Origin of the sequence: Erythrobacter rubeus, from assembly GCF_014705715.1 — a bacterium.
In the GTDB taxonomy this organism is placed as follows: domain Bacteria; phylum Pseudomonadota; class Alphaproteobacteria; order Sphingomonadales; family Sphingomonadaceae; genus Erythrobacter; species Erythrobacter rubeus.
This window is the reverse complement of sequence record NZ_JACXLC010000001.1, coordinates 1462763-1518941: the sequence shown is the minus strand read 5'-3', so window position 1 is coordinate 1518941 and position 56179 is coordinate 1462763. Positions and strand designations below refer to the sequence as shown.

Annotated in this window: 54 protein-coding genes and 2 tRNA genes (2 of these 56 cut by a window edge); 38 read left to right on the top strand and 18 right to left on the bottom strand. The window is 62.1% G+C overall.

From position 1 onward, the window contains the following. The 3 genes in view from era to lepB are tightly spaced (at most 2 nt apart) and all read right to left on the bottom strand, a layout consistent with a single transcriptional unit that may run on beyond the window. Window positions 1-600 carry the 5' portion of a GTPase Era gene (era, locus tag IB285_RS07440; protein ID WP_199803449.1) on the bottom strand. The gene continues 303 nt to the left of window position 1, outside the view, so 600 of the gene's 903 nt are visible here — the first part of the coding sequence; the start codon lies at window positions 598-600; the stop codon falls past the left edge of the window. Between the two features lie 2 nt (window positions 601-602). Next, a complete protein-coding gene (rnc, locus tag IB285_RS07435; protein WP_190787582.1) occupies window positions 603-1292 on the bottom strand; it encodes a ribonuclease III in 690 nt (229 codons plus the stop codon). Further along, window positions 1289-2119, bottom strand: a complete 831-nt coding sequence (lepB, locus tag IB285_RS07430; protein WP_190787581.1) for a signal peptidase I — start codon at window positions 2117-2119, stop codon at window positions 1289-1291. Before lepB ends, rnc begins: the two co-directional genes overlap by 4 nt. A 50-nt stretch (window positions 2120-2169) precedes the next feature. On the opposite strand from lepB, the gene pgi reads away from it, so the two are divergent. The 5 genes from pgi (at window position 2170) to IB285_RS07405 (ending at window position 8686) form a co-directional block, all read left to right on the top strand. After that, window positions 2170-3705, top strand: a complete 1536-nt coding sequence (pgi, locus tag IB285_RS07425) for a glucose-6-phosphate isomerase (protein ID WP_190787580.1) — start codon at window positions 2170-2172, stop codon at window positions 3703-3705. A gap of 277 nt (window positions 3706-3982) precedes the next feature. Beyond that, window positions 3983-5413 (top strand): DEAD/DEAH box helicase, encoded by a 1431-nt coding sequence (locus tag IB285_RS07420; RefSeq protein WP_190787579.1) that lies wholly within the window; start codon window positions 3983-3985, stop codon window positions 5411-5413. Window positions 5414-5528: 115 nt separating this feature from the next. Next, window positions 5529-6884 (top strand): glutathione-disulfide reductase, encoded by a 1356-nt coding sequence (gorA, locus tag IB285_RS07415; protein ID WP_190787578.1) that lies wholly within the window; start codon window positions 5529-5531, stop codon window positions 6882-6884. A 54-nt stretch (window positions 6885-6938) separates the two neighbouring features. Further along, on the top strand, window positions 6939-7964 hold the full coding sequence (locus tag IB285_RS07410; RefSeq protein ID WP_190787577.1) for an NAD-dependent epimerase/dehydratase family protein: 1026 nt from the start codon (window positions 6939-6941) through the stop codon (window positions 7962-7964). Then, the gene (locus IB285_RS07405) at window positions 7964-8686 is read left to right on the top strand and encodes an SDR family oxidoreductase (protein WP_190787576.1); all 723 of its coding nucleotides are present in this window, start codon (window positions 7964-7966) and stop codon (window positions 8684-8686) included. The genes IB285_RS07410 and IB285_RS07405 overlap by 1 nt, the downstream gene beginning before the upstream one ends. Before the next feature lie 21 nt (window positions 8687-8707). Here IB285_RS07405 and IB285_RS07400 read toward each other — a convergent pair whose 3' ends face one another. Further along, complete coding sequence (locus IB285_RS07400) at window positions 8708-9841, bottom strand: NAD(P)/FAD-dependent oxidoreductase (protein ID WP_190787575.1); 1134 nt, start codon at window positions 9839-9841, stop codon at window positions 8708-8710. An 83-nt stretch (window positions 9842-9924) separates the two neighbouring features. Here IB285_RS07400 and IB285_RS07395 point away from each other — a divergent pair, with 83 nt between their 5' ends. From IB285_RS07395 to IB285_RS07345, 11 genes are all read left to right on the top strand, one after another. Then, window positions 9925-11457, top strand: coding sequence for an acyl-CoA carboxylase subunit beta (locus IB285_RS07395; RefSeq protein WP_190787574.1), 1533 nt, complete (start codon window positions 9925-9927; stop codon window positions 11455-11457). A 91-nt stretch (window positions 11458-11548) separates the two neighbouring features. Next, complete coding sequence (locus IB285_RS07390; RefSeq protein WP_190787573.1) at window positions 11549-11842, top strand: GIY-YIG nuclease family protein; 294 nt, start codon at window positions 11549-11551, stop codon at window positions 11840-11842. 103 nt (window positions 11843-11945) lie between these two features. Next, entirely contained in the window at window positions 11946-12395 is a 450-nt protein-coding gene (mce, locus tag IB285_RS07385; protein WP_190787572.1) for a methylmalonyl-CoA epimerase, read from the top strand. Window positions 12396-12420: 25 nt separating this feature from the next. Next, on the top strand, window positions 12421-13206 hold the full coding sequence (locus IB285_RS07380) for an enoyl-CoA hydratase-related protein (protein ID WP_190787571.1): 786 nt from the start codon (window positions 12421-12423) through the stop codon (window positions 13204-13206). 47 nt (window positions 13207-13253) lie between these two features. Beyond that, on the top strand, window positions 13254-15515 hold the full coding sequence (gene scpA / locus IB285_RS07375) for a methylmalonyl-CoA mutase (protein ID WP_190787570.1): 2262 nt from the start codon (window positions 13254-13256) through the stop codon (window positions 15513-15515). A 17-nt stretch (window positions 15516-15532) separates the two neighbouring features. Beyond that, complete coding sequence (locus IB285_RS07370) at window positions 15533-15721, top strand: hypothetical protein (protein ID WP_190787569.1); 189 nt, start codon at window positions 15533-15535, stop codon at window positions 15719-15721. Between the two features lie 7 nt (window positions 15722-15728). After that, window positions 15729-16739 carry a biotin synthase BioB gene (bioB, locus tag IB285_RS07365; protein ID WP_190789026.1) on the top strand — a complete coding sequence of 337 codons (1011 nt, stop codon included), beginning with the start codon at window positions 15729-15731 and terminating at the stop codon, window positions 16737-16739. 1 nt (window position 16740) lies between these two features. Beyond that, entirely contained in the window at window positions 16741-17532 is a 792-nt protein-coding gene (locus IB285_RS07360) for a heme-dependent oxidative N-demethylase family protein (protein ID WP_190787568.1), read from the top strand. Between the two features lie 180 nt (window positions 17533-17712). After that, window positions 17713-18147 carry a hypothetical protein gene (locus tag IB285_RS07355; protein WP_190787567.1) on the top strand — a complete coding sequence of 145 codons (435 nt, stop codon included), beginning with the start codon at window positions 17713-17715 and terminating at the stop codon, window positions 18145-18147. A gap of 96 nt (window positions 18148-18243) precedes the next feature. Next, a complete protein-coding gene (locus IB285_RS07350; RefSeq protein ID WP_190787566.1) occupies window positions 18244-20280 on the top strand; it encodes an acetyl-CoA carboxylase biotin carboxylase subunit in 2037 nt (678 codons plus the stop codon). 212 nt (window positions 20281-20492) lie between these two features. Then, a complete protein-coding gene (locus tag IB285_RS07345) occupies window positions 20493-20777 on the top strand; it encodes a hypothetical protein (RefSeq protein WP_190787565.1) in 285 nt (94 codons plus the stop codon). 9 nt (window positions 20778-20786) lie between these two features. Here the strand turns inward: IB285_RS07345 and IB285_RS07340 are convergent, their stop codons facing one another. The 4 genes from IB285_RS07340 to IB285_RS07325 are packed head-to-tail and all read right to left on the bottom strand — an operon-like array spanning window position 20787 to window position 23790. Continuing rightward, window positions 20787-21332, bottom strand: a complete 546-nt coding sequence (locus IB285_RS07340; RefSeq protein ID WP_190787564.1) for a chloramphenicol phosphotransferase CPT family protein — start codon at window positions 21330-21332, stop codon at window positions 20787-20789. Continuing rightward, window positions 21329-22099: a cyclase family protein gene (locus tag IB285_RS07335; protein ID WP_190787563.1), complete on the bottom strand. Its 771-nt coding sequence runs from the start codon at window positions 22097-22099 to the stop codon at window positions 21329-21331. The genes IB285_RS07340 and IB285_RS07335 overlap by 4 nt, the downstream gene beginning before the upstream one ends. Window positions 22100-22108: 9 nt before the next feature. Then, the gene (gene aroB / locus IB285_RS07330; protein WP_190787562.1) at window positions 22109-23233 is read right to left on the bottom strand and encodes a 3-dehydroquinate synthase; all 1125 of its coding nucleotides are present in this window, start codon (window positions 23231-23233) and stop codon (window positions 22109-22111) included. Next, window positions 23224-23790, bottom strand: a complete 567-nt coding sequence (locus IB285_RS07325) for a shikimate kinase (protein ID WP_190787561.1) — start codon at window positions 23788-23790, stop codon at window positions 23224-23226. Before IB285_RS07325 ends, aroB begins: the two co-directional genes overlap by 10 nt. A gap of 250 nt (window positions 23791-24040) precedes the next feature. On the opposite strand from IB285_RS07325, the gene IB285_RS07320 reads away from it, so the two are divergent. The 4 genes from IB285_RS07320 to IB285_RS07305 all read left to right on the top strand — a co-directional run bounded on the left by IB285_RS07320 (window position 24041) and on the right by IB285_RS07305 (window position 29370). Then, the gene (locus IB285_RS07320; RefSeq protein ID WP_190787560.1) at window positions 24041-25924 is read left to right on the top strand and encodes a hypothetical protein; all 1884 of its coding nucleotides are present in this window, start codon (window positions 24041-24043) and stop codon (window positions 25922-25924) included. A gap of 21 nt (window positions 25925-25945) precedes the next feature. Further along, window positions 25946-26845 carry a tyrosine recombinase gene (locus tag IB285_RS07315; RefSeq protein ID WP_190787559.1) on the top strand — a complete coding sequence of 300 codons (900 nt, stop codon included), beginning with the start codon at window positions 25946-25948 and terminating at the stop codon, window positions 26843-26845. 10 nt (window positions 26846-26855) lie between these two features. Continuing rightward, window positions 26856-27800 carry an acetyl-CoA carboxylase carboxyltransferase subunit alpha gene (locus IB285_RS07310; RefSeq protein ID WP_190787558.1) on the top strand — a complete coding sequence of 315 codons (945 nt, stop codon included), beginning with the start codon at window positions 26856-26858 and terminating at the stop codon, window positions 27798-27800. A gap of 91 nt (window positions 27801-27891) precedes the next feature. Continuing rightward, window positions 27892-29370: a M48 family metalloprotease gene (locus tag IB285_RS07305; RefSeq protein WP_190787557.1), complete on the top strand. Its 1479-nt coding sequence runs from the start codon at window positions 27892-27894 to the stop codon at window positions 29368-29370. 99 nt (window positions 29371-29469) lie between these two features. Here IB285_RS07305 and IB285_RS07300 read toward each other — a convergent pair whose 3' ends face one another. Further along, window positions 29470-29634 carry a Flp family type IVb pilin gene (locus tag IB285_RS07300; RefSeq protein ID WP_190787556.1) on the bottom strand — a complete coding sequence of 55 codons (165 nt, stop codon included), beginning with the start codon at window positions 29632-29634 and terminating at the stop codon, window positions 29470-29472. A gap of 118 nt (window positions 29635-29752) precedes the next feature. Next, window positions 29753-29941, bottom strand: a complete 189-nt coding sequence (locus tag IB285_RS07295) for a Flp family type IVb pilin (protein ID WP_190787555.1) — start codon at window positions 29939-29941, stop codon at window positions 29753-29755. Window positions 29942-30062: 121 nt separating this feature from the next. On the opposite strand from IB285_RS07295, the gene IB285_RS07290 reads away from it, so the two are divergent. Both IB285_RS07290 and IB285_RS07285 read left to right on the top strand, forming a co-directional pair. Continuing rightward, window positions 30063-30452, top strand: a complete 390-nt coding sequence (locus IB285_RS07290; RefSeq protein WP_328705868.1) for a (deoxy)nucleoside triphosphate pyrophosphohydrolase — start codon at window positions 30063-30065, stop codon at window positions 30450-30452. Window positions 30453-30519: 67 nt separating this feature from the next. Next, window positions 30520-30596, top strand: a tRNA-Arg gene (locus tag IB285_RS07285). A gap of 232 nt (window positions 30597-30828) precedes the next feature. On the opposite strand, the gene IB285_RS07280 is transcribed toward IB285_RS07285, so the two are convergent. Next, window positions 30829-31224 carry a metallopeptidase family protein gene (locus tag IB285_RS07280; RefSeq protein ID WP_190787553.1) on the bottom strand — a complete coding sequence of 132 codons (396 nt, stop codon included), beginning with the start codon at window positions 31222-31224 and terminating at the stop codon, window positions 30829-30831. 95 nt (window positions 31225-31319) lie between these two features. Between IB285_RS07280 and IB285_RS07275 the strand changes: the two genes are divergently transcribed. The 4 genes from IB285_RS07275 to IB285_RS07260 all read left to right on the top strand — a co-directional run bounded on the left by IB285_RS07275 (window position 31320) and on the right by IB285_RS07260 (window position 34525). Beyond that, window positions 31320-31811 carry a hemerythrin domain-containing protein gene (locus IB285_RS07275; RefSeq protein WP_190787552.1) on the top strand — a complete coding sequence of 164 codons (492 nt, stop codon included), beginning with the start codon at window positions 31320-31322 and terminating at the stop codon, window positions 31809-31811. Between the two features lie 140 nt (window positions 31812-31951). Further along, window positions 31952-32566: a GTP cyclohydrolase I FolE gene (gene folE, locus IB285_RS07270; RefSeq protein WP_190787551.1), complete on the top strand. Its 615-nt coding sequence runs from the start codon at window positions 31952-31954 to the stop codon at window positions 32564-32566. 130 nt (window positions 32567-32696) lie between these two features. Beyond that, complete coding sequence (locus tag IB285_RS07265) at window positions 32697-33089, top strand: BlaI/MecI/CopY family transcriptional regulator (protein WP_190787550.1); 393 nt, start codon at window positions 32697-32699, stop codon at window positions 33087-33089. After that, window positions 33086-34525, top strand: a complete 1440-nt coding sequence (locus tag IB285_RS07260; RefSeq protein ID WP_190787549.1) for a M23/M56 family metallopeptidase — start codon at window positions 33086-33088, stop codon at window positions 34523-34525. Before IB285_RS07265 ends, IB285_RS07260 begins: the two co-directional genes overlap by 4 nt. An 82-nt stretch (window positions 34526-34607) precedes the next feature. Here IB285_RS07260 and IB285_RS07255 read toward each other — a convergent pair whose 3' ends face one another. Then, on the bottom strand, window positions 34608-35087 hold the full coding sequence (locus tag IB285_RS07255; protein WP_190787548.1) for a peroxiredoxin: 480 nt from the start codon (window positions 35085-35087) through the stop codon (window positions 34608-34610). A 174-nt stretch (window positions 35088-35261) separates the two neighbouring features. Here IB285_RS07255 and ahcY point away from each other — a divergent pair, with 174 nt between their 5' ends. From ahcY to trxA, 8 genes are all read left to right on the top strand, one after another. After that, on the top strand, window positions 35262-36680 hold the full coding sequence (gene ahcY, locus IB285_RS07250; protein WP_190787547.1) for an adenosylhomocysteinase: 1419 nt from the start codon (window positions 35262-35264) through the stop codon (window positions 36678-36680). A gap of 130 nt (window positions 36681-36810) precedes the next feature. Next, a complete protein-coding gene (locus IB285_RS07245; RefSeq protein WP_190787546.1) occupies window positions 36811-39162 on the top strand; it encodes a PAS domain-containing sensor histidine kinase in 2352 nt (783 codons plus the stop codon). After that, complete coding sequence (gene tsaE, locus IB285_RS07240; RefSeq protein WP_190787545.1) at window positions 39159-39626, top strand: tRNA (adenosine(37)-N6)-threonylcarbamoyltransferase complex ATPase subunit type 1 TsaE; 468 nt, start codon at window positions 39159-39161, stop codon at window positions 39624-39626. Before IB285_RS07245 ends, tsaE begins: the two co-directional genes overlap by 4 nt. Continuing rightward, window positions 39623-40612, top strand: coding sequence for an aminoglycoside phosphotransferase family protein (locus IB285_RS07235; RefSeq protein WP_190787544.1), 990 nt, complete (start codon window positions 39623-39625; stop codon window positions 40610-40612). The genes tsaE and IB285_RS07235 overlap by 4 nt, the downstream gene beginning before the upstream one ends. Continuing rightward, window positions 40609-41331 carry a nucleotidyltransferase family protein gene (locus tag IB285_RS07230; protein ID WP_190787543.1) on the top strand — a complete coding sequence of 241 codons (723 nt, stop codon included), beginning with the start codon at window positions 40609-40611 and terminating at the stop codon, window positions 41329-41331. The genes IB285_RS07235 and IB285_RS07230 overlap by 4 nt, the downstream gene beginning before the upstream one ends. Continuing rightward, window positions 41324-44344, top strand: a complete 3021-nt coding sequence (locus IB285_RS07225) for a PD-(D/E)XK nuclease family protein (RefSeq protein WP_190787542.1) — start codon at window positions 41324-41326, stop codon at window positions 44342-44344. Before IB285_RS07230 ends, IB285_RS07225 begins: the two co-directional genes overlap by 8 nt. After that, window positions 44341-47835 carry a double-strand break repair helicase AddA gene (gene addA / locus IB285_RS07220; protein WP_190787541.1) on the top strand — a complete coding sequence of 1165 codons (3495 nt, stop codon included), beginning with the start codon at window positions 44341-44343 and terminating at the stop codon, window positions 47833-47835. The genes IB285_RS07225 and addA overlap by 4 nt, the downstream gene beginning before the upstream one ends. Before the next feature lie 49 nt (window positions 47836-47884). Continuing rightward, window positions 47885-48205: a thioredoxin gene (trxA, locus tag IB285_RS07215; RefSeq protein WP_190787540.1), complete on the top strand. Its 321-nt coding sequence runs from the start codon at window positions 47885-47887 to the stop codon at window positions 48203-48205. 13 nt (window positions 48206-48218) lie between these two features. On the opposite strand, the gene IB285_RS07210 is transcribed toward trxA, so the two are convergent. Genes IB285_RS07210 through argJ form a run of 3 tightly spaced genes read right to left on the bottom strand, consistent with a single transcriptional unit; the run spans window position 48219 to window position 50654 of the window. Then, window positions 48219-49022: an inositol monophosphatase family protein gene (locus tag IB285_RS07210; protein ID WP_190787539.1), complete on the bottom strand. Its 804-nt coding sequence runs from the start codon at window positions 49020-49022 to the stop codon at window positions 48219-48221. Further along, window positions 49019-49426, bottom strand: coding sequence for a GFA family protein (locus IB285_RS07205; RefSeq protein WP_190787538.1), 408 nt, complete (start codon window positions 49424-49426; stop codon window positions 49019-49021). The genes IB285_RS07210 and IB285_RS07205 overlap by 4 nt, the downstream gene beginning before the upstream one ends. Window position 49427: 1 nt before the next feature. Beyond that, a complete protein-coding gene (gene argJ / locus IB285_RS07200) occupies window positions 49428-50654 on the bottom strand; it encodes a bifunctional glutamate N-acetyltransferase/amino-acid acetyltransferase ArgJ (RefSeq protein ID WP_190787537.1) in 1227 nt (408 codons plus the stop codon). Between the two features lie 88 nt (window positions 50655-50742). Between argJ and IB285_RS07195 the strand changes: the two genes are divergently transcribed. The 3 genes from IB285_RS07195 (at window position 50743) to IB285_RS07185 (ending at window position 54687) form a co-directional block, all read left to right on the top strand. Continuing rightward, complete coding sequence (locus tag IB285_RS07195) at window positions 50743-51018, top strand: hypothetical protein (protein WP_190787536.1); 276 nt, start codon at window positions 50743-50745, stop codon at window positions 51016-51018. Window positions 51019-51137: 119 nt separating this feature from the next. Then, entirely contained in the window at window positions 51138-53900 is a 2763-nt protein-coding gene (secA, locus tag IB285_RS07190; protein WP_190787535.1) for a preprotein translocase subunit SecA, read from the top strand. A gap of 31 nt (window positions 53901-53931) precedes the next feature. Further along, the gene (locus IB285_RS07185) at window positions 53932-54687 is read left to right on the top strand and encodes a sulfite exporter TauE/SafE family protein (protein ID WP_190787534.1); all 756 of its coding nucleotides are present in this window, start codon (window positions 53932-53934) and stop codon (window positions 54685-54687) included. A gap of 12 nt (window positions 54688-54699) precedes the next feature. On the opposite strand, the gene IB285_RS07180 is transcribed toward IB285_RS07185, so the two are convergent. The 3 genes from IB285_RS07180 to IB285_RS07170 form a co-directional block, all read right to left on the bottom strand. Next, window positions 54700-54852, bottom strand: a complete 153-nt coding sequence (locus tag IB285_RS07180; RefSeq protein WP_190787533.1) for a hypothetical protein — start codon at window positions 54850-54852, stop codon at window positions 54700-54702. Window positions 54853-54982: 130 nt separating this feature from the next. Continuing rightward, window positions 54983-55057 (bottom strand) — tRNA-Asn (locus IB285_RS07175). Between the two features lie 84 nt (window positions 55058-55141). Further along, window positions 55142-55948 (bottom strand): NAD kinase, encoded by an 807-nt coding sequence (locus IB285_RS07170; RefSeq protein WP_190787532.1) that lies wholly within the window; start codon window positions 55946-55948, stop codon window positions 55142-55144. Between the two features lie 142 nt (window positions 55949-56090). On the opposite strand from IB285_RS07170, the gene IB285_RS07165 reads away from it, so the two are divergent. Then, a protein-coding gene (locus tag IB285_RS07165; protein ID WP_190787531.1) for an EAL domain-containing protein crosses the window boundary here: on the top strand, window positions 56091-56179 show its 5' end (the start). 754 nt of this gene lie beyond the right edge of the window; 89 of the gene's 843 nt are visible here — the first part of the coding sequence; its start codon is at window positions 56091-56093; the stop codon falls past the right edge of the window.

Here is a 56179-nt window from a genome sequence, read left to right as displayed (position 1 = left end):
CTGCTCGCGGGTAATCTCAGCTGCCAGCAGGCGTTCCGAAGCATCGGACACTTGGTCTTCGGGATACATCCACGGCCCCTCAGGCATGGCCCTGGCCAGCGCTTCCTTCATCTCTTCCACGCCATCCCCGGTGAGCGCCGACACGAAGAAGATTTCGTCGAATTCGACCTTTTCGGAAAGCTCCTGCGCGAGCGCAAGCAGCGGCTCTTTCTTCGCGCGATCCACCTTGTTGAGCACGAGAATTTTCTTCTCGGGGCGATTTTCGAGCGATTCCAGCAGCGGGATCAATTCATGCCGCCGCTGCTTGATGGGATCTACCAGCAGGATGATCGCATCAGCGCTGTTCGCGCCCTCCCACGCGGCGCTGACCATGGCGCGGTCGAGCCGCCGCTTGGGCTCGAAGATACCGGGTGTGTCGACCAGGATCATCTGCACAGGACCGTAAAGCGCAATGCCGAGCATCCGCGCGCGCGTCGTTTGCGCTTTCGCGCTGGTGATCGCGACTTTCTGGCCGACCAGCTGGTTCACCAAGGTCGATTTGCCCGCATTGGGCGCGCCAAGCACGGCGACCACGCCGCAGAAAGTCGGCGCTGTTTCCAAATTCACCCGTATTCCTCCAGAAATGCTTTTGCGGCGCGCTTTTCCGCCTCGCCCTTGCTTGTCGCGACGCCCTGCGCCTCGCCGACATTGTGAATGCTCACCCGTACGGTGAAGCGCGCGGCGTGGTCCGGCCCGCTGCGATCGATGATGTCGTATTGCGGCATGGCGCGGCGATTGCCTGCGGCCCATTCCTGCAGCGCGCTTTTCGGATGCTTGGCCTTGCCCGAATCGCCATCGAGCTCCGATTCCCACAGCCGGTAAACGCAATCGCGCGTCGCGTCGTACCCGTTCTCGATGAAGCTCGCACCGATCAGGGCTTCCATCACATCGCCGAGGATGTTGGCGCTCTCCGCCCCGCCATCCTCGCGCGCCTGCTTGCCCAGCCTCACGTGATCGGGAAGGCCGATAGCCTGGGCAATTCGTGCACAGGTGGCCCCGCTGACCAACGCGTTTAGGCGCTGCGACAGCCGGCCTTCAGGCGCATCGCCAGCGCTGTAGAGCCAGCTCGCAACCGACAGCCCAAGCACCCTGTCGCCAAGGAATTCGAGCCGCTGGTAATCGCGCTCATTCACGCGGGCCGCGCCGCCATTGTAGCTGCCGTGAGTCAGCGCCTCCACCCACGGCGCGTCGGTGCGTACGGAAAAGCCGTTGGCCTTCAGCCACTCGCGCGTTTCGGGTTCCAGCGTGCTCACAACGTGCTGCCGATCCGGTCCCAGCGTGCCGCCGAAAACCAGGTCCAGGGCTTGAGCCACTCGGCGCTGCCATCGGTGGACCACATGATGATGGCCGCCCTGCCGACAAGCTTGTCCTGCGGCACTATGCCGACCGCGTCTCCGGACATTGCGGGAAAGCGGCTGTCGCGCGAATTGTCGCGGTTGTCGCCCATCACGAACATGTGCCCTTCGGGGACCATTATTTCGGCAAAGGTGTCGCCGCGCGCCATGCCGAAGTCGAGCACTTCATAGCTTCGCCCACTGGGCAGGGTTTCTCTGAAGCGGTTGTAGCGGCACAGCGTGCTGTCCGGCGCGACCATCACCTCTTCCGCGGCCCACGCGCAGGAGGTGTTGGGGGACACGGCAATGTCGAAATCGCGAATGGGGTCTTTCGGTATCGCCTCGCCGTTCAGCACGATCTGTCCTTCGATCATGGCGATGGTATCGCCCGGCACGGCGATCACCCTTTTGACATAGTCGGTGTTGTCGATCGGGTGCTTGAAAATCACGACATCGCCGCGGTCGGGCGAGCGCGCAAATATCCGTCCTTCGGGAAGCCCCAGGTTGAAGGGAAGCGAATTGCCGGAATAGCCGTACGACCACTTGGCCGCGAGCAGGTAATCCCCGTTCCACAGGCGCGGCAACATGCTTTCCGACGGTATCGAGAACGGCGAAAACACCAATATGCGCAGCAGCAGGACTGCAACGACCAGCTTTACGAAAAACAGGGCGAAACCGGCAAAGCTCTCGCTCTCGGTATCGTCCCCCGCACTATCGCTCGGCGCAGTTTGGGTCTTAACATCCATCGCTCGCCCCCTTACTCGCACCTGAGTGAACGCGCAAAGGGGTTTGGCCAATGACGTCCGATAGAATTGCCGCAATATGGTCGAAGCTTGAAAGCGCGGAGCGGCGCACTCTGACGCAGTTGTTCGATGCCCATGCGGACCGGGTGGGCAAGCTCAGCCAGCGGATTGAATTCGACATTCCCGATCACGGCACCAACGGCATGCTGGTCGATTGGTCGAAGACGCATCTCGATGACGATCTGCTCGATACGTTCGAAGAACTGGCCGAGGCCTCGGGCTTTGCGGAGGCGCGCGAGGCCCTGTTCGATGGCGGGATCGTCAACCCGACTGAGGGGCGCGCGGCAACCCATGGCGCCATGCGCGGCAGCGGCACGGAAGCGCAGGTCGAAGAGGCCGAGGCATTGCTCGCGCGGATGGGAATGCTGGTCGAAGCGATCCATCAAGGCGCGCTGGGCGAAATCAAGCACCTCATCCATATCGGCATCGGCGGCTCCGCGCTGGGGCCTGACCTGGCTGTCGATGCGCTGACCCGCGATCTGAAGCTCGTCGATGTGCATGTCGTTTCCAATATAGACGGGCTGGCGCTGGAGCAGGCCTTTGACGCCTGCGATCCGGAAACGACGCTGATCGCCGTCGCCTCCAAGACTTTCACCACGACAGAGACCATGACGAACGCGGCGAGTGCGCTCAAATGGCTGGCCGATAACGATGTGAGCGATCCGAGCGGGCGGGTGGTTGCGCTGACCGCGAACCCGGAGCGCGCGGTGGAATGGGGCGTCGATGAGACGCGCATCCTGCCATTTCCGGAGAGCGTGGGCGGACGATATTCGCTGTGGTCGAGCATCGGTTTTCCGGTGGCGCTGGCAACCGGCATGGACGATTTTCAGGCGATGCTGGCGGGGGCGCACGCGATCGACACGCATTTCCGCGAAAGCGAGGGCCGGGCCAACGCCCCGCTGCTCGCCGCATTCGCCGATCAGTATTACACGCGCGTGCGCGGTTGTCAGACCCGAGCGGTGTTCGCCTATGATGAGCGGCTCGCGCTGTTTCCGGACTATCTGCAGCAGCTGGAGATGGAATCGAATGGGAAAAGCGTCACGGCGGACGGAAAGCCGGTTGGCGGACCGACCGCGCCGGTCACTTGGGGCGGGGTGGGCACCGATGCGCAGCACGCCGTGTTCCAACTGCTCCACCAGGGGACGCACCTGATCCCGGTCGACTTTATCGCCAGCATCGCCCCCGGCGACGAACTGGACCCGGCGCACCACAAGGCGCTGCTGATGAACTGCCTCGCGCAGGGCGCGGCGCTGATGGCGGGTCAGGCTTCGGACGATCCGGCTCGGTCATACGAGGGAGACCGCCCCTCGGCGATGTTCCTGATCGACGATCTCGATCCCGCAATGCTCGGCGCGCTCATCGCCTTTCACGAGCACCGAACCTTCGCCAACGCCGTACTGATGGGCATCAACCCCTTCGACCAGTTCGGCGTCGAACTGGGCAAGGCGATCGCGAAGCAACTGGACACCGGCGAAGGCGAGTTCGACGCGAGCACGCAAGCGCTGATGGAAGCGGCGGGGTTGGGGTGAGCAATCGAGCTTAAGTCCTCGTGTCCTTAGACAAGTTTGAGAAGACCAAATTTTCATTGGACACCTTGTCGCATTGACATTCCGCACTGCAGCATCCAAATGCCCGCCAACCGAAACGCACCTGCCAGCGTGAAGCGGCGGCTCTTTTCCAACCCGCCCCGGCAGCGTTTCGCTCATAATTTCCCAGCTTCCCATTTCACGCGGGCGGTTTTCAAACCCCGCGCTTCGCATGACGCCAATGGCCGTGCGCACCGCATATATTGCGAGTAAAAACTCAATGACATTCGAAACACTCGGGCTGTCTCAGCCCGTCCTCCAGGCCCTCGACATGAAGGGCTACGACACGCCGACGCCGATCCAGGAGCAGGCCATCCCCCCCGTGCTCGAAGGGCGCGACCTGCTTGGCATTGCGCAGACCGGCACCGGCAAGACCGCAGCCTTCATGCTGCCCAGCATCGACCGGCTGCGCGAAAGCGACAACCGCATCCCGTTCAAGAGCTGCCGCATGCTTGTGCTCGCGCCGACGCGCGAACTGGCGACGCAGATTGCCGCCAGTGCCAAGGATTACGGCGCGCTTGCCGGGCTGAAGGTGCAGGTCATCGTCGGCGGCACCAGCGTCAACAAGGACCGGAACAAGCTGCACCGCGGAACCGATATCCTGATCGCGACGCCGGGGCGCTTGCTTGACCTGATCGATCAAAAGGCGTTCAACCTTTCGGGCGTCGAATTGCTCGTGCTCGACGAGGCCGACCAGATGCTCGACCTCGGCTTCATCCACGCGCTTCAGCGGATCAACCAGCTGGTGCCGAAGGAGCGCCAGACGCTGTTCTTCAGCGCGACCATGCCCAAGCAGATCAAGGAGCTGGTGAGCGGATATTGCAACAATCCCGTGACCATCAGCGTCACCCCGGCGGCGACCACGGCGGAGCGGATCGAGCAATATCTGTTCATGGTTCAGCAGGACGAGAAGCAGGCGCTGCTCGAGCTGATCTTGTCGGGCCGGCATGAGGTGCCGGGAGAGATGGAGCGCATCCTGATCTTTACCCGCACGAAACACGGCGCCGATCGCGTGGTAAAGAAGCTCCGCCAGAAAGGCATCGAATCGAATGCGATCCACGGCAACAAGTCGCAGCCGCAGCGTCAGCGCGCGCTCGATGAGTTTCGCCGGGGCAAGGTTGCGATCCTGATCGCGACCGATGTCGCTGCGCGCGGGATCGACATTCCCGGCGTCAGCCACGTCATCAATTACGAGCTTCCCAATGTGCCTGAACAATATGTCCACCGTATCGGGCGGACGGCGCGGGCGGGCCGTGACGGGATCGCGATTGCGTTCTGCGCAGAGGACGAGCGCGCTTATCTGAAAGACATTCAGCGCAACACCGATGCCGAGCTGGAGCGCCTCGACCTGCCAGAGAATTTCCGTGCGGTGGTGGAAGGCGTCGGTCCGACCAAGCCCCCGCCCAAGGGCCAGACCCGCGTTTCGAAAAAGAAGATCAGGCCGCGCCCGGCAGGCGGCGGCAAGCCGCGCGGTGATGGTCCCCCGCGCGGTGAAGGCGGTTCTGGTGGCAAGCCCAAGCGCAAGCATCCCAATCGCCAGGGCAGGCCAAAGAATGCAGGCGGCGGCGGCCGTCCTGGCGGTAATCGCCGGCGCGGTGGCGGTGGAGGTCGCCGCAGAGGTGGCGGCGGACCGCGCGCGGCGGAAGGCTGAAACACGCTGTAACGCTTCAGTCCTGATCCCCGAACCGGCTGCAGACCCCGCGCGCGGTTGGCAATTGCCGTCAGCCGCGCCATAGGGCGCAGGCAATCATTCAGGAGCATCAGGCATGGCAGACACCGAATACGATTTCGATCTGTTCACAATCGGTATCGGATCGGGCGGCACCCGCGCCAGCCGCGTGGCTGCGGCGCACGGCGCCCGCGTCGCTGCGGCCGAAGAGCACCGGGTTGGCGGGACCTGCGTCATCCGCGGATGCGTGCCCAAGAAGATGCTCGTCTACGGCGCGCATTTCGCCGAGGATTTGGAGGACTGCCAGGAATTCGGTTGGACGATCGAAGGCAAGAGCTTCGACTGGGTCAAGCTGCGCGACCATGTGCTGCGGGACGTAGACCGCATCGAGGACATCTACACCGACACGCTCGACAAGCACGACGTGACCCTGTTCCACGAGCGCGCGGAGATCACCGGAGACCACGAGATCACGCTTGCGAGCGGGAAAGTGGTGACCGCGAAATACATCCTCATCGCGACAGGCGCCTGGCCGCACATGCCGGACTTCGAAGGCAACGAACACTGCATCACGTCGAATGAAGCGTTCCATCTCGACGCGATCCCGCGCCGTGTGCTGATCGCTGGAGGCGGCTATATCGCCAATGAATTCGCCGGGATTTTCAATGAATTCGGCAGCAAGGTCGTGATCGCGAACCGGTCCGACGTGATCCTGCGCAGCTACGACTTCTCGCTCCGTGACCGCTTGATGCAAATCTCCATGACCAAAGGGATCGAGTTCTGCTTTCACGCCGAATTCGAATATGTGCGCAAGAACGACGACGGCACTTTCGCGGTCAAGATGACCAATCACGACGAGCGCGAATTCGATTGCGTGATGATCGCCACCGGACGCGTGCCCAACACCAAGGGGCTCGGCCTCGATAAGGTCGGCGTGGAGATGGGCGACAAGGGCGAGATCAAGGTCGACAAGTTCAGCAAGTCGAACGTCGATTACATCTACGCCGTTGGCGATGTGACCGACCGGGTTCAACTGACGCCTGTTGCCATCCGCGAAGGCCAGGCGTTTGCCGACAGCATGTTCGGCGGGGTGGAACCGTATGCCGTGGATCATTCCTGCATCCCAAGCGCCGTCTTCAGCCATCCTCCGATCGCCTCGGTCGGGTTGAATGAGCGCGAAGCAAAAGATCAGTATGGAAAGGTCGCGGTCTATCAGTCCGACTTCCGCCCGATGAAAAACGTGGTGGCGGGCCGCAATGAACGCAGCCTCATCAAGATGATTTGCGATGCCGCGAACGGCAAAATCCTCGGCATTCACATGATCGGCCCGGACTCGCCGGAAATCATGCAGGCCGCAGCGGTTGCGGTGAAAGCAGGCATGAACAAGGCCGATTTTGACGCCACGACCGCGATCCATCCGACGGTGGCAGAGGAGCTGGTGCTGCTGCGATAGGGTGCAAAGCCGCAAAATTCGTCTAGGCTGCGATCCATTCCAGGGGAGAGCGCCATGACGAATACGATTCTTGTCACCGGGGGCACCGGCTATATTGGTGGGGAGATCATCGATCAGGCTCTCGCTGCGGGAAAGACGGTTCACACGACCGTCCGCAACCAAGCGAAGAGCGAACCGTGCCTGCGCGAACGCTGGCCCGATGCGGGCGAACGGCTCAAGGTGTTTCAGGCCGATCTCGAAAATGACGAAGGGTGGGCGGACGCCTGTACAGGGTGCGATGGCGTGGCGCATGTCGCTTCGCCATTCCCGATATCGGTGCCCAAAAGCGCGGACGAGATTGTCGAGCCTGCACGCGCCGGCGCGATGCGGGCGCTGACCTTCGCACAGGCAGCCGGGATCAAGCGCTTCGTCCTGACAAGTTCTGCCGCCGCGATCGCCTATGGTCATCCGCCGGGGCAGACTGTTTTCGATGAGAAGGATTGGACCGACCTCGATAACCCGAGCGTCCCGCCCTATCACCGATCCAAGACGGTTGCGGAGCGCGATGCTCGCACCTGGGTTGCCGCGCATGCGCCGGAAATGTCGTTCTGTTCGGTCAACCCTGTCGCCGTGCTAGGCCCGGTGCCGAACGACGACCTTTCAACCTCCATCGCGCTCGTGCAGCGGCTGGTAACGGGCGAAATCCCGGCTATCCCCGATCTGGGTTTCGGCATCGTCGATGTGCGCGATGTCGCGAAGGCGCACCTGCTCGCGCTCGATGCTCCAGAGGAAAAGGTGCGTAATGAACGCTTTGCCGTCTCGGACAAGTTTCTCTGGATGAAAGACATCGCGGCTATCATTCGTGAGCGGACGCCGGCCTATGCGGGGAAGGTTCCGAGCCGCAAGCTGCCGAGCATCTTCGTTAAGCTGCTCGCGCCGCTCGTCGCCGACCTCCAGCAGATCAAAGGCGAGCTTGGCCGAACGCGCGACGTGTCGGGTAAGCATGCGGCCGAGGTGCTCGGGCTCGAGTACATCTCCGCGAAAGACAGCGTCGAGGCGACCACGCGCAGTCTCGTCGAACATGGCATCGTGAAATTCTGATGGAGCTTTCAGGCAAGACGATCCTATTGACGGGTGGCACTGCGGGGATCGGGCACGCCCTCGCACGTCAGCTGATGGCGAAGGGGGCGAGCGTCGTTCTGACCGGCCGCGATCCGCAAAGGCTCGCCGCGATGGCCGCCGAAGGGTTCGAGACGATGTCCGCCGACCTGTCGGATGCGGAAGGCGTAGACGCGCTGATCGCCGAGTGGGGCGGGCGCGAGATCGATGTGCTCCTCAACAATGCCGGACAATTGGTGGACCATGATTTTCGCAAGGGCCAGCCTGATGCCGATGCAGCCGATGCGGGTGTCTATGCCAATCTCAGCGCTCCGATACGGCTCATCACCGGCCTCATGGCGAACCTGATATCTCGCCCGGAAGCGGCCATCGTCAACGTCACTTCGGGCCTTGCCATCGCGCCTGCCGCCCGCCAGCCCGTGTATTGCGCGACGAAAGCGGGGCTGCGCTTCTATTCGCTGGCGCTGCGCGAACAGTTGAAAGACACGAACATCCGCGTGATCGAGGCGCTGCCTCCGGTCGTCGATACGCAGATGAATGACGGCAATCCGATGAAGAAAATGCCGCCGGAAGAATGCGAGCGGCAAATTGTGGTCGCCATCGAAAAGGACCGGGACGAAGCCAATATCGGCATGACGAAAGCGCTGCGAATGGTCGAAAGCCTGTCTCCTGCCATCGCGCGCAGCGTCACGCTGAAGTTCTAGGGGCGTTGCATTTCGGGCAGGTCAGCGTTGGCACCGCTCCGGCCGGAACAGCCCGGGCTGGATCTCTGCGGCAGTCAGGCGTTCGTCCCATACGCCATCGAAAAGCAGCGCAGCCCCAATTTCTGCAAGGGCGGGCGAGGTCTGAAAGCCATAGCCGCCTTGCCCGGCGAACCAGAAGAAACCGGGCACGTCCTGCGCGAAACCGATTACCGGCAGCTCATCGGGCGCGAAGCTTCTGAGGCCTGCCCAGCTGTGCGCGATGCGCTCCACGGGCAGTGTAGTCGCTTCCTGAACGCGCTCGGCGATGGTGGCGATGTCGATTTCTTCGGGCGCGGCATCACACGGGGTGCTTTTAACTTCGTCCATGGGCGATGCGAGCAGCCGTCCGCTGCCTTCCGGGAGGATGTAGAAACCTGCTCCCACGGTCTTGGTGAAAGGCCATTGGGACACGTTCATCTCGTCCGGCGTATCGAAGGATATAACCGTGCGTCGGCGCGGCTCGATCCCAATGCCGCGCGTACCAGCCATCGAGGCGATTTCGTCGGCCCATGCGCCGGCGGCATTCACGATGGTCGCTGCGCGCGCAGGTCCGGCATTCGTCTCCACCACCCACCGGCCTTCGTCCCGCGCAATCGCGGTCACTCTAGCGTTCACGACGATATCGCCGCCCGCCGCGCGGAGATCGCGCACATGGCCTTGCAGCATCGCATCAGCGTCGAGCTTCAATGCGCCGTGGTCGACGATCGCTTCATGGCAGTGCTCCGGCCCGATCCGTAGCGCCGGGAAGAGCGCGCGCGCCTCTTCGCCCGATATCCGCGCATAGTCGCAGCCAAACGTGCGGTGCACCTCTTCCAATGCCTCCAGTTCCTCCGCCTGATCCGAGCGCCCGATGTGCAGGGCAGGGTGGACAATGGCCGAGCGCGCCCGGTCGTCTTCGGGTACGGCGGCAAGCTCCGACAGGCTCAAAGCGGTGAGCGTTCGCACAATCCGCTCGCCAAGTCCGAAATGCGCGATCGCCACGCTGCGGCCCGACGCGTGATAGCCGGGCGCGCTTTCCGCCTCGAGCACAAGCGTGTCGGTGCGGTGCGCAACGCGCGCGGCGAGCGAGAGCCCGGCGATCCCACCACCGATGATGAGCGTTTCGATGTCGCGCATGCCCGATTCCCTTCTTTTGACACGTTGACGCTCCGGCGCCGCTGAGGCAACGCACCCTCAGACAATCCACACAGGGGTCACGAATGTCCGCCAATATCGCCGAAATGGAACGTCGCCGCGCCGCTGCCAAGCTGGGCGGCGGGGAGAAGCGCATCGCTGCGCAGCACGCCAAGGGTAAGCTGACCGCGCGCGAGCGGCTCGACATCTTGCTCGACAAGGGCAGCTTCGAAGAGCTCGACACCTATGTGGAGCACGATTGCGTCGATTTCGGCATGGAGGATCAAAAGATTCCTGGCGATGGTGTCGTGACGGGCAGCGGCACGATCAATGGCCGCCTCGTCTATGTTTTCTCTCAGGATTTCACCGTATTCGGCGGATCGCTGTCAAAACGCCATGCCGAAAAGATCTGCAAGGTGATGGACACCGCGATGAAGGTCGGCGCGCCTGTCATCGGCCTAAACGACAGCGGCGGCGCGCGCATTCAGGAAGGCGTGGCGTCACTCGGCGGCTATGCCGAAGTGTTCCAGCGCAATGTGCTGGCGAGCGGCGTCATCCCGCAGATCAGCCTGATCATGGGGCCATGCGCGGGCGGGGCGGTATATTCGCCCGCAATGACCGACTTCATCTTCATGGTGAAAGACAGCTCCTACATGTTCGTGACCGGCCCGGATGTGGTGAAAACGGTCACCAACGAAGTGGTGACGCAGGAAGAGCTTGGCGGAGCGGTGACGCACACGACCAAGACCAGCGTTGCCGACGTCGCATTCGAAAACGACGTCGAGACGCTGCTCGCGACGCGCGAGTTCTTCAATTACCTGCCGCTATCGAACCGCGAGGAAGTGCCCGAACTTCCCACCAACGATCCGTGGGATCGCAAAGAGCCGAGCCTCGACACGCTGATCCCCGACAATGCGAACGTGCCATACGACATGCACGAAGTGATCCGGAAGACGGTGGACGAGGGGACGTTCTTCGAAATTCAGCCCGCCCATGCGGCGAACATCATCTGCGGCTTTGGCCGGGTCGAAGGGCGCACAGTGGGCGTCGTCGCGAACCAGCCGATGGTGCTGGCGGGCGTGCTCGATATCAACTCATCGAAGAAAGCCGCGCGCTTCGTGCGGTTCTGCGATGCGTTCGAGATCCCGATCGTGACCTTCGTGGATGTGCCCGGCTTCCTGCCCGGCACCAGCCAGGAACTGGGCGGCATCATCAAGCACGGGGCAAAGCTGCTGTTCGCCTATGCCGAGGCGACCGTGCCCAAGATCACCGTGATCACGCGCAAGGCCTATGGCGGCGCGTATGACGTGATGGCGTCGAAACACCTGCGCGGGGATTTGAACTACGCGTGGCCTACCGCCGAGATCGCGGTGATGGGCGCGAAGGGCGCGGTGGAAATCATCTTCCGCCAGGACCGCGACGATCCCGACAAGATCACTGAGAAAACAAAGGAATACGAAGACCGCTTCGCAAACCCCTTCGTGGCGGCGCAGCGCGGCTATATCGACGAGGTGATCTACCCGCGGAACACCCGCAAGCGGGTGGCGCTGGGGCTAAGGAAGCTGCGAACAAAGCAGCTGGAGAACCCGTGGAAGAAGCATGACAATATTCCGTTGTGAGGGCTGACAGTCGTCATTGCGAGCGTAGCGAAGCAATCCAGTGTGGCTCTCGACGCGCTCTGGATTGCCGCGTCGCCTTCGGCTCCTCGCGATGACAAAGCTGCCTGCGGTTTACATTATGGCTAGCGGGCGGAATGGGACACTCTACACTGGCGTTACCTCAGATCTACCCAGTCGTGTCTGGCAGCACCGTGAAGGTTTGGTCGAAGGATTCACCAAGAGATATGGCTGCAACCGGCTCGTCTGGTTCGAGCAGCATGAGACAATGGAAAGTGCCATTCTTCGCGAAAAGCAGATCAAGGCTGGCAATCGCAAGGCGAAAATGAAGCTTATTGAAGCCTACAATCCGCGATGGCGGGATATGTTCGAAGATATTGCGCAATGATTAGCCATCCGTCATTGCGAACGAAGTTAAGCAATCCAAAGCGGGTTGCAATACGCTCTGGATTGCCGCGCCGCTTCGCGGCTCGCAATGACGAGAGGAAGACATGAAACTAGGCCGTCTCAACCACATCGGCGTCGCAACGCCCTCCATCGCGGACTCCATCGCGCATTACCGCGACACCATGGGCGCAAGGCATATTCACGAGCCATTCGATCTGCCCGAGCAGGGGGTGAAGGTCTGCTTTGTCGATACGCCCACCGACTCGGGAATGAACGGCACGCAGATCGAATTGATCGAGCCGCTTGGGCCGAACAGCGCGATCAACAATTTCCTCGAAAAGAACCCGCTCGGCGGGCAGCATCATGTCTGTTTCGAAGTGCCCGATATCGAAGACGCCCGCGCCGAATTCGAAGGGATGGGCAAACGCATTCTCGGCCCGACGCGCATCGGCGCGCACGGCACGCCTATCTTTTTCGTCCATCCAAAGGACATGCAGGGCATGCTTACAGAGATCATGGAAACGCCCAAGGAAGACGCGCACTGGTCGAATTGACCCGGCGCCAAGCGAGAGAAAGCACATGTCCTACGAAACCATCCGCGTCGAAAGAGACGGCCCGCTCACCCTGCTCACGCTGGACCGGCCCGAACGGCTCAACGCCATGCCGCCGCAGATGGCCGACGAGATCGGGCAGGTGTTCTACGACCTCGGCGATTCCCGCGCGGTGCTCATCACAGGCGAGGGCAAGGGCTTCTGCTCCGGCGCGGACCTTTCCGCGCGCAGCGACGACAACCCGCTGATGGGGAAGGGCGGCAGCCACGAGGCGCTCATCAACCATTACAATCCGGCGATCAGCCACATCATCCGCGCCGATGTGCCGGTGATCTGCGCTGTCAACGGCCCGGCGGCGGGCGTGGGATGCAGCCTCGCGCTGGCGGCGGATTTCACCATGGCGGCCAGAAGCGCGTATTTCCTGCAGGCCTTCGTCAATATCGGGTTGGTCCCCGATGGTGGCTCCACATGGCTGCTCGCCCGCGCGATCGGCCGTCCGCGCGCGACCCGCATGATGATGCTTGGTGAGAAGATCGGCGGCGAACAGGCAGAGGAGTGGGGGCTGGTCTACAAATGCGTCGATGACGAGCTGCTGATGGACGAAGCGCGCGCGCTTGCAGCCAAACTCGCCAACGGACCGACGCTCGCTTATGCCGCCATGAAGCGCAACATCGCGACGGCGCTTGACGGTAATCTGCAGCAGGTCCTGCTCGCCGAGGCCGAAGCCCAGCACAAGGCAGGCGCAAGCGTCGATGCGCGCGAAGGCGGCAAGGCGTTCCTCGAAAAGCGCAAGGCAGAATTCAAGGGAGTTTGATCCCCTGCCTCTTTTGCGCCGCTTCAATGTGTGATTAGAGGCCTGCCATGACCGATACAAACGACTCTCGGCCGACGCCTGCCGACTGGAAAGCCCTTGCCGACAAGGAATCGAAAGGGCGCGACCTAACCTGGGAAACGCCCGAAGGCTTCGATATCAAGCCGCTTTACACCGACGCGGATCACGCAGATTTCGATCCGGGCCTCCCGGGCTTTGCGCCGTTTACTCGCGGGGTGAAGGCGAGCATGTATGCCGGGCGCCCGTGGACGATCCGGCAATATGCGGGCTTTTCGACCGCCGAGGAATCGAATGCCTTCTACCGCCGCAACCTTGCTGCGGGGCAGAAGGGGCTGAGCGTCGCCTTCGATCTCGCGACGCACCGCGGGTATGACAGCGATCACCCGCGCGTCGTCGGCGATGTCGGCAAGGCAGGTGTCGCGATCGACACAGTGGCGGACATGGAGACCTTGTTCGACCAGATCCCGCTCGACACCATGTCCGTGTCGATGACGATGAACGGCGCTGTGATCCCGGTGATGGCGTTTTACATCGTCGCTGCCGAGCGTTCGGGCGTGTCGCAGGACAAGCTTTCAGGGACCATCCAGAACGATATCCTGAAAGAGTTCATGGTGCGCAACACATATATCTATCCGCCCGAACCGAGCATGCGGATTGTCTCAGACATCATCGCATATACCTCCGTCAACATGCCGAAATTCAACAGCATTTCTATCAGCGGCTATCACATGCATGAGGCGGGCGCGACCGCGGTGCAGGAGCTCGCCTTCACCATCGCGGACGGCAAGGAATATGTGCAAAAGGCGATGGCGACCGGGCTCGATATCGACGCCTTTGCGGGCCGCCTGTCATTCTTCTTCGGCATCGGCATGAACTTTTTCATGGAGATCGCCAAGCTGCGCGCCGCGCGTACCCTGTGGTACCGCGTGATGGACGGGCTGGGGGCAAAGAACGACCGTTCGAAGATGCTGCGCACCCACTGCCAGACGAGCGGTGTAAGCCTGCAGGAGCAGGACCCCTACAACAACGTCATCCGCACGACTATCGAGGCGATGGCGGCGACGCTGGGAGGCACGCAGAGCCTGCACACCAACGCGCTCGATGAGGCCATTGCGCTGCCCACCGATTTCTCCGCCCGCATCGCGCGCAACACGCAGCTGGTGCTGCAGGAGGAAAGCGGGATCACCAATGTCGTCGATCCGCTGGGCGGCTCGCATTACATCGAGGCGCTCACCGCAACGCTTGTCGAAGAAGCCGAGAAGCTGATCGCGGAGGTCGATGAGGCGGGCGGGATGACGGCATACGTCGCGACGGGCGCTCCAAAGGCTGCGATCGAGCGCGCGGCGGCGGAAAAGCAGACCAGCGTCGACAAGGGCGAGACGGTGATTGTCGGGGTCAACAAGTACCGCAAGGACAAGGAAGACCCGATCGAAACGCTCGACATCGACAATGCGAAGGTCCGCAAGGGACAAATCGCGCGGATCGAGCGTGTCCGAGCCGAGCGTGATGAGGACGCTTGCCAAGCGGCGCTTGCTGCGCTGAGCGACGCGGCCGCCACCGACCCGGCGGAAGCGCGAGCCGCATTGGGCGACGGGCGCGATGAGCGCGGCGTACCGCTGCCCCCTTCGAAGATCGCCGAACTGGAAGCGAAAGGCGATGTGAACCTGCTCGCAAAAGCGGTTGAGGCGGCGCGTGCCGATGCAACACTCGGCGAAATTTCGGCGGCGATGGAAAAGGCGTTCGGTCGCCATGACGCAACGCCCAAGCCGGTGAGCGGCGTGTACAAGAGCGCGTACGAATTCGACCGCCGCTGGGCGCAGGTGACCGACGGTGTCGACGCTGTCGAACGCAGGCTTGGCCGCAAACCGCGCATCATGGTCGCGAAGATGGGGCAGGACGGGCACGATCGCGGGGCGAACGTGATCGCATCGGCTTTCTCCGACATGGGTTTTGAAGTCGTCTCCGGGCCGTTGTTCCAGACCCCAGAAGAGGCGCGCGACATGGCGCTGGAGCACGATGTCGACGTAATTGGCGCGTCCTCGCTTGCGGCGGGCCACAAGACGCTGATCCCGGAACTGATCCGCCTTCTGAAAGAAGCGGGCCGCAGTGATATCAAAGTGACTGCCGGCGGCGTGATCCCGGCGAGCGATTACGAATTCCTGCGCGAAGCGGGTGTGCAGGGCATTTACGGCCCCGGCTCCAACGTGGTCGAATGCGCAGCGGATATTCTGACGCTGCTCGGCCACAACATGCCGCCGCTGGGCGAGGGGCTGGACGAGGCGGCGGAATAGTGGCGCATCTTGCCCGAATGGCGGTGTTCTTCAGTTTTATGGCTTATGGTCTCTGGGGCTTCATCGCCTTGCCGGAACCATGGCGCTGGCTTGCATTCATTGCTGCGTTTCTTGTGGGCGGTACTTCGTCGATGATCGTGTTCAAGCGGCTCGCGTCGGAAGAGCAGCGCAAGAACGATCTTGAAGCCCGCCTGCACAATGATTGAGGAAATGATGACTCACCCCCGCACCAATTGGACACGCGAAGAAATCGCGGACCTTTTTGACCTTCCCTTCACCGAGCTCCTATTTCGCGCAGCGACGGTGCACCGCGAACACCATTCGCCCGAGCAGATCCAGCTCTGCACTTTGCTCAGCATAAAGACCGGTGGCTGTCCTGAAGACTGCGGCTATTGCTCGCAATCGGTCAAGGCGGACAGCGGGGTCGAGGCGACCAAGCTGATGGATGTGCAGGCGGTGCTGCAGCGCGCGGCTCAAGCGAAAGACGCAGGCTCGCAGCGCTTCTGCATGGGAGCCGCCTGGCGCAATCCGAAAGACCGCGACATGCCCGCGATTGTCGAGATCGTGAAAGGCGTCTCCGCCATGGGGCTGGAGACTTGCATGACGCTCGGCATGCTGGAGCCGCATCAGGCCGACATGCTCGCCGAGGCAGGTCTCGATTACTACAACCACAACATCGACAGCTCGCCCGAATATTACGAGCGGGTCATCTCGACGCGCGACTTCCAGTGCCGCCTCGATACGCTTGATCACGTGCGCAGCGCAGGCATCAATGTGTGCAGCGGCGGGATCGTCGGCATGGGCGAAACGCGCGAGGACCGCGTCGGCTTCATTCATACGCTCGCGACATTGCCGCAGCATCCCGAAAGCGTGCCGGTGAACGCACTGGTCCCGGTCAAAGGCACGGTGCTGGGCGACATGCTCGCCGATACGCCGATGGCGAAGATCGATGACATCGAGTTTGTCCGCACCGTCGCGGCGGCGCGCATCACCATGCCGATGAGCATGGTGCGCCTGTCCGCAGGGCGCGAGAGCATGAGCGAAGCGACGCAGGCGCTGTGCTTCCTCGCGGGCGCGAATTCCATCTTCACCGGCGACAAGCTGCTGACAGCACCCAATGCAGGCGATGACAGCGATGGAGCGCTGCTCGCCAAGCTGGGCATGACAGCGCTCCAAGGCGAAGAACCGGCGCGCGCGGCGAAGCAGGCCGAACCGGCGGAATAGGATGTCGCTCGGCTTTTCGGTCGACGAGCTCCTTCCGAAAGCGCGCGGCGGCGGCCAGCTGCGTATGGGGCTGGTCCGGCTGAGCGAGGATCGGTGGCTCGAGCCACAGCCCGATCTCGCCGCGCGGGCGAGGGGGTTCGCCGAATGGCCCGAGGGCATCCAGCTAACGCCCGAAGCGGATGAGCCGGGACGAGAACTCGCGCAAATGCTCGGCGTGGACGGCGCACTTCCGGAAGCTGCACTGTCCGCGCACGAGGATATGTGCCTGCTGACCAAGGCGGCTGATGATGGTCCGTATCGTCTGGTCGGAGCGGCAGTCGCGTGGCCCTCCGATTGGCATCCCGAGGAAAAGATCGGCTTGCCCCTGCGCGGGCTTCACGCGCCGATTGCAGGTTACGAGGAGCAGCTTGCCACCGGGGTCGATCGCTTCATGGAAACGCTGAAGCCCGGTGCGATCTACGGTCGCTGCAATTGGTTCATCGCTTCGACCGGAGAGCGCCGCTGGCTCGCCCAAGGCCCGCCGGAGCGTGATTTCGCGCATGTCACGCCCGGAAATGCGGGTGACACGATGTTCGTGCGCTCCGAACGGCAAACTCTGCGCCGCCTGCCGGAAACGGGCGCGATCCTGTTCACGATCGGGATCTATGTCGAACCGCTCGGCGCGCTTTCTCCAGACAATATCGCACGGCTCGCGGAGGCAGCGCGGACACTGATTGCGGGCGAGGGCGACCGGCGCGGCGCGCGGGCCTATGCCGACAGCCTGATCCCCTTCGCTGCCGAGAGCGCCCGATGATGCTTCGCCTCGCGCACTAGCGCTGCAATTACAGGCTTTGGCCGATCCGCCGCGGCAGATTTGCCCTGTCGCATTTTTACAAGCGCTCCCTCTTTCAGCGGTGCGATTTAGCGATAAAAGGGTTGCGGGACGGACTTCGGGGTCCGCTAAGGGTCGGACCACCACGGGAGGGGACTGAAAATGCGTAAGACATTGATTTTTGCAGCCGCGATCGCGCTGCCGATGGCCGCGGCACCGGCGCTGGCCGATGATCACACCGCCGAGCAGCCGGAATTGCTCGATCAGAATTGGCACCGGGTCAATTTTGTCCGCTTTCACGAAGGCAAGCAGGGACGGGCGAGCGAGATTATCGCGATGTTCGAGCAAGCGGACGAAAAGATCGGTCGGACCTCGCCCATCCTGATCCACATGAACACCGGGCCGTGGCACATGATCGGCGCTTTCCCGCTGGAAAACGGCATCGCTGAAATGGGTTGGACCCAGACCGCGGATGACAAGGCCTGGCGGGATGCTTTCGCTGAGATTGCGGGTGGCCAGGACCAGGCGCGGGCGCTGTGGGAGGAATTCTCCTCACTCATCGCAGAACGCCAGCGGCATATCGGGCACACGCACTGACGGCCACGGGCGTTTGCCCACATTCGTTAGCTTGATCGGGACCTCCGGGAGCGGCATAGGCGTTGCGACGTCTTTCCATCCTTTCGGAGGTTCCGTTTGTTTTCCAAAATACTGATTGCCAATCGCGGGGAGATTGCGTGCCGGGTCATTACGACGGCGCGTAAAATGGGGATTGCAACGGTCGCGGTGTATTCGGATGCCGATGGGCGGGCACCTTTCGTGCGGATGGCGGATGAGGCAGTTCATATTGGCCCGGCGCCCGCAGCGGAAAGCTATCTTCTGCCTGAAAAGATCATCGCGGCCTGCAAGGAGACCGGCGCAGAGGCGGTTCACCCCGGTTATGGCTTTTTGTCTGAGAGGGCGAGCTTCGTCGAGGCGCTGGAGAAGGAAAACATCGCCTTCATCGGTCCGCCTCCCGGCGCGATCGCGGCGATGGGCGACAAGATCGAGTCTAAGAAACTCGCACGCGAAGCCGGCGTGAATGTCGTGCCTGGCTTCGTCGGGGAAATCCGCGACACCGAGCACGCTGTCGAGATATCGAACGACATCGGCTATCCGGTGATGATGAAGGCGTCCGCTGGCGGCGGGGGCAAGGGGATGCGTCTTGCGTGGTCCGAGAAGGACGTGCGCGAGGGGTTCGAGGCGACCAAGCGCGAAGGGCTCAATTCCTTTGGCGATGACCGCGTTTTCATCGAGAAGTTCATCGAAAACCCGCGCCACATCGAAATCCAGATCCTCGGCGACAAGCATGGCAACGTGCTCTACCTCAACGAACGTGAATGCTCGATCCAGCGCCGCCACCAGAAGGTTGTCGAAGAAGCGCCATCCCCCTTCGTGACGCCGAAAATGCGCAAAGCGATGGGCGAACAATGCGTCGCGCTGTCCAAAGCCGTGGACTACCATTCGGCAGGCACGGTCGAGCTGATCGTTAGCGGTGCAGACCCATCGGGCGAGAGTTTCTATTTCCTCGAGATGAACACCCGTCTTCAGGTCGAGCATCCGGTCACCGAAGCGATCACCGGCATCGATCTCGTCGAGCAGATGATCCGCGTTGCCGCCGGTGAAGAACTGGAGATGACGCAGGACGATATCGGGATCGACGGCTGGTCGATCGAAAACCGCGTCTATGCCGAAGACCCCTATCGCGGCTTCCTGCCTTCGACCGGCAGGCTCGTCCATTACTCACCGCCTGTCGAAGGCTGGAGCGATGACGGCGAGGTGCAGGGCAAGGCGCGTCGCGGCGTTGCCCATGGTGCGGGCAGCATCCGCGTTGACGACGGCGTGTTCGAAGGCGGCGAGGTGTCGATGTTCTACGACCCGATGATCGCCAAGCTGATAACTTGGGCACCAACCCGCGAAGAAGCCGCCGACTTGCAGATCGAAGCGCTCGACCGCTTCCGCATCCATGGGCTCGGCCACAATGTCGATTTCCTGAGCGCGATCATGCAGCATGAACGCTTCCGCTCTGGCGAGCTCACCACCGGCTTCATCGCCGAGGAATATCCGGAAGGGTTCGAGGGTGCGCCGGCTGATGAGGCCTTGCAGCGCCAGCTCGCGGCACTTTTTGCCGGGGCCGAATTCACCCGGCAGGTGCGCGCGCGCCAGATCAGCGGGCAGTTGAACGGCAGCGACAATCCGCCTTCGCGCTGGATGGTCAAGATGGGCCAGCGTGCATTCGATGTGCTGCTTGAAGAAGGCGGCGCAAGTGTCGATGGCGAGCCTGCTTGCGGCACTTGGGATTGGGAAATCGGCATGCCGATCGCGCAGGTAACCGGCGACATGGAGCTCGCGGTCCAGATCGAGCGTGTCGGCGTGCGCTGGAAAATGACGACACGCGGCGCGTCGCACGAGGCGCTGGTGCTCCCTGCAGATGTCGCTCCGCTGCTCGATCACATGATCGAGAAGGTCCCGCCCGATCTTTCCAAGATGCTGATCTGTCCCATGCCCGGCATGCTGGTGAAGCTGCATGTCGGCGAAGGCGACGAAGTTCAGCCAGGCCAGCCACTCGCGACGGTCGAGGCGATGAAGATGGAGAACATCCTGCGGGCCGAGAAAGAGGGCAAGATTGCAACCATCAACGCCGAAGAGGGTGAAAGTCTCGCAGTGGATGCGGTGATTCTGGAACTCGAATAGTCCTCAAACATCGTCGGGAATTGAATCGCAAAGCCCGGTGTAAGAAACTGCACGGGCGGTGATAAATTATTGCTAAGCGTTTGTACGCTAGCGACATTCTTTTCGGCTCGTCGCATTTTTTTAGCTTCGGGACTCGCCTATCGACTTCGGTTTGGGGAAACTTGCGCCTGGAATCGTCCATTGCGACGAACAGTAAACAGGCGGAGGGCAAAGTGGCAAAGCGAGGCACGGGATATTTCGATCGCAGGGGGCATTTCTTCAAAACCCCGCGCGATGCGACAGCAAGCGATATCGCCGCTCTCCTTGGCCAGATCGGAGACGGGGAAAGCCTGGCGCCCGGTATCGCGCACATGCTGCTTGATCGCCGCAGCGATATCGAGCGGCTGTTCGCCGAGCATGACGAGATGATGGCGGAGCACGAATCGGAAGGCTCGACCGCTCCGCTTACCGATATCAGCGCGAAGATTTCCAAACTTCCGAGCCGCCCGGCAGGCTGACACTTGCAGCTATAGCTGCGCCAGGATTGTCGCGGCTAGTTCGCAAGGGCTCGCAGTGCTCGTGTCGATCTCGCCGTCATACGCAATACCTTGGTGCAGGTCGGTAGACTGCCCGCGCGCAAGCCCGATCAACCGGTCGCCTCTGGCTTTTTCGCGCGCCTCGATGACGTCCAACGGGGCCGTGACCTTCCAGATATGAGCATCGCATCCGTTCAGTCCGCGTCGATAGACGTCCATCTCTGCTGCGTAACAGACTTCATCCACCACGAGGTCGAGGCCCTTTTGCGCCGCCTCGATTACAAATTGACGCATGACACTGAGCAGCGCCTCTCCGCGCGGCCCGTTCGAAATACGCGGCAGTTCGCCCGAGCCCCCATCGACCTTGTCGAGCCTGAACCATTCCGGTTTGAACTCGTGGCCATTCGGCAGGAACGAGATGAAGGCGTCCATCTCGACGTGAAGGAAGGTCGTATCGGCCTGATCCTGGATAGCTTTTGCGAGCGATGACTTTCCCGCGCTGCTCACGCCGTTGAGGATGATGACCCTGGCGCTCATTCCTCGATCAGCGCCACCGCCCGAATCCACCCGGCGCTCGCGCGCTCGATCTTCACGGGAAAGCAGCTGAACATGAAATCGTGCGGCGGCAGTTCGCCGAGATTGGTCAGCTTTTCAATCTGGTAATAGGGGCGAATACGCCCGGCCTTGTGGCCCTCCCAGATGATCGAGGCATCGCGCGTCTCGGCCCAGTGGCGTGCCGTGTGGCTGAACGGTGCGTCCCAGCTCCACGCATCCGTGCCGACGACTTCGACGCCGCGCTCGGTCAGCCACAATGTCGCCTCTGCGCCGAGGCCGACGCCTTGATCGGTAAAATTGTCGCTTCCATATACCGCGCCCGACTGGATCAGGACGATATCCAGTGGCTCAAGCTCATACCGGATCCTCGCAAACGCCTCTTCAAGCTCGGCAGCGCTCACCACATGTCCGTGCGGCAAATGCGAGAAATCGAGCTTCACGCCGGGGCGGAAGAACCGGTCGAGCGGCGCTTCGTCGATGCTTGGCGCAGGGACGGCACCGTCATCGGTCGTCGAGTGATAATGCCACGGCGCATCCATGTGCGTGCCGTTATGCGTGGAAAGCTCCAGCATCTCGACCGCCCAGCCTTCGCCATCGGGCAGATCGTCTTTTTCAAGTCCGGGGAAGAAATTCGCGATCTGCTCCCATGTGTGCTCATGGGTCATGTACTGGATCTTTGGCCGGATCACCTCGGGATCGGAAATCACGTCATTGGTGATGGGGATCGAGAGGTCGATGAAACGGGGCATCGTATCAGACTAGTGCGCCTGAAGCTGCTCGTCGAGGAAAGCGGCGATGTCGGCCAAATCCACGTCGCGGGCGAGATAGGCCTCGCCGATATTCTTCAGCAGCAGGAACGGGAGGGTATCGCCCTCCATCTTCTTGTCATGGCGCATGTGGTCGGCGAGTTCCCGACCGCTGGCGTTCAGGGCGAGCGTGCTGATTTCCGATGGCAGCCCTGCGTGAGCGATCGCCCGCGCGGCACGTTCTGCATCGCTCAGCGACAAGTCGTCGCGCCGGGCCGAGTACCGGGCGGCGAGGACCATGCCCGCAGCAACCGCTTCGCCGTGGAGCAGCCGGTCGGAAAACCCGGTTTCCGCCTCGAGCGCGTGTCCGAATGTGTGGCCGAGATTGAGCAGAGCGCGAACCCCGGTCGTCTCGCGCTCATCCTCGGCGACGATGCGTGCCTTCGCCTTGATACTGGTCGCGATGGCATGGCTAAGCGCTTCGGGCTCGCGGGCCAGCACGTCAGTACCATTGGCTTCGAGCCAGCCGAAGAATTCCGCATCGCCGAGCAGCCCGTATTTGATGACTTCGGCATAGCCTGCGCGCATTTCGCGGTCGGGCAGGGTGCCCAGCACGAGCGGATCGATCAGGACGGCGGAAGGCTGGTGGAAGGCTCCTATCAGGTTTTTGCCTGCGCGGGTGTTGATCGCTGTCTTGCCGCCGACGGAGCTGTCCACCTGCGCGAGCAGCGTCGTGGGGATTTGCACGAAGCCGCAGCCGCGCTTGGTAATGGCGCAGGCGAAACCGGTGAGATCGCCGACCACGCCTCCGCCGAGTGCGAACACATGGTCAGAACGCGTCACACCGAGATCGAGCAGCCAATCGGTAAGCTTTTCTAGAACCGGCCAGCTTTTTGCGGCTTCCCCCGGCTCGACGACGAACCAGTCTGCCCTGAAGCCAGCCTTCGAGAGGCTTCGCTCTACGGTGTCGCTGTAAAGCCTGTGCGTATTCCTGTCTGCAACGAACGGCACCGCGCGCCCGCTCTTGTCGAAACCGCCGAGACAGGCGCGCGCATAGCCCGCGAAATCCTCCAGAGCGCCGCTTTCTATCGTGACGTCGTAGCTGCGACCAGCCAGTGCGACAGGGATTACAGCCATTGGTCGATCGCCTCGATAATCGTCTTTGCCGTCTGAGCATGAGGGCCGTTCTCACTCACCACGCGAACCTGCGCCTGCCCGTAGAATTCGCCACGTTCATCCAGCAGCTTCGTGAGGATTTCCTTGGGATCGCCTGTTTTGAGCAAAGGGCGATGGTCGCGGCGCGAGGTCCGCTCGACCAGAGTGTCGATATCGCAATCGATCCATACCGCTATCGCCTTGTCGAGGATGAGCGCGCGTGTTTCGGGATCGATGAACGCGCCGCCGCCGGTCGCGATGACGCCGCTGTTCTCCTCGATCAGCCGCGCGATCACGCGCCGTTCTCCGTCGCGAAAATAGGCTTCGCCAAATTCTTCGAAAATCTCGGAAACCTTGCGCTGCGCGGCGTCTTCGATCGCTTCGTCGGCGTCCACGAAATCCCGATCCAGCAAAGTTGCAAGCTTGCGCCCGACCGTCGATTTTCCCGCCCCCATCAGCCCGACCAGCACCACCGGGCGGTCGATCCGGGCCGCAATCCGGGTGATATCATCTTCGGTTAAAGAGGGCTGCGCAGTCATTGCAGGTTGGCCTATAGATGGGGTAGGGCGCGCGCAATATGTCAAAACTGTCGCGTCGTCCTCATGCACAGGGTAGGGTCCTCGGTCAGGGCAGGAAACGGCGCAGGCCGCCGCTGGCCCGATTGCCGATTTACGCAGGAGTTGGTGTCCTCACCGTGTTGATATTCGCATACATCGATGGCGGTGAAGAACCGATCCGGCCGATAACCCAGCAGGTCGAACTGCCCGGCATCGCCACGGGGAACCTGTAATGCGGCGCGGGGTCTGGCTGGGAAGCGTCGCGGCGCTCGGTATGGTCGGGGCGCTCGGCGGGACGTTCGCGGCGAGCCTTGCGACAGCGCAGGATGCGCCGGAATCGCTGCTTCCCCCCGGGTTTGACGATCCGGCTCCGACGCCAACACCCACGCCTGTGCCGACTGCCCTACCGACAGCAGCGCCGCAGGCGGCTCCGACCACTGCGCCTCCTTTGGCTCCGGGCACAGCGGAGCCGGGCGCACCCGGTTCTCTTCCCGAAGTGCCGACGATCTCGAGCGATGATCTCGCCAGCATTCCTAGCCTGGAGGAACTGGAGGAGCTTTCGCCCGAAGAACTCGACGAGCGGTTGGGGCTGAAGCCCAAATTCGATATTCCGCCGGCTGCTCGGCGGTCGCTGACCGAAGTCGGCTTGCTGGCGCCGTCCGAGGGCGGCCTGCCTACAGCTTCGCTTGCCAATCAACCCGCGAGCCTCGTCCGAGCGATCCTCGCAGGGACGCAGCGCGACATGGTCTCGCGTTGGGGGCACATCCTGATGCGGCGTGTGCTCGCGAGCAGGCTGGCTGCGCCAGAAGGCATGGACCCGGTCGAATTCGCCGCCTTGCGCGCGGCAGTGCTCAACCGGATGGGTGAATTCACCGTCGCCCGCGCGCTGGCGCAGGATGTCGATACGGAGAACTGGAACACCGCGCTGACGAGCCAGGCGCTCACAGCGTACATTGCCTCTGCCGATCTGGTCGGCGCATGTCCGGCGGTTCGGCTGCAGGGATCGTCGCGCGAAGACCCGCAATGGGTGATGCTTCAGGCGATCTGCAACGCTTATGCGGGGGAAGGTACACGTGCCGGATCGCAGCTCGACCGAGCGCTGGGCCAGGATATTGCGCCCGCGATCGATATCCTGCTCGCACAGCGTTATGCCGGCGCCGCCGGGCGCGGGCGCCGGGCGGTGGATATCGAATGGGATGAGGTCGACGATCTTAATCCGTGGCGCTTTTCGCTCGCGAATGCCGTGGGCGAGCCGATCCCCGATGGTCTCGTCGAGGAAGCGGTCGCAGGTCCGCAAGGCGGGTACTACGCCTGGGCGGCGGCGACCGCACCGATGATCCCGCTGGCAACCCGCGAACCCTACGCGCAGGTGGCGGCAAGCGAAGGCATTCTGTCGGCCAATGCGATGGTCGATCTCTACAGCCAGATTTATGCCCGAAACTCAATCGGCGGCGAAGCGAGCGAGCGGGCTGCATTGCTGCGCGAGGCCTATGTGGCGAGCGATGATCAGGCGCGCATTAACGCCATGCAGCAATTGTGGGGCGAGCAAGGATACTTCGCAGGCCATGTGACCACGGCTTACGCCGCGGCGCGGATCACTCCATCGAAGGAGTTCGCAGGATATTCGGGCGGGCTCATCTCGTCGATGCTGACCGCCGGGCTGGACCGCGATGCTGCCGCATGGCGCAGCGTCATCGCCGAGGGCAGCCTTGGCTGGGCGCTATTGCAGTTGACGCAGACCGGTTCGGGCAATGCCGATCAGGAGGCAATCGACACCTTTGCCGATAACGACGAAAGCGCAGATATGCGCGCGACGGCGTTTCTGGTGGCGGGCCTCGCCGGACTGGACCGGATAGCGGCCGACGATCTGGAAGAGTTTACCGAGCGCACGGGTATCAGCCTCGACCGGCAATCGCGTTGGACCAGAACCATCCGGCAAGCGGCAGATACCCGCAACGCCGCGCTCGTGTCCCTCCTCGTAGGTCTCGGCATGCAGGGCGATGACTGGTCGCAGATGACCCCGCTGCATCTGTTCGATATCGTCTCGGCGCTGCAGCAAGTCGGGCTCGAAGCGGAGGCCCGAATGATCGCCGCCGAAGCGGTCGCACGGGCCTGATTGCGGCGCGTGCGGTAACCGATGTCCGCCGCTACTCAGGCATTTCTCGACATGCTCGCTGCGGAACGCGGCGCGGCGGCCAACACGCTCGCTGCGTATCGGCGCGATCTCGAAGGTGCGGAGGAAGCGATCGGCGATCTCGCAAAGGCGCCGCGCGCTAACGTCGCCAAGCTCGCCAATGCCTGGTCCGCGCTCGCACCTTCGACAGTTGCCCGCAAAGCCTCGGCCCTGCGGCAGTTTTTCGGGTTCGCCGTGGATGAAGGCTGGCGCGCTGACGACCCATCGGGTGCGCTGCCATCGCCGCGGACACGCCGGCCTTTGCCTAAGGTGCTCTCGCATGAGCAGGTCGAAGTCTTGCTGGAGCGGGCCGAAGTCGAAGCGCAAAACGGCAAGCCTGCGAGTATCAGGCAGCTCGCTCTGCTGGAAATGCTCTACGGTTCGGGTCTACGCGCGACCGAACTCGTGTCGCTACCGCTAAGCGCCGTCCCGCGTGACGCGCCGCTTATCACGGTTATGGGGAAGGGCGGTCAGGCGCGCATGGTGCCGGTGGGAGAACGCGCCCGCGAAGCCCTGCAGGAATGGATCAAAGTGCGACCGAGCGATCCGCGCTCGCGTTACCTGTTCCCTTCGCGCGCGAAAGCAGCCGGCGACAAACACCTCTCGCGCGTCCGGCTGTTCCAGCTGCTGAAAGACCTGGCAGCGCGGGCGAGGCTCGATCCGACGGGCATCAGCCCGCATGTCCTGCGCCATGCGTTTGCCACGCATCTGCTGGAGGGTGGGGCCGATTTGCGCGTTCTGCAGACTTTACTCGGCCATGCCGATATCGCCACAACGCAGATATACACGCATGTCGATGCCGCCCGCCTCGTGACACTGGTCAATTCGCGTCACCCTCTTGCTACCCGGCGCGCATCGGATTAGCGCGTCTGCCATGATTGCTTATCTCGATTTCGAGAAACCCGTTGCCCAGCTCGAAGAGCGCATTTCCGAACTGCGCCAAACGAGCGAGAACGACGAGGTCGACATTTCCAGCGAACTGGCGCGATTGGAAACCAAGAGCGCGGAATTGCTCGCGAGCACTTACGCTTCGCTTACACCATGGCAGAAAACGCAGGTCGCGCGGCATCCTGCTAGACCGCATTTCCGCGATTACGTAGAGCACGCCTTCGAGGATTTCATGCCTTTGGGCGGAGACCGGTATTTCGGCGACGACCTCGCGATCATGGGCGGTTTTGCAAAGCTCAATGGCCGCCGGGTCATGCTGATCGGCCATGAAAAGGGGCACGACACGCAGAGCCGGCTCAAGCACAATTTCGGCATGGGCAAGCCGGAGGGTTATCGCAAGGCGATCCGCCTGATGGACCTTGCAGGACGCTTCGGGCTACCGGTCGTGACCCTCGTCGATACGTCAGGCGCGTTTCCCGGCATCGAGGCCGAGGAACGCGGTCAGGCGGAAGCTATCGCCCGTTCGACCGAGGCGTGCCTCGCACTTCCCGTTCCGATGGTTGCAGCGATTGTGGGTGAGGGCGGCTCCGGCGGCGCAGTCGCTCTGGCAAGCGCTGAACGGGTGCTGATGCTCGAACACTCGGTGTATTCAGTCATCTCCCCCGAAGGCTGCGCTTCGATCCTGTGGCGAACATCGGAAAAGGCTGCAGAAGCGGCGCAGGCCATGAAGGTCACCGCGCAGCACCTCAAGCGGCTGAAGGTCATCGATCGGATCGTGAAGGAGCCTTCGGGCGGAGCGCACCGCGATCCGGTCGCAGCCGCGAAAAGGCTCGGCAGCGCTCTGGGCGAGGAAATTGACGCGCTCGCCGATCTGTCGAGTGAGACGCTGATCCGCGCCCGTGAAGAGAGGTTTTTGCAACTCGGCGGGTGATGGCCGCGCACTGTCGGAACATCCGGGCCGTGATTGGATTGGTTGGATATACAATCGCTGCGATCGGGACGACAATAGGAGTGCGCAGAACATGAACAATATCAAACGACTGGCGAAGCTGGGCACGGCCTCAGCTCTCGCCCTTACTCTTTCAGGCTGCATGGGCGGCGGGCCTATCCCGTCCGCTTCGACGCCGATTACCCAGCAGGAAGCGCAGCAGGGCGCGCAATATCACCCGCAATTCCTCGCCCAGTTCGGCGGTGCGATGACCGGGCCCCAGGCGGCCTATGTCGAGCAGGTGGGCAAGAATATCGCCGTGCAATCCGGCCTCGGCAATGCGCGCGAAAGCTTCACGGTCAGCCTGCTCAACAGCCCCGTGAACAACGCATTCGCGGTGCCGGGCGGCTATATCTATTCGACCCGCCAACTGGTCTCGCTGATGAACAACGAGGCCGAACTGGCTGGTGTTCTGGGCCATGAAGTCGGCCATGTCGCCGCGCGCCATTCCCAGCGCAGGCAGCAGGCGGCGCAGCGCAATTCGATCCTCGGCGTGCTCGGCGCGATCGGGAGCTCAATTCTGCTGGGCGATAGCGGTATCGGCGATACACTCTCGCGTGGATTTCTGCAGGGCTCGCAGCTCCTTACGCTCAGTTTCTCGCGCAGCCAGGAACTGGAAGCAGATGACCTCGGCATTCAATATCTGACGAGAGCCGGTTACGATCCGCGCGCCATGGGTACTGTCTTGGCGAGTCTCGCCGCACAGAATTCGCTCGATGCACAGCTACAAGGCCGCGACAACGCGACCATTCCGGAATGGGCTTCGACCCATCCGGATCCGGCGAGCCGAGTGCAGGCGGCGTTGAGCAAGGCACAGGGGCTGGCGGGAACTGTGACGAATCGCGATACCTTCCTCTCGCGGATCGACGGGATGATCTACGGCGACGACCCGGAGCAGGGCGTCGTGGAAGGCCGCCGTTTCATTCACCCCGATTTGCGGCTGACTTTCACCGCCCCGCAGGGGTTCTACATGGTCAACGGAACGCGGGCAGTCAGTATCCAAGGGCAAAGCGGTCAAGCGCAGCTCACCTTGGCGCCATATAATGGCGACCTCGACAGCTATGTTCGCCAGCAATTCCAGACGCTGGGCGGTGAAAACAACAATCTGGCACCGGCAACGCTGGAGCGCACAACCATCAACGGTTTGCCTGCCGCGTACGGCCTCGCCCGAGTAAACAACGGAAACGGGCAGGTCGATGTGGCAGTCTTCGCCTACGAGTTTTCGAACAACCAGGCGTTCCATTTCCAGGCGATCACCCCTGCTGGGCGGACCGCGACCTTTACGCCGATGTTCCAGTCCATGCGGCGAATCACGCAGGCAGAGGCGGACGCGGTCATCCCGCGGCGTATCGATGTGGTGACAGTGAGGAGCGGCGACACGGTGAGTTCGCTGTCACGCCGGATGGCATATGAGCAAGGAAAGGAAGCTCGTTTCCGGGTGCTGAATGCCCTCGGATCGAACGAGTCGCTGAGAGCTGGTCAAAAAGTGAAGCTGGTGGTCAGGGGGCGGTAGGGTTCCCACACCAATCCCATACTTATCCGCGCGACTTTTCGATCGCGCACAAAAAAAGCGGCGGGATTTCTCCCGCCGCTTTTCGTGTTCTTGCGACTATTAGCCGTCAAGCGAATCGGACACCGTGGTCATGGTGTTGTCCAGGTTGTTGCCAACGAGGCCCATGGTGCTGATTGCAGCGATCGAGATAAGTGCAGCGATCAGGCCGTATTCGATTGCGGTTGCGCCCTGCTCGTCACGAGCGAGTTTGTTGAAAAAGGTCATTAGTAGTCTCCTGGTTTGGTCTTCGGTACCCATTGCCCGCTCAAAGAAAACGAACAGACAAGTGAGGTTCTAACGAGGGGGTCTTGAAAATTTCCTAATTCGGAGCCTTTCAAAATCCTTAATTTCTCGCCATTGCGTCCTCGACTTCTGTCCCAACTTCGTTCCAGTTCGCGTTCGTCCCGTTGGCAATGCCCCCGAGAGCCCCGACCATGGCGATGGCGATGAGACCTAAGATCAGTCCGTATTCAATGGCAGTGGCACCTGTGTCGTCCGTTCCAATGTGCTTTAGGAATGTGGTCAAACTCATGTGGTCACCTGTAGATACGTTCCTGACAGGATCAGATATCGGCGCAGGGGCTTAAGAAATAGTTGATGGAGAGCCGCGAAGTGGAAGAAATCCCGACATGAGTCGGCGTTGGCTTACAGTGGTGGCAGGTGCTCTGCAGGCGGATGACGGTCGCTGGTTGATGCACTGCAGGCCCTTAGAAAAGCATCACGGAGGTCTATGGGAATTTCCGGGGGGTAAGATTGAACCATCTGAAATTCCTGTGGAATCTCTCATTCGCGAATTGCGAGAAGAACTGGGCATTGGGATCGCACACGGCGTATGCACGCCCGTCTCCTTCGCGGAGGAGCACGCTGCCGAGGGTCAAAAAGGCATTGTCATCCTGCTTTACAAAATCGCGGTTTGGCAAGGATCACCCGCAGCCTTGGAAGGCGGAAAAGTGGGCTGGTTCACTCCGGCAGAGATAAATCGGCTCGATAAACCTCCCTTGGATTGCGAGCTTGCGGATCGCTTGTTCGCGCAAACGGAATAATCGCACGCAGATCGGCAAACAGAGGTTGCCAAGGCGGGCCGACGCTCTTATTTGCCACCCCTACCGCGCGCCAGTAGCTCAGCTGGATAGAGTACCTGACTACGAATCAGGCGGCCGGAGGTTCGAATCCTTCCTGGCGCGCCAAGAAAGCCCATCCCGCAGGGGGTGGGCTTTTTTGGTGGGTCGGTATGTAGGATCGAACCTGTTCGGAATCGGAGGCGGTATAACCGCCGGAGATGACGAGCGAGCACAGCGAGCGAGCCAATCCTTCCTGGCGCGCCAAGAAAGCCCATCCCGCAAGGGGTGGGCTTTTTTCATGGAATTGGATTTGATCGACCGATGAAAGGCGCAGCCTCTGCGGCGTCAGCATCACACGTTAGTCTTTCACGCTCTCTTCGAGCGCGTGCATGTCATCGTCGGAGAAACCGAAATGATGGCCTGCTTCGTGCACGACGACATGGTGGACCAGTTCTTCAAAAGCCACACCGGTTTCCCGCATCTCCAACAACAGCGGTTGGCGAAACAGGCTGATGACGGGCGGCATGTCGCCGCTCGACCACGATGATCGCTCCGTCAGTGGAACACCTTCGTAAAGGCCGCTTAGGTTCCAGCGACTGTCTATACCGACGGAGGCGAGTTGCTCCTTGCTGGCGAATTCCTCGATCCGCAAAACGACAGCGGCAAGCTGCTCGCGAAACTCATCCGGCATTTGCGCCAGCGCGCACCTGGCGGCCACTTCGAATTCGGCTGGACTGGGCTCGGCGCTGCTCATCTCATGCATCTGGTGATCGATCGCAGCCAGCGCAAGATTTCGGAACGCGCGGCGCGCTTACCCGTTGATTGGGCAAAGAGATTAAGGAGTTAAAGATGACCGAACAGACGAATGTTCTCAAACGATTGAAGACCGATCATGACCGTCAGCGCGAACTGCTCGACCAGATTGCGGATACCAGCGGCGATACCGAACGCCGGCGCGAACTCTTCAAGGAACTGACGAAGGAGTTGAAGAGCCACGCTGCCGCCGAGGAACAGGCCGTTTATTCCGAAATGCTGGCCGATCCCGAAGTAAGCGACGAAACTCGCCATTCGGTCGCCGAACACCACGAAATCGACGAGATGCTCAACGATCTGGCCGCGACCGATATGGATTCGCCCGGCTGGCTCCAAAATTTCAAACAGCTCGACGATCGCTATCGTCACCACATCAATGAAGAGGAAGACGATCACTTCCCGGACTTCGCCGAGCAGATCGATGACGCAATGGACAAGGAAATGACCGAGACCTTCGACGAGCGCAAGGAAGCCGAGAAGAAGGCCGCAGAGGTCACTCCCGAGAAGGCGGAGAACGCCAAGGAATAATTGCGCCGACACGGATCGGACCATGCGCGCCCCTCGCCAAAGTGTGAGGGGCGCGCTTCATTTTGCGGGGAGCCGATTGCGCTGACGAACGTTTTGCGCAAAGGCCCGCTTCGGGATCACGCACAAAACAGGAAAAGTATATGAGCTGCGCTGCCGATGACGACATCGATCCCGAAAACCCGCTGAACAAGCCGGACGTGCCGGAAAACGTTCAGGCGGCGATCCGTACCCTGATCGAATGGGCAGGGGACGACCCATCTCGCGAAGGCCTACTCGATACGCCGAAGCGCGTCGGCCGGGCGTGGCTCGAATATTGCGAGGGGTACAAGGAAGACCCGGCAATCCATCTCAGCCGGGTGTTCGAAGAAGTCGGCGGGTACGAGGAGATCGTCCTTCTGAAGGATATCCCGTTCCAGTCGGCGTGCGAACACCACATGGCGCCGATCACCGGCAAGGCGCACATCGCCTATCTTCCGGACAAGAAGGTGGTGGGCATCTCCAAACTCGCTCGAGTGCTCCATGGCTTTGCGTCGCGGCTGCAGGTGCAGGAACGTCTGACCGCCGAGGTTGCCGATTGCATCTGGGACAATCTCGAGCCGCAGGGTGTGGCCGTCGTTATCGAGGCGCAGCATGGCTGCATGACCGGACGCGGTGTCAAAACGCCTGGCGTCGCCATGACGACCAGCCGGATGATGGGTTGCTTCCTGGAAGATCCGCGCAGCCGCAAGGAAGTGATGAGCCTGATGGGCTATTGAATAGTGGACGGATCGCAGCCTTCGATTGGTTGACGATCCGTTTCGCTAATCAGGTGAGCCGAGCGCTGGCTCCGTTCAGCTGAAAATTTTGCAGCTTGACCCATGGTGACATGTGTCACCATATGGCGACATGAAGCCTGCACCAACCGAATTGCCGATCTTGCGTCACCTCTGGAGCCATGGCTCGCAGAGTGCGGGCGAGATACATCAGGCGGTAAGCGATGAGACCGGCTGGTCTCGCTCGTCCACTCGAAAGACTATCGAGCGCATGGTCGACAAAGGTCTTCTGGTGGTATCCGAACAGCACGGGCTGAAAATCTACCGCGCCAAGGCCAAGAAAATCCCGACACTGGCGCGGATGATCCGCAGCTTTGCCTCCGATGTCCTTGGGCTGGAGGGGCCTCTGCCGGTCTCGACACTGGTGGGCAGCCGTATACTCGATGACGAGGAATTGGCTGAGCTCGAGGCGCTGCTCGAACGCGGCGAGGATGTGAACACCGACGCACCGGATGACGCATCATGAGCGCCCTTCTGTTTTACATCGCCGCTTCAATCATCGCAGGTGCATTCGCATTCGGAGCGGCGGTGCTGTGTGCGTCAGTAATGCCTGCAACGCGCCATTGGTCGGGTCTGTGGGGCTCCGCACTTGTCGCCACTTTCGCGATCCCTCCGCTTGGCGCATTGCTCAATCTGGCGAACACATGGTTTCCGCTCGTGCCGAGTGGAAACGGTTTCCTTATGCACTTGGACGGCGTTGTCGATCTTTCAGCTTTTGCAGGGCCGGGCGAGCCGCAAATAATTGCTGCAGGCGGCATGCCATCTTTTGCGACCTTGATTGCGCTTGCTGCGGTCCTCGGCGCAGCGATCTCTCTCAGCCGCCTTTATGTAGGAAGACGAAAAGCCATTGGAGTTGCGCTCGGGGCCAAGGGTCCGATGCGCTTGCACGGCCATACTTACTGGGTTTCGGACCAGGTCGATGCAGCCTTCGCTGTTGCCGGTCTGATCCCCAGGCGTACACCCCGGATCGTGATTCCTGCGCGCATGGCCGCCGATCTGCCGGAGCGTGAATTGCTATTGGTCCTGCGGCACGAGCAATCGCATATCGCGCGGCGCGACGACCAGATCGGATTGATCCTACGATCCATCGCGGCGCTGATCTGGTTCAATCCCTTCGCGCACCTGATCTTCGCGCGCTGGAGCCATTCGGCGGAGGTGCAGTGCGATGAGGCTGCGCTGGCCGATCAACCCAACGAAATGCGTGGCGTCTACGCGAACACATTACTGACGGCGCTTCACATAATGGCGGGCCGGGTACGGCAATACCCGGCCGCCTCCTTCTCAACCCATCGAATTAGGAACGAAAAGATGAGAATTACCCAGATTATGAGCGGTAGCCCCGTTGTTTTCAAGCGTGGCCCTGCGCGCATCGCATTGGCGGCAGTCGCCTTTGCTGCCACGGGGTTCGGGGCGATGTCGGTGTCGGCGCACGGCGATGCACTGAGCTATGAGGAGCCGACGCCTGCGATGATGGCGCAATCCGCGCCGCGCATCGCCGCTCCTGTCAGGATAGTGGAGGGCAAGATAACCTCCCGCTTCGGCAAGGCCGCTGACCCATTCAACCGTGGGAAGCCGCGCCAGCACAAGGGCATCGATATCGCTGCACCCGTTGGTACACCGATCAACGCGCCGTCCGACGGTGCGATCGTGGAGGCGACCAATCTCTTCGATAACAAGCCGAATTACGGCATTGTTGTGGTCCACCGCGCATCAGATGGAACACTGACTTTGTTCGCGCATCTCGACGGATTCACTGTCACGCCGGGCCAGACCGTTTCCGCCGGACAGCAGATCGCCCGCGTCGGCAACACCGGAAAGAGCACCGGGCCGCACGTCCATATCGAAACGATCCGCGACGGCCAGCATCTCGATCCGCAAATGGTCTGGCCGGTCCTGCAGTAGCACCGGGCCGCATATTGCTCGCCTCAAACAAAAAGGGCGCCCGTTCGCTGGGCGCCCTTTTCTGATTCCATGAAGTGCTGGCTTAAAGCTGGCCGAGCATATGCTCCGCGCTGGATACGCGGAAATCGCCGGGGTCCTCGATGTTGAGCTGTTCGACCACGCCGTCATTCACGACCATGGAGAAACGCTGGCCGCGTTTGCCCATGCCGAAGCCCGACCCGTCCATCGTGAGATCAAGCTTCTCGACGAACTCGGCATTGCCATCGGCGAGCATGGTGATGTCGCTCGATCCGGACGCGTCGTTCCACGCGCGCATCACGAATGCATCGTTGACGGCAGTGCCAACGATCTCGTCGACGCCCTTGGCTTTGAGCTCGTCCGCCTTTTCAACGAAGCCCGGCAGGTGCTTGGCCGAACATGTCGGGGTGAACGCGCCCGGCACGGAGAAAAGCGCGACCTTCTTGCCAGCGAAATATTCGCTGGCCTGGACCTGCTGCGGGCCCTCCGCAGTCGCCTTGACCAGTGTTGCGTCGGGCAGCTTGTCGCCTACCGAAATCGTCATGTTGGCATTTCCTTTCGTGTGCGGGGTATCTCGCGACACGATATAGGGGCTCTTGCCCGGCGGGCAACAATTACACATATAAAGATAACTTTATATTTGCGTGAATTGGCTCGGAACGCTACGGCACGAGGAAAGAATTCTAACGACCCCGATTTCCAATCTCAGGAGACATCCATGGCGACCCTCGCTGCTAATCAGGAATATATCATCAAGGACATCTCGCTGGCTCAATATGGCCGCGACGAGATTGCCATTGCCGAAACCGAAATGCCGGGCCTGATGGCTTTGCGCGAGGAATACGGCTCGGCGCAGCCATTGAAGGGTGCGCGCATCACCGGTTCGCTTCACATGACGATCCAGACCGCCGTTCTGATCGAGACGCTGGTGGCGCTGGGCGCGGAAGTGCGCTGGGCGACTTGCAACATCTTCTCCACCCAGGACCACGCCGCCGCCGCGATTGCCGACCAGGGCATCCCGGTCTTCGCGATCAAGGGCGAAACGCTCGCAGATTACTGGGACTATGTCGGCCGCATCTTCGACTGGTCGACGGACAGCGATCCCGATCTCACCGCGAACCTCATCCTCGACGATGGCGGCGATGCGACCATGTTCGCGCTGTGGGGCGCGCGTATCGAAGCGGGCGAGGAACTGCCTGCGCCGGCAAACGCGGAGGAAATCGAATTCCAGCGCGCACTCAAGGCGTTCGTCGCTGAGAAGCCCGGCTATCTGACCAAGAGCGTCAAGGCGATCAAAGGCGTCTCCGAAGAGACCACCACCGGCGTGATGCGCCTCTATCAGATCGCCAAGCAGGGCAAGCTGCCTTTCCCGGCGATCAACGTGAACGATTCCGTCACCAAGTCGAAGTTCGACAACCTTTATGGCTGCAAGGAATCGCTGGTCGACGCGATCCGCCGCGCAACCGACGTGATGCTCGCTGGCAAGGTCGCCTGCGTTGCCGGTTATGGCGACGTGGGCAAAGGCTCGGCTGCGTCGCTCCGCGATGGCGGTGCCCGCGTGATGGTCACCGAAATCGACCCGATCTGCGCGCTGCAGGCCGCCATGGACGGATACGAAGTCGTAACCATGGAAGAAGGCGCGAAGCGCGCCGACATCTTCGTAACCGCAACCGGTAACGAAGACGTGATCACCGGTGAGCACATGAAGGCCATGAAGAACATGGCAATCGTCTGCAACATCGGCCACTTCGACAGCGAGATCCAGATTTCCGCGCTCGACAATTACGACTGGAAGGAAATCAAGGAAGGCACCGACATGGTGACTATGCCCGATGGCAAGTCGCTGCTCATTCTGGCGAAGGGCCGCCTTGTGAACCTCGGCTGTGCAACCGGTCACCCGAGCTTCGTGATGAGCGCGAGCTTCACCAACCAGACGCTCGCTCAGATCGAACTTTTCACCAAGTCCGACGAGTACGAAAACGACGTCTACGTCCTGCCAAAGCACCTCGATGAAAAGGTTGCTGCGCTTCACCTCGACAAGCTGGGCGTTGAACTCAGCAAATTGAGCCAGAAACAGGCGGATTATATCGGTGTGCCGGCGGACGGTCCGTTCAAACCGGATCACTACCGCTACTAAGCCTGGCGCCGCGCTGACTGCGGTTTCAGACGAGAGATCAAAGAGCCCTCGCAAATCATCGTATTTGCGGGGGCTTTTCGTGTCCCCAGCCATTGCATCGGCTGGCCTGCGGGCATAGCTGATTGTTGCAATGGAATTCTCCCCGCTCGCCCTGGCCGTAATTGGTCTGCTGCTCGCCGCATGGACGGTCGCGGCGGCGGTCATGATCCTGCGCGCGAGTGCGAAGACGCGGCGGACCAAGGCGCTGCAAACTTCACTCAAGCGGATGCAGCACATGCTCGATGGAGCGCCTGCCATACCCATGCTGGTGCGGGTTGATGGCCGGATCGAAGCGCCCGATCGGCTGGCTCGCTGGCTGGGCCTCGATGCGATGCCGACCTATCTCAGTGAGCTGTCCGGTGATGATGGCGACGGAGAGGATCGCGGGCTTTCGGAAAAGCAGCTGCAGGCGCTTTCAGAAAAGATCAGGCTCACGCAGAAAAGCGCTGCACCCTTCCAACTGGCCGTCACACCGCCCGGTTCGAAGCGCAGCCTCGCCATGCAAGGCATGCTCGCCGACCCGCAAATCTCGCCTGGCGGAGCCGCGCTCGTCTGGGTGTTCGATTTCACTGAAAGCGAGGACGAGCTTTCCCGCCTGCGCACCGCAACCGCCCGCGCCGAAAGCGATTTTGCCGCGCTCGTGGGACTGATCGAAGCCGCGCCGGTTCCGATGTGGTTCCGCGGCAAATCGATGCGGTTGCAGCTCGTTAATCAGGCCTATGTCGATGCGGTTGGTGCGGAAAGCGCGGATGTCGTGGTGCGCGACCAGGTGGAATTGCTCGAAGCGGAAAGCGGCAAGAGCCCGGCCGAGACGGCGCGCCAGGTGTTCGTCGATCAGAAAGCGCAGAGCGGCACCACCACCGCTACGATCCACGGTGAACGCCGGACCTTGCGAGTCAGCAACCAGCCGCTCGGTAAGGAAGGCGTGACGGGATACGCCATCGATATCGAGGAGCAGCAACAGGTCCGCCGCGAATTCCGTGCCTTCCGCGATGCGCAGCGCGCCATGCTCGATCAGCTATCGGTGGGCGTCGCTCAATTCGACCAGAACGAAGAGCTGACCTTTGCCAATCAGCCGTTCCGCCGCCAGTTCGAGCTGGCCGAAGGCGCTGTAAGCGAGCGGACGCCATTCGAACGCTTTCTTTCGGATGCGCGCGAGAAGGGCCGCACGCCCGAGGTTCGCGACTTTCCCGAATGGCGGCGCGAACATGCCGCCTGGTTCGATACGACCGATATGCAGGAGGAGGCGTGGCCACTACCCGGCGGGACGCATCTGCGCATCGTTGCACAGCCCATGCCCGATGGCGGCCTCGTCCTGATCGCGGAAGACCAGACCGAAAGCCTCGCGCTGTCGGCGACCCGCGACACGCTGCTTCGGACCCGCACGGCCACGCTCGACAGCCTGTTCGAGGCGCTGGCGATCTTTTCGCCCGATGGCTCGGTCCAGCTCTGGAATCGCCGGTTTGCGGGGGTCTGGGGTTTGAACAGCGAATTCCTCGACACCCATCCGAGTGCCGATGCCTTGTTGAAAGCAATTGGCGACAACCTCGTTCGCAAAGGCGATGCGGGCAAGATCAACGCCGTTGTCCGCGCTGCTACGCTTGATCGGCGCGAGAAGGAGGGGCTCGTAAAGCTCGCTGACGGACGAACCTTGCGCTTTGGAGGGGTGCCGCTGCCCGATGGCAATGGCCTGCTGACGGTGCTCGACATCACTGATTCGCAAAAGGCCGAGGAGGCGCTGCGCGAGCGTGCCGTGGCTCTGGAGGAGGCCGACGCGGTAAAGGCGCGGTTCCTCGCCAATATGTCGTATGAATTCCGCACTCCGCTGACGACTATCGGCGGCTATGCCGAACTTTTGAAAAGTGGTGCCGCTGGCGAGCTCGATGAAAGCTCAGAGGAATATGTCGATTCCATTCTCGTCGCGGTCGGGCGGCTGCGCGAGCAGGTCGAAAACGTGCTCGATCTGTCGCAGAGCGAGGCTGGCTTGCTGCCCATCGACAAGGAGGAAATCGACCTCCTGCCGTTCCTGACGAAGCTGGTGCGCGAGCGCGAAAGCGCGATCATCAAGGCGGGGCTTGGCCTCGATCTCAAGGGCAAGCGCGGGAACAAGGTGGACGCCGATCCGCGGCAACTGGGCAGGGCCGTGGGCAATTTGCTCGACAATGCGATCGCGGGAACGCCTGGTGGCGGCCAGATACTGATCGAGATTCTCAAGCCCGATCCTGAAAGCGAGTGGAAATCCAGCTTCGTTATTTCCGATAACGGTGCGGGGATGAGCGAGGAAGAGCTTGCGCTGGCGATCCACGGCGAAGGCGGCGATGACGAGAAACGTGCGGGCCTCGGCATTCCGCTCGCGCGGCAGCTTGTCGCGGCGCATGGCGGGCTGCTCGAGATATCGAGCGAAGAGGGCGCGGGGACCGCCGCGATCATCCACCTGCCGTGACTGCGGAAAAGCGATATGAGCTGCCGGACCTTGCCGCGATGGAGCGGCTCGGCAAGGGAATCGCAAAGGCGCTTCGCCCCGGTGACGTGATCGCTCTCGAAGGCGGGCTCGGCGCGGGCAAGACCACCTTGGCGCGAGGGATAATCGCCGCGCTCGGTTATCCGGGCGAGGTGCCGTCACCGACCTTCACCATTATCGAAACCTACGATGCGCCGCCGCTGCAGTTGCCGGTGGTCCATGCCGATTTCTACCGGCTCAACGACCCGTCCGAGGTCGATGAGATCGGGCTCGACGATTACCGCGAAGGCGCGGCGCTGATAGCGGAATGGCCCGATCATGCGGGGGGATTTGCGCACGAGCCCGGCTGTCTTTCGATCACGCTCGAAATCGCATGCGAAACTGAGGATGCAGGACGAATTGCGATTGCCCGCGCAGGCGCCGATTGGCTAGGGCGGTTGCCATGAGCGATCTGCCAGACGGTATCGAAGAATTCCTCGAACGGGCTTGCTGGGACGATGCGAAAATCGATCCCCTGCCGGGCGATGCTTCGTTCCGCAGATATTTTCGTCTGCGCCGGAGCAGGGGCGAGGGCGCGATGCTGATGCACGCGCCGCCGCCGCATGAAGATCCTGAGCCGTTTCTGCACGTCGCAGAATGGCTTAACGAACACGATATGCGCGCGCCGCAGATACTCGCCGCCGATGCTGCGCAGGGCTGGGTCTTGCTCGAGGATTTCGGTGATGACCGAATGCGCGATTGGCTCGACGATCACCCCGATCGTGAGCAGTCCGCTTATGAGGGCGCAATCGACGCACTGGTCGAACTGCATCAGCGTCCGCCGGGTCCGTTCCCGGAATACGACATGCCGACCTATCTGCGCGAGGCGAGCTTGCTTACCGAATGGTACGCTCCGGCGCAGGGCGTGGATATCGATATCGCCGGGTATGATGCGGCGTGGGAAGAAGCGCTTGCACCGATGCTGGACCGTCAGCGGCCCGGTGTCACCGTGCTGCGCGATTACCACGCGGAAAACATCATGCTGCTCGGCGATCCCGCGAAGCGCGCACCTCAGGGCATTATCGACTTTCAGGACGCGCTTGTCGGCCACCCGGCCTACGATCTCGTCTCGCTGCTGCAGGATGCGCGCCGCGACGTTTCCGAAGAACTGGAGGCTGCGATGCTGGAGCGATACAGGCACCGCGCATCGCCCGATGAGCATTTCGACGCCGACTACGCCCGCCTTGGCGCGCAGCGCAATGCGAAGATCGTCGGCATCTTCACGCGCCTGTACAAACGCGATGGAAAGCCGCGTTATCTCGGCATGATCCCGCGGGTCTGGAACGCGATGGAGCGCGATTTGCGCCATCCGGCGCTCGCTCCTGTCGCGCGCTGGTTCGACGCGAATATCCCGCCCGAATTGCGGCGCAGCGGAGGGGGAACGATCGCATGAGCAAACGCGATCTGGCGAGCGATACGGCCATGGTCATGGCTGCCGGCTTCGGCAAGCGGATGCGCCCGCTCACGGCCTCCCAGCCAAAGCCATTGGTGAGGGTCGCTGGCAAGGCTCTGATCGACCACGCGCTCGACCGGCTGCGCGATAATGGCATCGCCAATGCTGTGGTTAATGTCCACTACCTTGCCGATGCGCTCGAGGCGCATGTGCTGGACCGCAGTTCGCCGAAGATCACCGTGTCCGATGAACGCGAGGGATTGCTCGAAACGGGCGGAGGTATGGTCAAGGCGCAGCCGCATCTCCCCGACCCGTTCTTCTGCCTCAACGCGGACAACATTTGGCTCGATGGACCGCGCGATGCGTTTCGCGATCTTTCGGCGCGCTGGAATGCGGATGAAATGGACGCGTTGCTGCTGGTGGTCGGCCATGCCGGGGCGGCTAATTTCTCCGGGCAGGGCGACTTTCACATGGACAGTGAGGGTAGATTGTCGCGGCGCAAGCCCGGCCGGATCGCGCCGTTCATTTATACTGGCATCCAACTGGTGTCGCATCGCCTTTTGCGAGATGCGCCGGAAGGCAAGTTCTCCACCAACATCCTCTGGAACCGCGCCATCGAGGAGGGGCGTCTCTACGGCGTCGCCTTTACCGGCACCTGGTTCGAAGTCGGCACACCGCAGGCCATCGCCCCGACCGAAGACGCGCTGAAGCGTGGGTGAAAAAGCCGAACCTGCGGTTTATTCGATTGCAGCGCATCGCGGCTTTGCCGATGCCTTGGTCGCAGGTCTTGTGCCACGCTATTCCGAGCGCGATCTCGGCCTTGCGCGGCTGACGCTACTGGTCCCGAGTTCGCGGGCAGCGCGGACCATATCGGAGGCGCTTGTCCGGCATTCGGGCGAGACGGGCATTCTGATGCCGCGCATGGTCACGGTCGGCGATCTCGACCTCGACGAAGCGCTGGGAAGCCTGCTCGATCCGCTCGGCGCAAGTGATATCCCGCCGGCGGTTGAGCCGACGCAGCGCTGGCTGGAGCTGGCAAAGCTCATCGAGATCGAGAACGCGGAGGCGGGGCGCAAACCGCTTACCGGGTCGGCGTGCCTGCGGCAGGCGCGCGACATTGCCCGGGCGATGGACCGGCTGCTCGTCGAAGATGTCGAGCCCGATGCGCTTATGAGCGAGCCCATTCTCGATATGCTGGGCGACTTGTCGGAGCATTGGCGAAAATCGCTTCGGCTGTTCGCGCGCGTGCAGGCGCGCTGGCTCGATCGGCTGCGCGAAATGGGACGGGTCGATGCCGCGACACGGCGCAATATGCTGTTCGAACGCGCCGCTCGCCGGTGGCGCGACGATCCGCCTGCCAGCCCGATTGTCGCAGCGGGCGTGACCAGCGCTTCGCCGGCCCTCGCACGAATGCTGAGAGCGATCGCGAACCTCCCGGATAGCGCGGTGATCCTTCCCGATCTCGACCTTTCGATGAGCGATGAAGCGTGGGACGAACTCGGCAGGGCAGGCGCCCCCTCGGAACCGGGCGGGCAGGTGTTTGGGAAGAAGGACGCGCTGACCCATCCGCAATACCATCTCAAGCTGTTGATTGAGCGCATGGGCATCGCGCGAGCGGAAGTGCGCCAGTGGCATCGGACGGGAGTGGCAGCGGCACCTCCGGCGCGCACCCATGCGATCAGCTCACTTTTCCTGCCGCCACAAGCCAGCCAGTCCTGGATCACACTCTACGCTGACAAAAGGAGACTGTCCGGCATCCGCATGATGACAAGCGCCACCGCCGAAGAGGAAGCGCAGGCGATCGCGCTGCTCGTCCGCGAAGCGCTGGAGGAGCCGGAGAAGCGGGTTGCCGTCGTCACCGCCGACCGCGCGCTCGCGCGCCGCGTGGTCCAGCACCTCGCGCGCTGGAATATCATCGCGGATGACAGTGCGGGCCAGCCATTGTCGCTCACGCCTGCGGGGCGGCTGTTCGGATTGCTGGGGCAGCTCATGTCCGACGGTTTTGACCCCGCGCCGTTGATTGGGACGCTCGCCCATCCGCTGGTGAAGGCCGGCGACGTTGACGAACGCCGGGCGTGGCTCGGGGCTCTGCGCCGGTTCGAGCGCGAATTGCGCGGGCCATCGCCTGCACCAGGGCTGGGCCCACTGCGCGAGATCGCCTCAGAAGCGAAGGTCGCCGAATGGTGGGACGAAACCGAGCAGGTACTTTCGGCGCTGATGCTGTCCGATGACACGGTGCCGTTCGCCGACGCGCTCGATCTGCTGGTGGGAGCGGCCGAAGCGCTCGCAGCGGACAAGGTCTGGGCGCGCGAGGATGGCCGGGCGCTGTCCGCGATGGTCGACGATCTCAGGCTCCATGCACGAGCCACCGATACGCGCGTCGCCCCGTCCGATATCGGTAACATCCTGCGCGACTGTATGGACGAAATCGCGGTGCGCCCGCCCTATGGGGGCCATCCGCGCGTCAGCATTTACGGCCTGCTCGAATCGCGCATGGCCCGCGCCGATCTCGTCATATGCGGCGGACTGAACGAAGGCAGCTGGCCGCAACCGCCCGGCGCCGATGCCTTGCTCGCGCCGCGCGTCTTGCGCGCGCTCGGAGTGCCTGGGGCCGAGTTCCGGATCGGCCTTTCAGCACACGACCTTGCAGGCGCAATGGGCGCGCCCGAGGTTGTGCTCAGCCGTGCGGGCAGAGACAGCGAAGGGCCGACCCTCGCATCGCGCTTCTGGCTGCGGGTCGAAGCGTTGCTGGGCGAAGATCTGGCAGCGCAACACCGTGAAAAAACCGTGCCTGCGATCCTCCCGCAAATCGACCGCGATCCTCCGCGCGCCGCGGATTACGAGCAGCCAAAGCCGATGCCGTCGGCGGATCAGCGCGCGGTGAAGATCAGCGCGACCGCACTCGACCGGTTGCTCGGCGATCCGTATCAGTTCTACGCTCGCGAGATCCTGGGTCTGAAGCAGCTCGATCCACTGGCGGCCGATCCCTTCGGCGATCCGGCGCTGCGCGGGACATTGGTGCATGACATCCTCGACCAATGGCACCGAGCGCGGATTGATGACCCGGCGCTTGCTCTCGTCCCGTTTGCCGAGCGGCAATTGCGCGAAAAGCAGGTGCATCCGCTGTTCTGGGGCCTGTGGCGACCGCGGATCTGCGCCGCGCTGGAGCAGTTCGAGCAATGGGTGGAAGTGGCCGCGCGCGAAGGGCGTGAAGTGCTCGCGACCGAGATTTGGGGCGAGATGCTGTTCGAAGGCGTGAAGGTAATGGGCATCGCCGATCGGATCGACCGCCTGCCCGACGGCACGCTCGCGATCGTCGATTACAAGACCGGCGGATCACCCAGCGCTGCGCAGGTCGAGGCGGGCTATGCGCTGCAGCTTGGCGTTCTCGGGTTGATCGCACGCGAGGGCAGCTTCGATGGCGAGGACGGCAGCGTCAGAGGCGAGGCCAGCCAGTTCGAATATTGGTCGCTCGCCAAGAACAAAGGCGAATTCGGCTATATAGACGAGCCAGTGAAGAAAGGGAGCAAGCGTTCCGGATTGCTGCCCGAAAAATTCCTGCCCGAGCATGAGCGATATCTGCGCGAGGCAATCGCCAAATACATCCACGGCAGCGAACCATTCACGGCCAAGGAGAATCCGGACTATCCAGGCTATACCGATTACGACCAGCTGATGCGGCTGGAGGAGTGGATCATTCGCCTCACAAGCACCGAAGAGGCTGCAACATGAGCGGCGAGGGCAAGGTCTACCCGCTGGCGGGCGAGCAGCGCGAGGCTGTCGATCCCGAGCACAACGTCTGGCTGTCCGCCTCTGCCGGGACAGGCAAGACGCAGGTGCTTTCCGCCCGCGTGCTCCGCCTGCTGCTCCGCCCGGACGTCGATCCCTCCGAAATCCTGTGCCTGACCTTTACCAAGGCGGGTGCGGCGGAAATGGCCAACCGAATTAACGCCGTGCTCGCGCGCTGGGTGCGGATGGAGCCGACCAGGCTCGCAGGAGAGCTTGGCGATCTCGGTGCAGATACCGGCCCTGAAACTCGCGAGCGCGCGCGGACGCTGTTCGCGCAAGTGCTGGACTGTCCTGGCGGCGGGCTCAGGATCGACACGATCCATGCCTTTTCGCAGTGGCTGCTCAGCAATTTTCCCGAAGAAGCCGACCTGCCGCCGGGCGCGCAGCCGATGGAGGACCGCACCCGCGAACTCCTGGCGCGTGAAGTGCTTTCCGATCTGCTGGTCGAGGCCGAGCAATCGAACGACGTGCGGCTTCTGGAAGCGGTCGAGCTGTTCACGACGGCCAAGGATCCCGGCGCGCTTCACGGCTGGCTGATGCGCTGCGCGAAAGCGGACGATCTGTGGGAGGGGCCAGGCGCATGGCAGTCCCCCATGGATGCACGCGTGCGGCGCTTGCTTGGCATCCCGGCGGACGCGGACGAGGCGTGGGTTTACGAAGGGTTGGGGCAGGACAGGTTTCCTGACGATCACGTCCTTGCAATGATCCCGCCGCTTGGAGAATGGGGCACAAAAACAGCGGATAAGTGCCTGTCTTTCATGCGCGAATGGCTCACACTTGATGGGCCTGCGCGGATCGAAAAGCTTGGCGGATTCAAGGGGACTTTGCTGAAAGCCGACGGAACGCCGAACTTTCAGATGAAGAAGCCGCGCGAGGACTTTCCCGATTTCGCAGGTTCGCAGCAACTGGTGTCCGACTCTGTGCTGATGGTGGAAGAGCGCAGCGCTCTGCTCGCGCTCGCCCGATTGCTCACCGCCTCGCTCGAGATTGGGCGTGCGTTCGCGCTCAGGTGGCAGGAGGCGAAATGGCGCGAGGGGCTGCTCGATTTCGACGATCTGATCCGCCGGGCCGCGCTGCTGCTCAAACAAAGCGCGACGGCGGACTGGATCCGCTACAAACTCGATCGGCAATTCGACCACATCCTGATCGACGAGGCGCAGGACACTAACGAGGCGCAATGGGACATCGTGTTTGCGCTCATCGACGACTTTTTCAGCGGAGAGGGCGCCAGCGGTGACAGGCTGCGCACGATCTTCACGGTGGGCGATTACAAACAGGCGATCTTCGGGTTCCAGGGGACCAGCCCCGAAAACTTCTCCCGCGCCAAAGACAAGGTGCACGCCGCGATCATTGCAGCGCGTGAAAACATCGCCGATATGCGCGATCGCAGGCGCGTGCCCGGCTGGCGCGATCTCGATCTTGGCCGATCGTTCCGCACATCGCGCCCGGTGCTGGAATTCGTGAACACGGCGATCGGCGCGCTCGGCTACGAAGAATTCGGCCTGACCGACGCTCCGGAAGATCACGTCGGCGCGGATCGGCCCGGCCTCGTTACCTTGTGGAAGCCTGTCACGTCGGTGAGCGCCGCCGGGGATGACGAGGATCGCGATTGGCTGCCCGCGCACGAAACCGTGCTCGCTGGCAGGATTGCCGAGCAGGTGCGCCGCTGGGTGAGCGGAGACGAGCCCTTCGTCCTCGCCAAGACTGAGCCGCACCGCCATGCGCAGGCGGGCGATGTCATGGTGCTGGTGCGCAAACGCGGTGCGCTTGCCGCGCAAATCGTCGCGAAACTGCATGCCAAGGGTGTGGCGGTTGCAGGTGTGGACCGGCTGCGGCTGGGCGCGCCGCTTGCGGTCAAGGACCTGATGGCGGCGCTGCGCTTTGCTGCGCAGCCCCTGGACGATCTCTCGCTTGCAAACCTGCTGTCGTCACCGCTGATCGGGTGGATGCAGGACGATCTGCTCGCCCATTTGCCGCGAGATAAGGACATGCGCCTGTGGGCTCACCTGCGCGCGAGCGACGATCCCTTTGTCCGAGGCACTTGCGACAAGCTGAAAGCGCTGCTGGCGCGGGCGGATTACGAAACGCCGCAAGCTCTGCTGGCGTGGCTGCTCACCGGACCTTGGGAAGGGCGGCGGCGGCTGATTGCGCGGCTCGGGCGGGAGGCAAACGATCCGATCGACGAGCTGGTGAACGCCGCCTTCGCTTTCGAAAGCGCGCATGTGCCGAGCCTTACGGGCTTTATCGAATGGTTCGATGCCTCGAATGAAGACCTGAAACGCGATGCCGACAGCGCTGGCGGGCAGGTGCGAGTGATGACGGTCCACGGGTCGAAGGGACTTCAGGCGCCGATCGTGATCCTCGCCGATGCGACCGGCGCGCCGGGGCAGGGCGGCGATCTCGAACTGCCCGATGCCCCTTTGGGCGAGCCTTCAGGGCGCAATATCCCGCTTCCTTCGCTATCCAAGGATGAAAAGCGCGGGCCGGTCGAAGCAGCCGAAGAAGCGGTCGATGCGGCCACCATGGAGGAGCACTGGCGGCTGCTCTACGTCGCGATGACTCGCGCGGAGGAGGCGCTGTTCATCGGCGGTTCGCTGGGACCGCGCGACGTCAAGAAGGGTCCTAACGAGGATAGCTGGTATGCCCGGCTTGAGCCGCTGTTCGAGGCGGACGAACTGGCAGACGATTTGTGGGGCGCTCGGCGGGAACTGGGCCGGCGCGCCGATCCGCTGATCGCTGCCGACGCGCCCATGATGGAGAAAGCGAATCCGCCAGTGCCCGAATGGGCAACGACACCGATTGGTCCCGAGCCAAGCCCGCCGCGCCCGCTCTCACCCAGCGCAGCGGGAGAGGAGCAGGGCGCGGACCCGCCTTTGCCGCCCGATGCATTGGCGATTGCAGCAAGGCGTGGAGTGCTGATCCACCGGCTCCTCGAGCGGCTGCCCGACATCGCGAATGATCGCCGGGCAGAGGCGGGTGCGGATTGGCTCGCACGGCAGGCTTCCGACCTCCCCGAGGACGTGCGCGGCGAAATGCTGACCAGTGCGCTGACTGTCTTGGAAACCGCCGAATTCGAAGCGATCTTTTCGCCCGATGCGCTGGCGGAAGTACCGCTGACCGCGACGGTTGGGGGAACGGTGATAAGCGGCACCGCCGACCGGCTGCTTGTGGGTGATGACACGGTGACAGTCGTCGATTTCAAGACAACGCGCCGCGCGCCGGTGGCTCTCAATGAGGTGCCTTCAGCGACGCTCCGGCAGATGGCGGCCTATGCCGCCGCGCTGGAGGTGATCTTTCCCGGGCGCAATGTGCGCGCGGCGATCCTCTACACCCACGCACCCCGGCTGATCGAAATCACGCCCGATGTCCTGGCGTCACACAAGGATCGGTTGGGGACAGCGCAGGAAAGCTATGCCCCGCTCGATATTGAGTGAACGGGGAAAGCCACTAAGTAGGTGGCAACCAAGTTACAGGAGAATGCAGATGTCCACCGTCAACGTGACCGACGAAAGCTTCAAGGCCGACGTGCTCGAAAGCGACAAGCCCGTGCTGGTCGATTTCTGGGCGGAATGGTGCGGCCCATGCAAGATGATCGCGCCGGCGCTGGAGGAGATCAGCAACGAGCTGGGCGAGCAGGTCACTATCGCCAAGATGGACATCATGGAGAACACCGGCATCCCGGCAGAAATGGGTGTGCAGTCGATCCCGCTGATGGTGCTGTTCAAGAACGGTCAAGCAGTCGCGCGCAAAGTCGGCGCTGCTCCGAAAAGCCAGCTGAAAGACTGGATCGAAAGCGAGCTTTGATCGCGGCGAGCGATTATTCGGGCGGGTTCAGCACCCGCCCGACAAATTCATCCCAGATCGCCGGGTTCGACGCCCCGACCAGGCCGGGCTTTCCATGCTCATCGACGCGGTATTCGCTGCCATCGAGGCGCGCGGCTTTGCCTCCCGCCTCGTTCAGCCAAAGCACGCCAGCAGCGTGGTCCCAGGCATAGGTCCGCTTGAAGCTCGATACGTCGTTCTCGCCCAGCGCGAGCCGCGGATATTGCTCGGCGGCGCAGCGCGGAATGTCCACCAATGAGTAATGCGGCGCGAGATTGGCATCGACCTGTGCGCGCTGTTCCTCGGTCAGGAAAATCCGGCTGATGGCGGCGACAGGGGGCGTGTCTCCGGTCGTCTGCGCGCTTACCTTCTCGCCATTGACGAAGGCTCCTTCGCCGAGCTTCGCATGGCACAGGCGGTCCTTGTTCGGATCGTAGAGCCACCCGGCCACCGCTTTCCCGGCATCGGCGAGCGCGACGATGATACCGAAAGGCTCCTTGCCTTCGGTAAAATTGGCGGTTCCGTCCAGCGGATCGATGATCCAGCATTGGCCGGAGAGGTGATCGAGCACGCTTTCATCGGCGTGAACGGCCTCTTCGCCGACGACTTCGACACCGGGCGCGAGCTTCGTCAGAGCCTCGGTGAGAAAGCTTTCGACTTCGCGGTCGACCACGGTGACGGGGTCATCCTCACCCTTCATCTCGATTTCGCTGTCTGCCAAGGCGCGAAATCGGGGCAGCATGGATCGCTGCGCGGCAAAGCGCAGAAGGTCGCGGATTTCTTCGTCGAGTGGGCTCATTGATTGCTATCCTTGCGCGACCCAGCGAAGCGAGGGAGTGTGTCGTCGGTCTGGAACCAACCAATGCGGCTCCGCTCGAAGATATGGAATTCAGGCTCGAAACCATCGGGATCGTCGAAAGTCGCAACCGTGACATCGACCGTGTCGGGCTCGCTCTCGATCAAGGTCGCCAAAGGTGACCCGCAACGGCTGCAAAAGAGGCGCTCGGCACCTGGACTAAGGCGAATTCTTCCGACCAGGGTTTCGCCATCGGAAATCTCGAAATCGGTACGGGAAACTGTTGTGTAGACAGCGCCGGGCGCGCCGGAAATGCGCTGGCAGTTGCGACAATGGCACCAGCTCGTCTCAATCGGGTCGCCCGATAGTCGGTATCGGACCGCCCCGCATGCACAGCCACCTTTCATGTCAGCTCCGATAATCCGCGTTGATCGAAATGTATCCGTGGGTGAGATCGCATGTCCATACGACAGCCCGGCCGCTGCCCATGCCGAGATCGACCGCGAGTTCGATCTCTTTGCCCTTCAAGTGCTCGGCGACGGGCGTTTCGTCGTAATCTTCGACAGGCAGGCCGTCGCGCGCCGCCCATACTCCCCCGAAACCGATCGAGAGCCTGTCACGGTCGGCCGGTTCGCCTGCTTTGCCGACCGCCATGACAACGCGGCCCCAATTGGCGTCTTCTCCGGCAATCGCTGTTTTTACGAGCGGCGAGTTTGCGATGGCGAGGCCGACTTTGCGGGCGCTGTCATCGCTAACTGCGCCGGAAACCCGGACATTGATGAATTTGCTCGCTCCTTCTCCGTCGCGCACCACGAGCTGCGCGAGGTTGCGGCAGACATCGGTGAGAGCGGCCGCGAATGCATCGGCGCCCGGACTTTCCCAGCTATCGATCACTGCATGATCCGCTTTGCCCGTTGCGAACACGAGCACGGTGTCGCTCGTCGAAGTGTCGCCGTCTACGGTAATGCAGTTGAACGTCTCGGCGGTCGCGGCATTCAGCAAGTTCTGCAGGAAAGCAGGCTCTACCGCTGCATCGGTGAAGACGTAGCCGAGCATTGTCGCCATGTCGGGGGCGATCATGCCGGAGCCTTTGATGATCCCGCAAAGCTCGACGCGCTGCTCGCCGATCATGGCGGAGGCATGCGCGCCTTTCGCGAAGGTGTCGGTCGTTCCGATCGCCGTGGCGGCGTCTTCCCATCCGGCGATATCGGCGGCGAATGCTGCGGCGAGCCCTTGGCGTGCTTTGTCCTGCGGCAGGGGTACGCCGATCACGCCGGTCGAGGAAACCAGCACTTCTACAGGCAAGCAACCAATGTGCTCCGCCGTCTGTTTCATGATCGCCTCGACCGCTTCGCGTCCGCGATAGCCGGTAAAGGCATTGGCGTTACCCGCGTTGACGACGAGTGCGCGGGCACGACCGCCTCTCACCTGCTCACGCCCCAATTCTACCTCGCTGGAGGCGCATAGCGATCGGGTGAAGACGCCCGCGAGGGCGGTCCCTTCCGACAGCTCGACATAGGTGAGGTCCGCGCGGTTCCAATCCTTGTACCGCGCCCGCGCGGCGCGCAACGTCACACCGTCGATAGGCGGCATTTCGGGAAAGGACAGGGCGAGCGGCGATACGGCGAGATCCATGGCGCAACCGCTTAGGCGACCGTCCGCTCACAGTAAATCCGGCAAAGGAAGTGGACGAGTGGGGCCAAAACCACTATCTTGTGCGCCAATGACGCGAAGACTTTTAGCCTTTCTGGCCCTGATTTCGGGGCTCGCCGCGCTCAGCGTGCCGGCGGCTGCGTCATATGCGTCCCAACCAGTCCCTTGCGATTCCAGCGTTTCTGCGGCTTCCGAAGACGTGCTGACAGGCGAGCGGGCTCAGACAAAGCAGGGCCCGGGTAAGACCTTGTCGGATGCCAAGGGTTCGCGGATCGAACGGCGCACGCCGCGTCCGCGCTCCTTGCGTATGCCGGTGCTGATGGGGATTGAGCGCGCATACGAATAGCGCGCTCCCAAGAAATTCTATCGTAACCCTCGCGCGCTCATTGCGCGAACACCCCTTACATATTCATGTGTTTTCGAGCCCGCCCACGGGCTGCACGCAATTCAAGGCTACCCTCTCCCATGTTCGATTCCCTCATGAAATCGATCTTCGGCTCTTCGAACGATCGTTACATCAAATCGCTCGGCAAGATCGTCAACGAAATCAACGGTCTCGAACCGGCAATGCAGGCGCTTTCCGATGACGAGCTGCGCGCGCAGACGGACAAGTTCCGCAGCCTGCTCGACAGTGGCAGCACTCTGGATGACATCCTGCCCGAGGCTTTCGCCACCGTGCGCGAGGCGTCGATGCGCGTGTTCGGGATGCGCCATTTCGATGTGCAGCTGATCGGCGGGATCGTGCTTCATCGCGGTGAAATTGCCGAGATGCGCACCGGTGAGGGTAAAACGCTGATGGCAACCCTCGCGGTGTATCTCAACGCGATCGAAGGCAAGGGCGTCCATGTCGTTACGGTCAACGATTATCTCGCGACGCGCGATGCGGAATGGATGGGGCAGCTCTACAACTGGCTGGGCCTGTCGGTGGGCACGATCATCCCGAACATGGATGAATACACGAAGCGTGATGCGTACAATTCCGATATCACCTACGGCACGAACAACGAATTCGGCTTCGACTACCTGCGCGACAACATGAAGCACGAGCGCAGCCAGATGGCGCAGCGCCCGTTCAATTTTGCGATCGTGGACGAGGTCGATTCCATCCTGATCGACGAGGCGCGAACGCCGCTGATCATCTCCGGCCCGACCGAAGACAAATCCGACCTCTACGTTAAGCTGGACGAGGTCGCGAAAGAGATCCCCGAAGAGTGGTACGAGAAGGACGAGAAGAGCAAGAACATCCAGCTCAACGAAGACGGGCTGGACAAGGTCGAAGCGCTGCTGATCGAGCGCGGACTGCTGGAAACCGAAAACCTCTACGACGTGGAAAACACGCAGGTCGTCCATCACCTCGACCAAGCGCTGAAAGCGGTACACATGTTCCGCCGCGACGATCACTACATCGTGAAGGACGACAAGGTCGTGATCATCGACGAGTTCACCGGCCGCATGATGGACGGGCGGCGCTGGTCGAACGGTCTGCACCAGGCGGTCGAGGCCAAGGAAGGCGTGAAGATCGAGCCCGAAAACCAGACGATGGCCTCGATCACGTTCCAGAATTACTTCCGCATGTACCCCAAGCTTTCCGGCATGACCGGCACGGCCGCTACCGAAGCGGCGGAATTCTGGGACATCTACAGCGTCAACGTCGTCGAAATCCCGACCAATTTACCAGTTGCGCGCATCGACGAAGAGGACGAGTTCTACAAGAACACGATGGACAAGTTCGCAGCTATTGCGAAGGCGATCAAGGAAAAGAACGAGATCGGTCAACCGGTGCTTGTCGGCACGGTGTCGATCGAAAAGTCCGAGCTGCTCAGCCAGTTCCTCGACAAGGAAGGCGTGAAACACGAAATCCTCAACGCTCGCCAGCACGAGCGCGAGGCGCATATCGTGGCGCAGGCCGGCAGGCTTGGCGCGGTGACCATCGCGACCAACATGGCAGGCCGCGGCACCGATATTCAGCTGGGCGGCAATGTCGAGTTCCGGATCGAGGACGAAACCAGCGACATGGAGGACGGCCCGCAAAAGGATGCGGCAATCGCCAGCATCAAGGAAGCGGTCGCCGAGGAGCGACAGAAAGTGCTCGAAGCCGGCGGTCTGTTCGTGCTCGGCACCGAGCGTCACGAATCCCGCCGCATCGACAACCAGCTGCGCGGTCGTTCCGGCCGTCAGGGCGACCCCGGCCTGTCGCGCTTCTACCTATGCCTCGAAGACGATCTGCTCCGCATCTTCGGCCCGGATACGCTGTTTGCGAAGATGATGAATTCGAACCTCGAAGACGGCGAAGCGATCGGTTCCAAGTGGCTGTCAAAGGCCATCGAAACCGCTCAAAAGAAGGTCGAGGCGCGCAATTACGATACGCGTAAGCAAGTCGTTCAATACGACGACGTGATGAACGACCAGCGCAAGGTCATCTACGAACAGCGCGAAGAGATCATGGATTCCGATACGGTCGACGACGTCGTGGTGGACATGCGCCACGACACGATCAATTCGATCGTTGGCACCGCGTGCCCTCCGGGTTCGTATCCCGAACAGTGGGATATCGAGCTGCTGCGGGAGAAGGTGCAGGAGATCTTCAATTTGAACCCGCCATTCGAGGAATGGCTGGAAGAAGACCAGGTCGAACCGGAAATCATCGAGGAGCGCATTCGCACCGAAACCGATGCCTTGATGGAAACCAAGATCGCCAAGAACGATCCGGCGATCTGGCGTCTCGTGGAAAAGGACGTGCTGCTGCGTCAGCTCGATTTCCACTGGAAGGAACACCTCGCGACGCTCGATGCGCTAAGGCAGGTGATCTGGATGCGCGGCATCGCGCAGAAACAGCCGATCAACGAATACAAGCAGGAAGCGTTTGGCCTGTTCGAAACCATGCTCGATACGCTCCGCGAGGAAGTGACCAAGCTGCTGTTCAAGTCCGAGCTGCGTCTCGCTCAGCCGGAGACCGAGGCTCTGCCCGATCTTCCCGATTTCCTAACCGGGCACATCGATCCGCTGACCGGGCTCGACAATTCGGGCGATGGCGATGGATCGGAGGAGCGACCGGAACTCTTCGGTTCGCTCGCCGGATCGGCGCGCGCCGCTGCGGGGCCGGGCGGGGCGAACACCGAAGACCCCTACGCAAATCTCAATGTCAGCCGCAATGCGCCGTGCCCATGCGGCAGCGGCAACAAGTACAAGCATTGCCACGGCGCAGCGGGCGCAAAGCAGACCGCCTGATAGCAGTCGCGGGAATTAGGGCAGGGCAGCGATGATCGGAGCGGTTCCGGCGCTGCTCGCGCTCGCTTTCCTCATAACCGCGCTTCTTTATGCTAGCGTCGGCTTCGGCGGCGGATCGACCTATGCCGCGCTGCTGGCGCTTTCAGGGCTCGATTACCGGCTGCTGCCGATTGTCGTGCTGGCCTGCAATATCGTGGTGGTCGCGGGCAGCTCGGTGCGTTTTGCGCGTGCAGGGGTGACGCCATGGCGTGGTGCGATCGTAATGACCGCAATCGCAGCACCCGCTGCATTCCTGGGCGGCCTGACGCCCATCGGTCAATCCGGTTTCATGCTGCTGCTGGGCGCAAGCCTGATCCTGACGGCGGCGACCATGCTCATACCGGTGAGCGAACGGGAAGGTGAAGCTCCGACAAAACTCGCGCGCTTCATCCCGATCATCGCCGCGCCCATGGGTTATCTCGCGGGACTGGTCGGCATCGGCGGAGGGATTTTCCTCGCGCCGCTGCTTCATCTGACACGCTGGCGCGATGCCCGCGCTATCGCCGCGACGGCGAGCTTCTTTATTCTGGTGAATTCGCTTTTCGGGCTCGCCGGGCAGTTGCTGAAGCCGGGCAGTGTGGCCTTCGGGAGCGCGATCGCTGCCGCTCTGCCGCTGCTCATCGCGGTGGCGATTGGCGGTCAGATCGGCAGCCTCATGGCGGTCAAGGTGTTGCCCAAGCGCTGGATCAGATGGCTGACCGCCGCGCTTGTGCTGATCGTCGGTGTGCGGCTGCTGGGCGGTTTCTAGCCGCCCAGGCCTTTAGCTTGCGCGAAGCAGTCTCGCGAAGAAACCGCGCGGTTCTTCCATCGGCTGGATCTTGCCGTAGTGATAGCGGCGAAGGGTGGGATCACGGAACGGACGGGGCTGGGTCCACGGATCGGGCGCGCTGCTGCGAAAAGTGTATTTCGACATGGTGGGGCTCCTTCTTGAAACAGGAGACCCGCCTAGACAGCGCGCACGCGTTAACGAAAGCGTAACCCATACCCAGTCCCAATTCGGGAACGGAGTGGGGCCAAAAGTTAACAAAGTCTTGAGAAAAGAGTGGCTCCCCGAGTTGGATTCGAACCAACGACCAAGTGATTAACAGTCACCTACTCTACCGCTGAGCTATCGGGGAGCAGCACCCGGTTTGTCTGCCGAGTGCGAAGCGCGCGTATATGGGCGGCGCTCTTTCAATGCAAGAGGGTTTTAGCGGGAAATCTCACTCGACCACGAATTGCTCTGCGACGATGCGTTCTTCGAGCGACTGGCCCGGATCAAAAAGCAATTCGAGCTCCGTCTCGTGCGCGATCTCCAGCGTGACTTCGGCGATATCGCGCAGTTCCTTCTGGTCGGCCACGGCCGCAACGGGGCGCTTATCCGGGTCGAGCACCCGCAGCTTGATCCGCATCCGGTCGGGCAGGATTGCGCCGCGCCAGCGCCGCGGGCGGAACGGGCTGATCGGTGTCAGCGCGAGCACTTCGCTGTCGAGCGGCAGGATGGGGCCATTGGCCGACAGGTTGTAAGCCGTCGAACCGGCGGGCGTGGACACAAGCACACCGTCGCACACCAATTCCTTGATCCGGACACGGCTACCGACCGTCACTTCGATCTTTGCGGTCTGGCGGGTTTCGCGGAGCAGCGACACTTCGTTGATCGCGCACAGCGAATGCTGCGTCCCGTCCTGTGTGACCGCTTCCATCCTGAGCGGCGCGATCGCTTTGCTGTTCGCCTTGGCCAGCCGATTGGCGATCACCGCGCGCTTGTCATAGCGGTTCATCAGGAAACCGACCGTGCCGAGGTTCATCCCGTAAGCGGGAATGACCTTGCCCCGGTCCAGCATGGCATGAAGCGTTTGCAGCATGAAGCCATCGCCGCCGAGCACCACCGCCACATCGGCCTCTTCGATCGGCACCCAGTCCTGCTGCGGCAGCATCGCATCGTACGCTTCCTTTGCGCGCGGCGTGTCGGATGCGAGCAAGGCCATGCGTTTGTAGGGATTGGTGCGGCCTTCGCGCGACTTGGTCATAGATCGGTCGGGCCCCCTTAAGACCATTCCAGTTCGCTCTAGCGTCTGCGGCCTGCCGTGATGTTCCAATTTCGGTCGGATTGCAAATGGTGCGGGCTTTGTGCGGGTTTTTGGCCTACCGTTCGATCAAATCAGGACGCCAATGCCAGACAACACCTCGCCCTTTGATCAATCGCTTAGAGAGCCGCTTCGCGGTTTCTTCCCGGGCGTCAAACCTTCTGCGCTGGACAA

Excerpts from the sequence above, each read along its gene's own strand:
- IB285_RS07380 (WP_190787571.1), top strand. The coding sequence starts at position 12,421 with ATGTCCTACGAAACCATCCGCGTCGAAAGAGACGGCCCGCTCACCCTG.
- scpA (WP_190787570.1), top strand. The coding sequence starts at position 13,254 with ATGACCGATACAAACGACTCTCGGCCGACGCCTGCCGACTGGAAAGCC.
- IB285_RS07205 (WP_190787538.1), bottom strand. The coding sequence starts at position 49,426 with ATGAAAGGTGGCTGTGCATGCGGGGCGGTCCGATACCGACTATCGGGC.
- IB285_RS07305 (WP_190787557.1), top strand. The coding sequence starts at position 27,892 with ATGAACAATATCAAACGACTGGCGAAGCTGGGCACGGCCTCAGCTCTC.
- IB285_RS07410 (WP_190787577.1), top strand. The coding sequence starts at position 6,939 with ATGACGAATACGATTCTTGTCACCGGGGGCACCGGCTATATTGGTGGG.
- IB285_RS07400 (WP_190787575.1), bottom strand. The coding sequence starts at position 9,841 with ATGCGCGACATCGAAACGCTCATCATCGGTGGTGGGATCGCCGGGCTC.
- lepB (WP_190787581.1), bottom strand. The coding sequence starts at position 2,119 with ATGGATGTTAAGACCCAAACTGCGCCGAGCGATAGTGCGGGGGACGAT.
- IB285_RS07320 (WP_190787560.1), top strand. The coding sequence starts at position 24,041 with ATGCGGCGCGGGGTCTGGCTGGGAAGCGTCGCGGCGCTCGGTATGGTC.
- IB285_RS07420 (WP_190787579.1), top strand. The coding sequence starts at position 3,983 with ATGACATTCGAAACACTCGGGCTGTCTCAGCCCGTCCTCCAGGCCCTC.
- secA (WP_190787535.1), top strand. The coding sequence starts at position 51,138 with ATGTTCGATTCCCTCATGAAATCGATCTTCGGCTCTTCGAACGATCGT.
- gorA (WP_190787578.1), top strand. The coding sequence starts at position 5,529 with ATGGCAGACACCGAATACGATTTCGATCTGTTCACAATCGGTATCGGA.
- IB285_RS07295 (WP_190787555.1), bottom strand. The coding sequence starts at position 29,941 with ATGAGTTTGACCACATTCCTAAAGCACATTGGAACGGACGACACAGGT.
- IB285_RS07325 (WP_190787561.1), bottom strand. The coding sequence starts at position 23,790 with ATGACTGCGCAGCCCTCTTTAACCGAAGATGATATCACCCGGATTGCG.
- IB285_RS07235 (WP_190787544.1), top strand. The coding sequence starts at position 39,623 with ATGAGCGATCTGCCAGACGGTATCGAAGAATTCCTCGAACGGGCTTGC.
- IB285_RS07230 (WP_190787543.1), top strand. The coding sequence starts at position 40,609 with ATGAGCAAACGCGATCTGGCGAGCGATACGGCCATGGTCATGGCTGCC.
- IB285_RS07245 (WP_190787546.1), top strand. The coding sequence starts at position 36,811 with ATGGAATTCTCCCCGCTCGCCCTGGCCGTAATTGGTCTGCTGCTCGCC.
- folE (WP_190787551.1), top strand. The coding sequence starts at position 31,952 with ATGAGCTGCGCTGCCGATGACGACATCGATCCCGAAAACCCGCTGAAC.
- IB285_RS07370 (WP_190787569.1), top strand. The coding sequence starts at position 15,533 with ATGGCGGTGTTCTTCAGTTTTATGGCTTATGGTCTCTGGGGCTTCATC.
- IB285_RS07170 (WP_190787532.1), bottom strand. The coding sequence starts at position 55,948 with ATGACCAAGTCGCGCGAAGGCCGCACCAATCCCTACAAACGCATGGCC.
- IB285_RS07275 (WP_190787552.1), top strand. The coding sequence starts at position 31,320 with ATGACCGAACAGACGAATGTTCTCAAACGATTGAAGACCGATCATGAC.
- IB285_RS07355 (WP_190787567.1), top strand. The coding sequence starts at position 17,713 with ATGCGTAAGACATTGATTTTTGCAGCCGCGATCGCGCTGCCGATGGCC.
- IB285_RS07390 (WP_190787573.1), top strand. The coding sequence starts at position 11,549 with ATGACAAAGCTGCCTGCGGTTTACATTATGGCTAGCGGGCGGAATGGG.
- pgi (WP_190787580.1), top strand. The coding sequence starts at position 2,170 with ATGACGTCCGATAGAATTGCCGCAATATGGTCGAAGCTTGAAAGCGCG.
- IB285_RS07360 (WP_190787568.1), top strand. The coding sequence starts at position 16,741 with ATGTCGCTCGGCTTTTCGGTCGACGAGCTCCTTCCGAAAGCGCGCGGC.
- IB285_RS07195 (WP_190787536.1), top strand. The coding sequence starts at position 50,743 with ATGACGCGAAGACTTTTAGCCTTTCTGGCCCTGATTTCGGGGCTCGCC.
- IB285_RS07395 (WP_190787574.1), top strand. The coding sequence starts at position 9,925 with ATGTCCGCCAATATCGCCGAAATGGAACGTCGCCGCGCCGCTGCCAAG.
- IB285_RS07310 (WP_190787558.1), top strand. The coding sequence starts at position 26,856 with ATGATTGCTTATCTCGATTTCGAGAAACCCGTTGCCCAGCTCGAAGAG.
- IB285_RS07210 (WP_190787539.1), bottom strand. The coding sequence starts at position 49,022 with ATGAGCCCACTCGACGAAGAAATCCGCGACCTTCTGCGCTTTGCCGCG.
- IB285_RS07185 (WP_190787534.1), top strand. The coding sequence starts at position 53,932 with ATGATCGGAGCGGTTCCGGCGCTGCTCGCGCTCGCTTTCCTCATAACC.
- IB285_RS07265 (WP_190787550.1), top strand. The coding sequence starts at position 32,697 with ATGAAGCCTGCACCAACCGAATTGCCGATCTTGCGTCACCTCTGGAGC.
- IB285_RS07280 (WP_190787553.1), bottom strand. The coding sequence starts at position 31,224 with ATGAGCAGCGCCGAGCCCAGTCCAGCCGAATTCGAAGTGGCCGCCAGG.
- aroB (WP_190787562.1), bottom strand. The coding sequence starts at position 23,233 with ATGGCTGTAATCCCTGTCGCACTGGCTGGTCGCAGCTACGACGTCACG.
- addA (WP_190787541.1), top strand. The coding sequence starts at position 44,341 with ATGAGCGGCGAGGGCAAGGTCTACCCGCTGGCGGGCGAGCAGCGCGAG.
- IB285_RS07255 (WP_190787548.1), bottom strand. The coding sequence starts at position 35,087 with ATGACGATTTCGGTAGGCGACAAGCTGCCCGACGCAACACTGGTCAAG.
- IB285_RS07340 (WP_190787564.1), bottom strand. The coding sequence starts at position 21,332 with ATGAGCGCCAGGGTCATCATCCTCAACGGCGTGAGCAGCGCGGGAAAG.
- argJ (WP_190787537.1), bottom strand. The coding sequence starts at position 50,654 with ATGGATCTCGCCGTATCGCCGCTCGCCCTGTCCTTTCCCGAAATGCCG.
- IB285_RS07405 (WP_190787576.1), top strand. The coding sequence starts at position 7,964 with ATGGAGCTTTCAGGCAAGACGATCCTATTGACGGGTGGCACTGCGGGG.
- IB285_RS07335 (WP_190787563.1), bottom strand. The coding sequence starts at position 22,099 with ATGCCCCGTTTCATCGACCTCTCGATCCCCATCACCAATGACGTGATT.
- bioB (WP_190789026.1), top strand. The coding sequence starts at position 15,729 with ATGACTCACCCCCGCACCAATTGGACACGCGAAGAAATCGCGGACCTT.
- trxA (WP_190787540.1), top strand. The coding sequence starts at position 47,885 with ATGTCCACCGTCAACGTGACCGACGAAAGCTTCAAGGCCGACGTGCTC.
- ahcY (WP_190787547.1), top strand. The coding sequence starts at position 35,262 with ATGGCGACCCTCGCTGCTAATCAGGAATATATCATCAAGGACATCTCG.
- mce (WP_190787572.1), top strand. The coding sequence starts at position 11,946 with ATGAAACTAGGCCGTCTCAACCACATCGGCGTCGCAACGCCCTCCATC.
- IB285_RS07260 (WP_190787549.1), top strand. The coding sequence starts at position 33,086 with ATGAGCGCCCTTCTGTTTTACATCGCCGCTTCAATCATCGCAGGTGCA.
- IB285_RS07315 (WP_190787559.1), top strand. The coding sequence starts at position 25,946 with ATGTCCGCCGCTACTCAGGCATTTCTCGACATGCTCGCTGCGGAACGC.
- IB285_RS07180 (WP_190787533.1), bottom strand. The coding sequence starts at position 54,852 with ATGTCGAAATACACTTTTCGCAGCAGCGCGCCCGATCCGTGGACCCAG.
- IB285_RS07300 (WP_190787556.1), bottom strand. The coding sequence starts at position 29,634 with ATGACCTTTTTCAACAAACTCGCTCGTGACGAGCAGGGCGCAACCGCA.